The following is a 56725-nucleotide window of genomic DNA, read 5'->3' on the forward strand; positions in this document are numbered from 1 at the left end:
CGCGCCGGCCACTTCCTCGCCTTCATCCATCTCGCCGCAGCTATGTTATGGATGCGCTGAATGTCGATTCAGCCTAGTTAATTTTAGGCGTGCGGACGGCTGCCCTGGCCTTTTGCCGGCGAGATTTGACCGCCTCCAGCAGTTCGCGTTCGCTGGTGTGAGCATTTCGAAAGATGGCCACAACCAATACCGCTAGAATTTCGGCGTCCGGGTCCAAAGGATCGAGCTGTTCATCTGCGCAGACCTGATTGAACACGCGTTCGCAAACGGCCAGATCGAGAGGGCTAAGGCAGGTGCGATTGAAACGCCGACGCAGCATTTGAGCGAACCTTTCAGCGCCCGCCGCCCGTGCTTTGCGGCGGGGCCTTGTCACCGAGGCTTGAAAAGATGTTGTCCCCAGCTTCTAGTAACGTTACTCCATGCTCGGCGATTGTGTTGTCAATAATCCCAAAATCTGTGCGCAGTCCCGAGATCTATATTGGCCGGCCCGCATGAGCTGGTAATAGTCTTGCCGTTTGTTGTCGGGTATACGGAAGCCGCGTCGAAAGTCAGCCGCCTCTTTCGGGGCGCGAGTGCAGCCAAGTTTGCTGGCGCTGACTTTCAAACTCGCCAGTGAGCATCCGAGCTTTGCCGCAATGTCTTTTAATGGCTCGTTGTTGACATATCCATCAAGAATTATCTTGCGGCGAGCTTCTCCTTTGACTTTTTCATTCATTACCTGGTCTCCTCAACGTCGCTTTCACGATGTCGGAATCTATAGGCGCCGGTCTGAAGTGTGTCGTTAGCCTCGTATCCAGAAACTTATCTCGGGATGCATTTCTTATTGTAACCCAGCGTGATCGACGATGCGGTCCACAGGCTTGCCAGATCCCGGGATACACCACATGATTGCGGGGGCATGGGCATACCGGAATCGGATATGGCACCACGCGCGATGGACGCTAAGGAGCAAGACGAGGCGCATACCGGGCCTGTACCGGAGCGCGAGCGACGGCGTTGGCCTCGCGACGTTCAACCCGACAATGAGGCGGCTCGGCCAATCGCGCCGGCACTGGAACCGCTGTCCTTTTCAACGCTCGAACTGGCAGCAGAGGATCAATTCCCCGCTTGGCAAGCGCATGTGGCACCGCTTGTCGAGGTCAGGCTGCCGGATGACAAATCGCTGGACGACGGCTTCCCCGCAGCGCACAAGGCTTGGAATCTCGGCGGCATGCTGATCGTCGAACAGCGGACGCCGGCGCACAGTTACATCCGTTCCGCCGCAAAGCTTCGGTCCAGCTCGATCGATCATTGGTATGTCGTCTTGCCACATACCGGCCGGTCGTGGACGGAGGTCAATCGCCGCGTCGCGGAGGGCCAGCCGGGCAAACTTGAGATCAGGTCGCTAGGCTACCCGTTTCGCGGGAGGATGACCGAATCCGAAAGTCTCGTTCTATATTTGCCGCGTGATTTGTTCGCCGACGCGGCGGCAACCCTCGACGCAAACAACAACTCAATTCTTTCCGGCAATTTTGCAAACCTTTTGATCGACTATGTCGACGGCATGGTAACAAGACTGCGCAGCCTCACCGCTGACGACCTGCCTCGCATCGTACACGCAACCCGCAGCATGATCATTGCGTGCCTAGCGCCGCCGGCCGAACATGCGGCTGCGGCCGAACAACTGGCGAGTGTCGCGCTGATGGAGCGGGCCCGTCGATACGTCCAAAACAACCTGGAAGCGGCTCATCTGACGCCGGATTCAATGTGCCGGGCGCTCGGTGTTTCGCGATCTCGTCTCTACCAGCTGTTCGAACCGAGCGGTGGGGTGCTCCATTACATTCAAAGTCGCCGACTTCTAGCGGCCCATGTTGCGCTCAGCGATCCGGCGGACAGCCGGCGCATCGTTCAAATTGCGGAGGCCTTCGGGTTCAGTTCAGCGGCAAATTTCAGCCGGGCGTTCAGCAAGGAGTTCGGTTACAGCCCCCGCGAAGGGCGCAGGACGACGGTGTTGCCGCGCCCCGCCCACTCTGTTTCGCTTGGCGAGCACGAGAAGACCTCCTCGTTTGAAGGATGGCTCAAGGCACTTGGAAGCTGATCATAGCATCCGCGGCGGACGTTTCATCAGTATGCCCGGAGTGATACTGGATCCGGCGACAATCCTTGCCGGGCAAGCGATCCTTGGCTGGCGGTACCCCATTGGCAAAATCCCTGGCGAGAGATGCCGTGCCGATCGAGATATGTACGCCCGGATAAGTATCTGGATGCGCAGCTAACGACAGCGCGGCCATATTCGTAGATGTTCGCTGTGACTTAGCGGGGGCTCGGCACAGGCGGCAGGTTTCCAAGTTGGGGGGTATATCGCACCGCCTGTGCCGACCGCGCCGCCGCAAACCGTCAAAGGCGTAAGTGAGTTAGCGTGCCAAGGCCGAGGCGGCCGGTTGGTGTTCATTCCGCCGCAGAATGGCTTAGTGGGGGCTCGATGGCTTAGTGGGGGCTCGGCACAGGGCGGCAGATGTCCAAGTTGGGGGACATCGGATCGCCTGTGCCGCTCGCGCTACCGCTATCCGTCGAAGGTGTGGCGTAATTGAGTAAGCGTGCCAATGGCCGGGGGGCGGCTGGCCGGTGTTCATTCCGTCGCAGAATGGCTTAGTGGGGGCAAGGCACAGGCGGCAGGTGTCCAAATGGATACCAGATCGCCGGTGCCGCTCGCGCCACCGCTATCCGGCAAAGATGGTGGCGTAGTTGAGTCATCGTGACAAGGTCGACGACGAACGGCTGGAGTTCATTCCGCCGCAGATACCAACTCTTGTCGAGCGGCCGCCCGAAGATGAAGGGTGGGTCCACGAGGCCAAATTCGACGGCTACCGCACGCAAATCATCATTGATAAGAACGGCGCGCGTCTTTACAACAAGAACGGGCGCGACTGGACGACTAAATACTGGCCCATCGCGCTAGCTGTCGACCTGCCATGCCGGGCTGCCATTCTCGACGGCGAGGTGATTGTCTCAGGCGGGCGTGGCTCGCCCGGTTCTCCTGAGCTGGAAGCCGCGATCTGGAACGAGCCGAGCCGGCTGGTGTTCGTCGCTTTCGACATCCTCCATCTCGACGGTCGCAATCTTATTCCCTTACCCCTGCTGCAACGCAAGCAAGCGCTGTGGCGACTGGTTGAGCCTGGCCTCGGCAAGATCCAATACAGCGAGCATTTTGAGGGCGACGCGCTCGCGATCTTTCGCGCCACCGAGAAAACCGAGCTCGACGGCGTCATCTCGAAACGCGCCGATAGCCCCTACCAGAGCGGACCGTCGAAAACGTGGCTGAAAACCAAATTTTTGAGAAAGCCGATCTCGAAACACTAGGTCTGTGATCGAGCCCAGGCCGCGAATTCCGCTCTGTCCTGTGGATCGCAATATTTCGAATCACGCCGGGCGCGACGCCGATTATCTGTCGATTCGCGATTTATTAACAATGAATGAACGTCCATCGTGGAATAACCTGCCCGCCAATCACAGCGGAGGATCCATTGCAATTACAGCGCATGCACCGCTTGTTGAAATAGCGAGTTGAAAGTTTGCCAAGCTTGTTACTTATGCTATTTCTAAACTGGGGGACGCTAATTTTCACCGCCTACGGAGGTGGCTTTTGCGTTCAGAGGCATCAGGCGTCGGCACGCAGAATGAGGAGTCGTCCTCAAGCGATGGTTCACGTGCCGGCGAAGCGCTTCTCGCTAACCTGTTGGCGAATACGACCGAACTTCTATCGTTCTATGATAGCGACTTCCGCCTAACTCACTACGCCGCCAGGCTTAAACGTCTGTACGGAGGTGCGGTTGTGCCAGGCGCAGCCATTTGGGGGATCTATCCAAGCTTCCTCGATACGAGGTGCCGCGACGAATTTCTTCGGGTGTTCCAGGGCGGCTCTGCGGCAAGCATTGACCTGCCGCGATCATCGGGCGAAGCGCCCCGCTCCGTTTTCGTCTTCGGCACTGCAGATGGTGTGGGAATCATCGAATCCCGGGAGCAGGGGGAGCGCAGCGCGGCGCAGGAGCAGGAGCATATGATTCTGCTCCATCAAGCGACGCACGACGTGCTGACCGGACTGCAGAATCGGCGGCGATTCGGCGAGCGGCTGCAGCAAGCGCTGGCGGCCATCGGCGGATCTCAGCCAAAAGCCGCCCTGCTGCAAATCGATCTTGACGATTTCAAAGCGGTCAACGACACGCTCGGCCATGGGGCAGGCGACACGCTTCTGCAACTCGCGGCAGGTCGAATCCGCGACGCGCTGGAGGACGGCGAATCTGCGTACCGGTATGCCGGCGACGAGTTCGCCGTCATCCAATTGGGCAAGGAGCAGCCCGCGGAAGCCGAGCGCCTCGCAACATCGCTGGTCAACTCGTTCAAGGACCCTTTCGTCATCAACGGCATTCCCGTCTTCGTCGGTTCAAGTATCGGAATCGCTTTCGGGCCGGAGCACGGGACCGATGGCGAGCAGCTGATGAAAGCCGCAGATATTGCTCTTTACGCAGCCAAGACGGATGGTCGCGGCTGCGCTCGAACGTTCAATCGCTCGATGCTGTTGTTGCTCGAGCAACGCGAAAATCTGAGGCGCAGCCTTCGAACCGCGCTGGAGCGGGGCGAGCTTTACCTGGACTATCAGCCGCTCATCAGGCCTCCTTCGTCGGTGATTGGTTTCGAAGCGCTGCTGCGGTGGCGGCACCCCGAGATAGGAATCATTCCGCCCGGCGTGTTCATTCCGATCGCCGAAGCCGACGGTCTGATGGACGAAATTGGACGATGGGTGCTCGAGCAAGCCTGTCGCCAGGCATTGGCGTGGCCTTCCGCGCTGACAGTCGCAGTCAACTTGTCGCCGGCTCAGTTCCTAAGCGGTTCGCTGACGGACACGGTCGCTCAGATCATCGACGCAGTTGGAATCCGGGCTGAAAGGCTTGAACTCGAGATAACCGAAACGGTTCTTCTTGAGAAGACTATCGACAATATAGATACATTGAATACGTTGAACGTCCTGGGAATACGAATCTCGCTCGACGATTTTGGAACATACTATTCGTCCTTGAGCTACCTTAAGAATTTTCCGTTTGATACCTTGAAGATAGATCAATACTTCATCGCGGACCTGGAGACGGATCTGAAGAGTCAAACGATTGTGCGATCGATCATAAGTCTGGCGCACGGCCTGGGAATAAGCGTCACCGCCGAGGGGGTCGAGACGTCGGCGCAGGCACGGTGGCTGATCAAGGAAAATTGCGATTACCTGCAAGGCAATTTCATGGGACGGCCGCTCGGATCCGAGGCAACCGGCGATTTCATCAGGCGGTCGCCGCCGAACGGGCTGGTAGCGATGGAGGAATCAAATCGGGCGCGCTAGCCACTTGCACCGTTTGTAAATCGGAGGGCTGTAAAAACGATCGAGCTAGATGCCGCGCAATGCGGGACTGGCTCATCACGGAGTTCATCGCGTCACCTGGGCTCAAATACGGATGGAATAGGAGAGGATGCGGATGGGATCTGTTCATCATGACCCGGTTGGCGAACCGACTTTTGAGCCGATGATCCAGATCGACATGGAAATCAAGACTTTTGTCTCCGCTTGGAAACACTGCGATTATGTCTCGACGTACATCGCCCGGATGATCAGTCAAAACAGATCAGACTCGGTGCGGCATTCGAATCTCTTTTCCTCTGCCTTCAACGAATTACTGGAAGTCGCCTTTCGTACCCGCCACGCCGACGGCGAACTGGCATGCAGGGTGTCTCGCTATGGCGCGACGGACAGGATCGAACTGACATTTCCCTGCATGCCGGAGGAGCGCCAATTCTACGAAGAAGCCGTTTCGCAAGTCGCGGGATTTGAGGCCAAGGAGCGATATCTCAATTCTGTGTCTGGGGATCTGGCGCCCAGCCGGGAGGTGGTACTCCTGGAACTGGCTGTCGACTACAACGCGGCACTCAGGGTCGAGGAAGCCGACGGCGATGCGATCACGCTCGTCGTGGATCTTCCGCTTGAGGGCCTGCAACATTGAGCCCTTACAACCTGCACGCGCGCTTCAAGGCGCAGTACGATGCGAACAACCAGGAGTTCTCAATATCTGGGGTGGTCCGGCCTCAGGCGATCGATGAGCTTGGGCCTAGCCTGGCATTGCTTCGCGATGCGATCGGCCGAGTGCGCGGCGTTCTCTACGTCAATGTCAGGCGCTTGGCGCAGATGAACAACGCTGCATTTTACGCCTTTTCGAGAATCATCATCGATGCCTGTCGCGCTCGACCCGATCTCAAATTTGTTGTCATCACGTCGAGCGTCGTCGGATGGACCTCGCGAAAATTCGGTCGGCTGAGCGGAATCGAACCGAACATCACGGTCGAGGAGTATGACAGCGAATTCTATCCAGGGCAGGGCTTCCTCGAGGAAGGCGGGTTCGTTCCAATCCTGCGCACGCAGACAAAGATGACCTGGCGCCACGAGCGTGCAATCCTGCCGCGACATGGCATGAGACCCGGGATCGTTATGGCCGACATCTGTTGCGGGATCGGCGATTTCGCCGTGCTCGTGCAGAAAGAGTTCCAGCCGTCGCGGATTGTCGCCCTCGACCACTCCATATCAAGCCTGGACTACGCCCGACGCGTGATGCGGGAGTTCGATATCCGGGGCATCGAATATACTTATGGCGATGCCTCGGAAATGCTGCTCGACGAGGAGCAGTTCGACTTGGTCACCTGCCGACATTCGCTTCAAATCTTCAATCGACCGGAACTCATCCTCAAGGAACTCTACCGCATATGCAAGCCAGGCGGGCGGGTCTACATCACCAACGAGAAGAATTCGCATTGCCTCGGCGAGCCGCGCGCCGAAAGCATCCGTTGGACATACAATGAAGTGGCGAAGCTGTTCGCGCATTTCGAAATGGACGTCGAGCTCGGGCCCAAGAGTCGGCGATATCTGATCGAAGCCGGATTCGACGACATACGTGTCGAGACCTTCACCGTCACCAACTTGGACGGAGATCCGCAGGACTTCGCCGATGTCATTGTCGCCTGGGCCGATGTCTATGCCGGCGAGATGGCCATCAAACGCGGCGACGGGCCGGAGTTCGTTGCACGGTTCCGGCAGGGTTTCCAGGATCACATATTCGCTGCGCTACACCCCAAGGGTTATGCGGGTTGGCCGATCTGGGTCGCATCGGGGCGAAGGCCGCAATGAAAGCCGACGATCAGCCTACACCGCGCTTCGGCCTGCGCTCCTTCCGGGCGAAATTCGTCTTGGTCGTCGGCGGCGCCGTGTTGTTCGACCTCTTGCTGAGCGGTGGCCTTGCGCTCTGGAACGTTCAAAAGCTGTCGCGCGACGCCACGTCGGAAGTCGGTGAGGGCCTGACCACCGCAAACCAGGAATACATTCGCTCCTATGCCGACTCGACAGCGTTAAGCGTCGACCTCCTGCTCGATCGAGTTCATGGGGACGTGAAGGCGCTGGCCGGCGTTCTGCAGGCCCAGACCGACCATCCGAGCCGGCAGCGACAGGTCGGAGCAACCCTTTCGCAGGAGGCACCCGGCTCGGTGAAGGTCGTCTATGACGCGAAGGGCGATTGGGCGCAGAACCTGCCGGGCGCGCCTTCCGTGATTAGCGTCTGGGGCTACCTGCTGGGCGCCGACCACACGCCGTTGCCGAGCGTTGAGCAGGAAATCGAAGACAGTACCGTTCTGGATCTCGTCGCGCCGACCCTTATGGCCAGCGGATCGCCAAAACTGCAGATGTACTATATTGGTCCGAAGGAACGGCCGATCTTCAGGACGGTACCGTATACGGACCAGGCACAGACCTTCGACCGGCTCTATCCAGGCCACAACAAGGCGGAGTTCTGGGAGTTCTTCTTTCCGGGGATCTATGGGTCATGGCAGCAATGGGCAAAGGATCCAGCCTCACGTCCAGTCCCCGACGATATCACTCAGACAGCGCCCTACACCGATGCGATCACGGGAAAGCTGATCGTCAGTTTTTTCCACCCGCTGTGGACGCGCGACCGTACCGGTATCGCCGGTGTAGCGGGTGCAGACATCACTCTCGATCAACTCGCGGAAGTCGTCGAGCGCGTCAAGATCGCCGAAACCGGGTTCGGCTTCCTCACCATGTCGACCGGCAATGTAGTGGCGATCAATCCATCGGGCGAGGCGATCATCGGCCTGACTTCATCCAACGATGCGGGCACGCAGGGCGTCACCGGCCTGGAGAGGTCCCTGCGGGGAAGCACGCAGCCGGCCATCGCGTCGCTGCCGCTCGACCAGAACAATGACGGTGTCATTCAGCATATCATGCTCGACAACAAGGGCGAACACGTACCCTACATAGTTGTCCTCAAAAGATTGAAGCCGACCAATCTGTGGAGCTCGGGACCGATCAAGTCTGAAACGATGTCGGTCGGAATCGTCGTTCCAGAACGCGAAATCTATGCGTCCCTGGTCGCCGCGCAAAAGAGTATTTCTCGCGCGACCAATCGTATTCTGCTCTTTCAGGTCGCCGCCATCGTCGTTTCGCTTCTGATTGTATTTGCGGCAGTGCTCGGCATCTCGAAGCGGATCACGGCCGGCCTCAGGGCGCTTGCCAGCGCCGCCCAGAGGCTACAGTCCAAAGACTATTCGGTCCGTGTTCGCGTTCCAACGCGCGACGAGGTTGGAGCGGTCGGGGTCGCCTTCAACCGCATGGCCGAGCAGATCAGCTTTCACACGGAAAACCTCGAGCAACTCGTCGACGAACGCACCAGGGAACTCGGCGACGCAAATCAGGAGATTTCCGCGCTCAACGAAAAGCTGCGGGACGAGAACGTCCGTCTCGGCGCCGAACTCGCGGTCGCCAGGCAAATCCAGATGATGGTCCTGCCGAAACCGTTCGAACTCGAAGCGATTCCGGGGCTGGAGATCGCGGCCTACATGCGGCCGGCCGACGAGGTGGGCGGGGACTACTACGACGTCCTCCAGAACGGATCACGGGTCAAGATAGGCATCGGCGACGTGACCGGTCATGGTCTCGAGAGCGGCGTGCTGATGCTGATGGTCCAATCCGTTGCACGCGCGCTGCAGGAGGCCAACGAAGGCGATCCGCATCAGTTTCTGGTTCGTCTGAACAGGGCCATCTACAAGAACATCGAGCGGACGAACACCGACAAGCATCTCTCGCTGGCCTTTCTTGACTTTGAGGACGGGCGGGTAACGCTATCCGGCCAGCACGAGGACATTCTCGTCGTGCGTGCGGATGGGGACGTCGAACGTATCGACACGCTTGATCTGGGTCTGCCCGTTGGCCTGGAGAACGACATCTCGCAGTTTGTTGACACGCGAGACATCGTGTTCGGGAGCGGCGACGTAATCGTGTTGCACACCGACGGTGTGACCGAGGCGGAAGATGAAGACAGAAGACTGTTCGGGTTCGATCGCCTCTGCAAGAGCGTGCAAAAGCGCCATGGCAGGAGCGCCGAGGACATCAAGACCGGGATCATCGAGGATTTGATGGCTCATATCGGAATCCAGAAGATCCACGACGACATCACACTCGTGATCATAAGGCATACGTAGGATGACAGCGCTGTTCGGTACGCCTGACATTGCAATAGGGATGAAGGGGAGCGTCAGTCGCGTGCGGCTGTTCGACGGACCTCTCGACTTGAGTTGGCGTCATTGCGCCACGACCTCGGACTTCATTGCCGATCTTTTCGCGTTGCGCTTTCAGTCGTCGCGCAATGACTACATGGAGGTGCGGCATAGCATCGGATATCTGGTCAACGAACTCATCGAAAACGCCGTCAAGTTCCGCGCACCAGGCGAAATCGTGGTTGAGGCGTCGATGGATTCCGAGTGCTTCAAGCTCAAGGTGTCGAATGACGTCGATGGTGAAATCGCGTCCGAGTTCCAAAGCCTGCTGGCGGACATCACGGTTGGCGACCCAAAGGACCTGCTGATACAGCGGATTGAGGCGAATGCCGCGAACCCCGACGTGGGGAGCTCCGGGCTTGGATTGCTGACGTTGATGAGCGACTATGGCGCACGTCTGGCCTGGATATTCAGCCCGGCCGATGAAAACGACCGTATTTGCCTGGAAACATATGCCTCCATTCCGATCTCGCAAACTCACAACTAGATGAAACGAAGCCAGATATGGAAATCAAGACAGACGACTACCGCGTGTGGACTGAGGGAAGCGATATCTTTTTCGACGGTGCAATGCGGCTTGCCAGTTCCGAGGCGGGTGCGCCGATCACGGCTTTGGCGACCAGTGTTCTTGCCTCAAATCCCGCTTCCATCACACTCAATTTGAAGGACCTTCACTTTCTCAACTCTTCCGGCATCAACCTGCTGGCGAAATTTACCATCGAGGTGCGCAAGCATCCCGATGTTCGACTTGTCGTGCGCGGAACGCCCGACATACCCTGGCAATCGAAATCACTGCCGAACCTGAAGAAGCTGCATCCCGCTCTGGTGCTTTTGATGAACTAACGTCAACGCGTCTCGATCGAGCCATTGCCCGCGAGGTGCCCGCCGTCGGATGATTTCCAGCTGATATTCGGGACTGTCAGATCAGCAGCAGGCCCTTCATCGAGGCATTGCCCTTGCGGCCGATGATGATGTGGTCGTGAACGGCGATGCCGAGCGGCTTGGCCGTGTCGATGATCTGCTTGGTCATGTCGATGTCGGCGCGCGAGGGCGTCGGGTCGCCGGACGGATGGTTATGCACCAGAATGATCGCGCTGGCGGAAAGTTCGAGCGCGCGCTTGACCACCTCGCGCGGATAGACAGGCGTATGGTCGACCGTGCCGGTCTGCTGCACCTCGTCGGCGATCAGCCCGTTCTTCTTGTCGAGGAAGAGAATGCGGAACTGCTCGCGGGCCTCGAAGGCCATGGCCGAGCGGCAATAATCGAGAAGCTGCGTCCAGTTCGACAGAACCTCGCGGCCGCGCACTTCGCCGCGCGCCATGCGCTGCGCCGTGGCGGCGATGACCTTGAGATCGGTCGCCACCGTCGGCCCGATGCCCTTCACTTCCTCGAGCAGGGCCGCCGGCGCGCCGAGCACTTCGGCAAGCGAACCAAAGCGCGCGATCAGCGCCTTGGCGATCGGCTTGGTGTCGACGCGCGGGATCAGCCGGAAGAGAAGCAGCTCAAGCAGTTCATAGTCGGGCAGGGCGTCCGGACCGCCGGCCAAGAAGCGTTCGCGCAGACGATCACGATGGCCGTGGTAGTGCGGCTTCTCAACAGGCGCCACCTCTTTCTTCGGCGGCTCTACCCAGGCTTCAGAGAAAAACGCCCGCTCGTCCTCGACTTTTCCCATCGCCCGCCCACATCGCTGATCGAAAGAAGACCTTTGCCAGAGACTAAAGCATGATTCTGAAACGCGAAACGGTTCTCGATCATTTCAAGAAAGTAGCCGGGAGCGTTGCTGGGACATATCAAGACGCCGTGACGATGAGGGCTGCATCGCCTATTGGCGAACGTTAAACATGAGCACCCTCGGCAGCCTGCTTCTTCACTGTTCTTGCCCCGCTGACCGAAACAGCGATGCCGAGGACGACAAGGGCGGTTCCGAGAATGTGGATCGTCGTGATGGTCTCACCGAGAAGAAGAAACGAGAGCGCGAGTGCCGCGACCGGCAGCACTGCCATGAACACGCCAGCCTCTCCGCCGCTGGCGCGCGCGGCTCCTGAATACCAGAGCCAGAAGCCGATCACGGTGGGAAAAATGCTGATATAGACTGTCGCCAATAGGGCGGCAGGTGCTGCTGCAACGGTGCTAAACGCGACAAGGGCAGCGGCGAGCGGCAAGGTCAGCACCAGTGAAATGCTGCTCATCAGCGCCGCGAGATAGAGCGGCGCCAGCGGCTTGCTGATTCTCTTGTTCAGGATAGCAAACAGTGCTTCGCCGGAAACAGCGAGGACCACCAGCAGGTTACCCGCCAGCAGCTTCAGATCGAGGCCAAAGCCCTTGGCAGAGGCGACATTGACAAGAAGTGCGCCTGCCGTGACAGCGCCGATGGCGATCCATAGCTTGGCGCCAAGCCTCTCCTTCAAGGCCAGCGTTGCAACGAGGGCAGCCAATACAGGCAAAAGGCCGTGGATGACACTGGCATTGGCACTCGTCGTCAAGGTCAAGGCGAGGATCATTAGAATGCTATAGCCGGCGCTGCCCGCGGCCGCCTGAATCATCACTATCATATATTCCTTTGCCAAGAGCCGCGACCGCGGCGTGCTTGTCAGGAAGACGAGTCCCCAGAGGATCGGCGTCGAAATCAGGAAACGCAGGGGAACGGCGAGGAAAGGGTGCATGCCGCCGGCAATGATTTTCGAGGCCACCACGCCGGATCCGACCAGCGTCATGGCTATGGTCATGAGGGCGCCTGCAATGATGCGTTGCGAATCCATGTGTTAGCCTACGGTATAGGGGGCGCGCGAACGCGCCTCCTTCAGCGCAAGAGCCCACCACTTGAGTTGGTGGAGCATGGTTTTGACAGCGCCGGAGCTGCGCTTCGGATCGAGCGGGCCCGCACCATCGGCAAAATGCTCCCACACCCCGTGAAAGCTTACTGCGTCCCGGACGGTGACGGCGTGGAGCTCGGCAAATACCTGCCGTAGCCTGGTCGATAGCGTGCTTAAGATGACCGGGCATGCTGTGATTGTATTCGGGGGTGACGACAACGAAGGCGTCTGCCTTGGCGAGCTTACTCGTGAATGCCTTCATCGCCGGTGTCGGCTCCGCCAAGTGCCGGCTGGGCAGATCAATGTCTGCAACATCGATGAGGGAAAGCTCGAAATCGTCCAGTCTCTGCGCCTCCTGGGCAAACCAGTTTCCGACCTTGTCGCCATAGCGTCGTTCCCGCGTGCTGCCGATCAGCGCTGCGAGCTTGAGCCGTTCAGTCACTTCGCTCTCCTGTCTCAGGTCAGGAAGTGATGACACACCGGGGCGATCGATGGGATTGCTAAAAGTTGGCGCTTTCTGATCTAATTGATCGATCATGCTCGACGCGCTTACTCTCGATCAGATGCGGATGTTCCTGGCCGTGGCGGACGCGGGTAGCTTTCGCCTGGCCTCCATGCGGCTCGGTCGCGCGCAGTCGGCGGTAAGCCACGCGATTGCCAATCTGGAGACCGAACTCAAGACGGTCCTGTTCGACCGGTCGACTCGTCGGCCGACCTTGACCTCGGACGGACGGGCCCTGCTGGACGACTGTCGCTCGCTGGTTCTACGCGCCGATCTGCTGCGCGCGAAGGCGCAGGGTATGGGCAGCGGCATTGAAATCGAGCTTGCGCTGATGGTGGACACGCTTGTTCCATTGCCGGCCGTCGGCAGGGCTCTTGAAGCCCTCCACGCCACCTATCCGACGGTTGGCGTCCGGTTGCAGATAGGTACCCTTGGGGAACCGATCGATTGCCTCCTGCAAGGCACGGTCGACCTCGCAATAACGGTGGGCGAAGACCTGCGCGATCCGCGCCTGGAATTCGATTCCCTCGCGCCGCTGTCGATGGCGGCGGTCGTCGGTGCTGGGCACGCTCTGGCCTTGATAGCGAAGAAAGGCCGGGTGAGTACGCCAGAGCTGGCCGATCACATCCAGATCGTCCTGATGGACCCTTCTCCTCGCTCCCATGGCCGCGACTATGGCGTGCTCTCCCAGCGCAAGTGGCGGGTGGGTAGCCAAGAGGCGAAACTGGCGTTGATCAGAGCAGGCATCGGTTGGGGGCGGCTTCCACTTTGGTTGATCGAGCAGGATCTTGTCGAAGAGCGGCTCGTGCAGCTTTCAGCCGCTGCGCTTGGTGAAAATGGGACGACGAAGAGCTGGATCTATCTTGCCCGACGGCTCGACAAACCCTTGTTGCCGGCAGCCATGTGCCTCAGGTCCGCACTTCTGACCGGAGCCGGGCTTGGTGATGTTGCCGGGCTTCGATAGCCTAGGTGGCCTTGCCAAATAGGGAATCCTGCCGATGCCGTGCCTGCGGCAGACTAATCCGGCAAGCCGGGGCGGTCGAGCTTCTTTGGCGACAGCGTGAAGATCTCGCAGCCGCTATCGGTGACGCCGATCGTATGCTCGTACTGTGCCGACAGTGAACGGTCGCGCGTCACCGCCGTCCAGCCGTCAGAGAGCACCTTCACATGCGGGCGGCCGAGATTGATCATAGGTTCGACGGTGAAGATCATGCCGGGCCGCATCTCGACGCCTTCGCCGGCGGTGCCGTAATGCAGGATGTTCGGCGCGTCATGGAAAAGCTGGCCGACGCCGTGGCCACAGAAGTCGCGCACCACCGAGCAGCGCTCGGCCTCGGCATAGGTTTGGATAGCGGCGCCGATCGCGCCGGTGCGAGCGCCCGGCCTGATTGCGGCGATGCCGCGCATCAGGCATTCGTAAGTCACCTCGAGCAGGCGCTCGGCGGCGCGCTTGATCGTGCCGACCGGATACATGCGCGAGGAATCGCCGTGCCAGCCGTCGAGGATGTAGGTGACGTCGATGTTGACGATGTCGCCGTCCTTGAGCGGCTTGTTGTCGGGAATGCCGTGGCAGACCACGTGATTGATCGAAGTGCAGGACGATTTGGTGTAGCCGCGATAGTTGAGCGTGGCCGGCAACGCGCCGTGATCCATGCCGAACTCGAAGACGAAACGGTCGATGGTCTCGGTGGTGACGCCGGGCTTCACCATCGACACAAGCTCGTCGAGACAGCGCGCGGTGAGATCGCAGGCCTTGCGCATGCCCGCGAACCCTTCCTCGCCATAGAGGCGGATCTGGCCGGTGTTTCTCAAGGGGGCCGTTGCGGCGTCGAGATAGGTAACCATTCTTGTCCGTTCGCGGGTTGGCTCCTGACGCGAGCCGGTGCGGAAATTTTCTTCAGATTTGGCACTGGAAGCCGCAAGGTTCAAGGACGAAGTGCCTGCAACCGGTTTGCCGAGGGAATAATCGCTGGGCGGGCGCATCTGGGTGTCGCGAAGCTTTCCTTGCACCATCCCTTGAGGTAGCCGGGTCAGGATTCAGGAGATTTACGCCCGTTGACGGCACCGGAACGCGCAAGATCGACGCTGCTGCCAAGCAGGACCGCGTGCTCGGCCCTGATGGCGCTGCTTGCGCTTGCGCTGGTGAGCTTCGCCCAGGCCGAGGTCTCCGCCTCGACAGCGTCTGCCCCGGGCGGCGCCGGCATCAGCGCGATGCGGCAGGGCGAAACGCTTGCCTGGCTGAGGATCGCCGGCAAGGCGCAGGCCCTCGTGCTCTGCGTCGTCTTCGCAGTGCCGTCCGCCTATCTGCTGATGGCGGTCTCGCGCATGGCCTACGAGGCGGAGAGGGAGCCGGCGAACCAGTAGACGCAACCTCGACAGGGCGATGCCGGTTGCATCGCCCGGTCGAACGATGTGGCCAGGGCGCCGATCTGCCGCGGCAGTCGCCGGGCCCGCACCGCACTGAGGTCACATTCCTGCGTCAAAAACCGGTCAAAGAACTTTTCAGAACGAACGGCGTTGCTCCGACTTCGCCAGTTCGGGAGACAGGGAATGGACAGACTGCAATTCGAGGTGCCGGTGCGCATCACGCCCGCGCCCGGCCTGCCGGTCGAGGAAATCTACAGCGTCGAGCAGGCGCTCGATTTCCTGCAGAACTGGCCGAAGCGCCGGCAGGGCAAGGTTTATGACGCCGCGTTTAACGCCTGCTTCGGCGCGACAGTCGATGTGGCAAGCGCCGAGGAAGCGTGCCGGGCCTTCATGGCCTTCTGCCGCGTCAGCGGTTTGCTCGCAAGGGACATGATGTTGCCGCTGAAGCGCGGCGGCAGCGCAAGAGGGTTTCGCGAAGCGAGAGCGTGACGCTTTAACCGGCGAAAGATACCCCTCTGTAGTGCATTCCCACCTGCACGCCGCGAACGATCAACCTGGACAGGATCTCCATGTCCAGCGGCATATCCGGGCGCCACACATCAAGCAACAAGGCGATACGCGCCTGATCGGCGCTGTTCATGACCTCGTGCTCGAAAGTGTCGTCCCACAGCAGGCATTCGCCGTCGGCGATCCGCTTTTCCTGATGGTTGATCATCATGATCGTTGCCGGGCGGCCGTCCGCCAGTTTCGGAATGACAAGGCCGAGATGAAACCTCATGATGCCGCGAAAGGGGCCGCGGTGGGGCGGGATGTGCTTGCGCGGCGCCAGGAATGAAACAGCCGCCGATTTGACCTCGGGGCATTCCGACAGCAACCGGCTGAGGGTAGGCATCTTCCCAAGGTTTTCCGGGATCGTCATGTCGTAGGCCTTGAGCACGAACATGCGCCAATCGAGGCCGTCATTGGCCGAAATCTCGGCCTGTTCCGGCATGATGTCGTGAAAACGCGGAACCCGGTTCAACTGCACCGACAGCGCTTCATCGCGAATACTCTGCCAGACGGCTGCGAACTTCGTCGCGTTGGGAAAATGCGTGGAGGCATCAAGAATCGCCGGTGCATCTATGCGTTTTTCATAGATACGACGCACCAGATCGGTTCCAAGATCGTAGACGTTCGACATCGCATCGCCTCGACCATGTTATAATATAGTGCACGATTGCTTTCAGCTATGGGTCACGGAGATTTGTTCCGAGGCGTCAGGCAGAGGTTCGGTTTTGTATCACTGCGTCTTGGATGTCATCTGCGGGACCAGTCGTGACGCCTCGATGACTTCGGGCGTCGTGCTGTCGATCGTGCCGTCTCAACCGCCTGCGGCTGGTCGGCTGCATGCGCTGTCGTGCAACTCAGGACACTGGGGGCGATTGGGCCGCGACGGGCTGTGTCAAAAAAATTGCCAGAACGCACAAAGCCACGCCGGCAACTTGCCAGCGAGGCATTTGTTGGAACCCGATCGTCAATCAGTGGCGATCGTGTCCGCGGCCGCCGCTCTGGTGGCCGTTGTTTGCGGCACCCAGGCACTGGTTCCAGTAGCCATCGTGATTGCTGCAAGAAGTGATAATCTGCTGCTGAGCATAAGCCGCACCGGCCAAGCTGAAAACCGCGACAGTAGCCAGAATTGCATTACGAATGATGTTGGTCATTTGAGTTTCCCTTTGCTCTGATTTCCGGCAGTGCCGGTCGAGGCCGTTTTTGCAGCGATCATGTTTCGATCTGATGGTGTGCAATTTCGGCTTTGTTTCGAGGAGGCAACGGCACACGCTCCCTGTGCGTGGGATGCCTGGGACAACTCCGATCACCTCAAAACCTTCTGACCAGCTTGGTTGTGTGCGAGCGTTTCAGGGGCAACTGTTTGGTTACAGCCGGTGAGCTTGCGTGCGACGCGTCGGAAACAATCATCGACCATCTAGTACCGATCGAAAGCAGCCGAAGATCGTTCGCGGGACGGCTTCGGCACATGGAAGGATGATGAGCCATGCCGATCTTAAAAACGCTCAACCGCATGGGAGCGGCCCTGAAATATGCGCATGATGCCCAAAAAACGACGCGGATGCTGAACGGCCCGCCACGCGAAATGCAAATGGATTTTGGCTGGGCAGTTATGCCGACCACCAAGTATCTTTCTTCCAACACTTGGGACGGTATCTGACGAAATTTCAGCGTAGAGGCGGCTCAAGCCGCCTGTTGGGCAGGAACGACAAATCCGCAGCGTGCCGATGCCATCGCCGACCGAGCCGCAGAGGTCAAGGCGAAGCTGGCCCAAGTCGATCTTGCTGCGCGATTCCTAGCCCACCCGATAGAAACCCTGCACGGCGATCCCTACCGGATTGATATCGACCACTCCACTGCTTCGTCTTGGCTCGGGAGGAGAATGTTTGGCGGCGGAAATAGACGGGCTGCTGATCGATACTCTTCGGACCAGGCTCGGCTGCTTAGGTGGCCCGGCTATTCCTTGTGCGGAACAATATACCTGACAACGCTCTCGCCGCGCGAAACCGTAACTGTCGTATAGCCGGCTGGCAGCGAGCCCGTGACGGTCGGATCGACGACCTGGCATCGGCCGACCATTCTTCCGCTAGGAGCGCCGGCGAGTTCATCTGCCAATGAGGCACGGCATTCGTTGAGGGAGGCGAAAACCCGAGGCGCCGTATTAAGCGGTTTGCAGATCGAAGCCTCGCCTGGGCTGCACAAAAGCAAAACCATCACCGCTGCCGTAGCCGGGTCCATCGTCGAAGCTCCTTTGTGGAGCTTTAAACGCTCGCGAAATCCCTTTGTTTCAGATGTCGCTAAAATACGAGGCAATTCCCGGCGACCTCGGGCCGGGCCTGTCGATCCTCGGGAACAAGACGCGTTAGTTCGCTGTTATTATTAGCAGAGGCTAATACGATGCCTTTTAGCGTCACCAGTGCGACTTCGGATGCTATTCTCGAAGCCAGGAACACTGACGCTGAGATCCTCGGAGTCGTCGACCTCGCCAACAAGACTGATGCCAAGATCGGCACCATGCGCCTGGGGCAAGCTATCCAGTTCGTTGCGAATGCATCCGTGCTTGGATACGGAGTTCGCGGAGCGATGGTGTTTTACGGAAAAGCAGGAACACCGAGCCTCAGGGCGAGAGAATGTGAGCAGTTGTGGGCGCTATATGGTTTCGCACTGCTTGAGCCATAATGTCCGGCTCGACGGAGCGCTGGAAGGCGTTCACGTTATGAAAAGCGCCACCGGATGACAGGAGCCGCCACGGATTCTCAGAGCGGGCCATTTCGCGGTCACCCGTCGGCCGCAATACGCAGTCGCTATTTGACGCTATTGGATGATTTGCCGGGAGAGGGTGCTAAGTCGCTCACATCTGCTGGTACGCCCAAGGGGAATCGAACCCCTGTTACCGCCGTGAAAGGGCGGTGTCCTAACCGCTAGACGATGGGCGCGCTCAGACGAAGCGGCTTATAATTGCGTTGTTCGCAACCGGCAACCCATCTGCCGCCACATGCGACAACTTTTTTCGCGAGCCTGCAAAACGCATGTTTGGCAACCGGAAAACAGTTCGACCGAAGCAGGTAAGCCGCTTAGTTGTCGCCACCGCCGCTGCGCCGGCGGCAGCGCCAGTTCCAGTCGCGCTCGGGGCCGACGTCGACATGGACGGATTCGGTGTGGCAGTAGGTTCCGACGCCGCCGCGGCCCGGCATCGAACGCACATAGCTCGCCAGCTCCCACTTGGAGACGCCGGGAACCTGGATGTCGGCGGCAGCGCAATACATGTGCAGCGAGTTCTTGGCGCCGTTGGCGCGGCGGTTGCGGGCAGGGTCGCGATAGCCGGAGGTGACGATCATCTTGCGGCCGAAATGACCCTCGATCGTCTTCAGCACGCGCACCAGCGAAGGCTTCAGGCAGGCGACGTCGACACTTTCGTTCTGTCTCAAGAGGCCGTTGGGCGCGAGCCTTGCCATACCGGCGGCCGACGCCACCTGGTAGGAGCCGCCGCCTTCGTCCTCGTTGAGATCGACGTCGCTCTCGTCGTCGATGCCGGACTTGCGCTTGATCTCGAACAGCGCCGTCTGGCGCACGCCGGGCAAGGCATCGGCGCCGGTGATGTGGTTGCTGCTGTCGTCACCGAGGGAAGCCAGTTGCACCGGCTTGTCGCCCGGGGTCGCGGAGGCGAGGGTGACGATCGGCTTTGTCGCCGGCGACGTGGTCTTGGCCTGGGCGGCGGGCTGGTCGCTGGAGCGCGTGTTGATCAGCGGGGCAGGCGCGGCCGAGGCCGGCGTGGTGCTGAACAGAGAAGCAAACAGCCCCTTCTTCGGCGCGGCGATCGGCTGCTGCTGGGGCTCGCCCGCTGTCACGTAGACGCCTTTGCTCATCGCCTGCACGGTCGCCTGCGCTTGCGATGCGACCGCGGCGGCATCGCCGGCAGCGACTTTGTCGGTGGCCGCTTTCGTCTCCTCTGCCGTCTGCGGCGGATGTACCAGCGGTTGCGGCGTGTTGCCGGCGATCGAGCCGGCGTCAGCAGGAACCGCTACCGCGGGGAAGGCTGCTCCGGGCCGGGTTTCCGGCACATAGGCAACTTTTTCAGGCAACGGTTTGTCGTCTTCGCCCATCACGGTCGATGCCGCCTCTGGGGATGCCGGGGAGGTCGACGCCGCCTGCGAGGTCGAATCGGCCGACGCCGCGGACTGGGCGCTGGAAGCCGCGCTCATCTCTGTGGCGGTTGAATTGTAGGCGGGCGTGACGACCGACATCGTCGGGTCGCCGGTCGAGGTGCAGGAGGCCAGAAGCACGGATAAAAGCGCTGCCACGATGCTGCGGCTTTCCCTTCGTGCGAGGCGCCAACCTGCTGATTTCAAAATAAAATTCCCCCTCGGCATCCGGTCCGTATGTCGTCGCCGCGGCGCTCCAGTGCCTCTGGCGGCGACCTCCTGTTCCCGAACCGGAAACGGGATCTGTATCGATCTGCAAAGCCTCGGATTTATTGTTTGTCTGCAGGCGGACTGAGGCTACGAAAACGATTAACATCACCATTTCGCCCTGTTTGGGCGGCCCGTCAACTCACCAGACATTACAGCCGGTTACACACGCACCTTGACATAGGTGCCCGGCGCGTCCCCCAAGGTTTTCATACGCTTGCCCGGTTTGCGGGCGGGCACATGGATGTTGTCCTGGCTTTCGATCCAGTGCTGCCAGTGCGTCCACCATGAGCCGGCATGCTCGTGCGCGCCGGCGAACCAGGTGCTGAAATCCCCCACCGGCTTGCCGCCGGTCCAGTACTGGTACTTGTGCGCCGCCGGCGGATTCACGACGCCGGCGATGTGGCCGGAGCCCGCCATGACATATTCGACGTCGCCACCGAAATAGCGCGAGCCGAGGAACACCGAAAGCGCCGGCGCGATGTGGTCTTCCTTCGTGGCGAGGTTGTAGACAGGGATCGTGATGTCGGCCAGCGAGACGGTGCGGCCGGCAAGCTCCATCGTGCCGCGGGAGAGATTGTTCTCGAGATAGCAATTGCGCAGATAGAAGGAATGGTTGGCCGCCGCCATGCGGGTCGAATCGGCATTCCAGTAGAGCAGGTCGAAGGGCAGCGGGTCCTTGCCGCGCATATAGTTGTTGATGACATAAGGCCAGATCAGGTCGCCCGAGCGCAGCATGTTGAAGGCGGTCGCCATCTTGGTGCCGTCGAGATAGCCCTTTTCGCTCATCGAGCGCTCGACCGCGGCAACCTGGTCCTCGTCGACGAAGACCTTGAGATCGCCGGCATAGGTGAAGTCGACCTGAGTGGTGAAGAAGGTCGCCGACCTGATGCGGTGGTCGCCTTCCTGCGCCAGCAGCGCGAGCGCCGCGGCCAATAGCGTGCCGCCGACGCAATAGCCGATGGCGTTGACCTCCTTCTCGCCGGTCGCCTTCTCGACCATGTCGAGGCCATATTGCAGGCCCTCGCGGATATAGGCCTCCCAGCCTTTGGCGCCGTGGCGCTCGTCCGGGTTGATCCAGGAGATGACGAAGACCGTGTGGCCCTGCTCGATGGCCCAGCGGATGAAGGATTTCTGCGGGTTGAGGTCGAGGATATAGTATTTATTGATCCACGGCGGGCAAATGAGCAGGGGGCGCTTCAGCACCGTCTCCGTCGTCGGATCGTATTGGATGATCTCGGCGACATCGCTGCGGCCGATGACCTTGCCGGGTGTCGTGGCGATGTTCTTGCCGATCTCGAACGGCGCGTAGTCCGCCTGGCGCAGCTTCAGGTCGCCCCTGCCGGCGGCGATGTCCTCGGCCAGCATCTTCATGCCGCGCACCAAATTCTCGCCGTTGGAGGCGACGGTCTCGCGGAACAGCTCGGGATTGGTCAGAATGAAATTCGACGGCGCGATGGCGTTGGACACCTGCTTGACGTAGAAGCTCGCCTTGTGGCGGGTGTGCTCGTCGAGGCCCTCGGCATGATCGACGAGATCGGAGGCCCAGCGCGAGGTCACGAGATAGGCCTGTTTCAGGAAGTCGAAGAAGGCATTGCGGCCCCATTCCGGATCCTGGAAGCGCTTGTCGCCGCGCTCGGGCTTGACCGCGTCCTCGGGGGCTTCGGCGTTGGGGCTGGGGCTGACCTTCTGGATGGCGTTCGCCCAGACCGTCATGTAGCCGGCGAACAGCCGCGTCTGCGCTTCAAGCGCGCGCTGCGGGTCGGCCAGCCAGTACTCCGAGAGCTTGGAGAAGGTCTTGACCATGTCGACCACGGGTTCGGCGACGTGGTCGCGCACCTCACCCTTTTCGCGCGGCTCGGCCCAGGCGGAGGCCGCCTTGCCGGCCTGCTCGATCATGCGCGCCATGTTCAACGCGAAGCGTTCGGGATCTTTCACCAGATATTGCTCGACGGTCGAAGGTCCGCCATTTTCCGCTTTGTCCGAATCGGGCGCTTTGGACATGGTTCGCGGGGTTCCTCCCGGAGCGTTTTCTTGACATATTACCATGGGACATCTGACCGGGTCCAACACGCTCTAACCCGGCTGCCAGGAAAACAATATGACGATTAATGTTGGCGGGACTTATTTTCTCGGCGCCGGTTCGATTTGCCGCATCGCCGCCGCAGCCGCGGTGCTATGCACGCCGTTGCTTGCGGGCGGCTGCGAGACCAGCAGAAACACCAACAATGCGAGGCCGACCGCGGTGACCGAGGGGCCGAAGGACACCGGCTCCTATCCGAACCTCAACATTCCGCCGCCGGTAGCCGCCAAGCAGCTGACGAAGGAAGAGACTGCCGCCAAGCTTGCCCAGCTCAAGGCCGAGCAGCAGGCGCAGCTTGCCAAGGGCGGCCGCGCGAAGCCAGCCGCCAATACGGCGGCGCTGAACACGCTCGCCAGGACGCATGGCGACGACGCGCTGAAGCAGATCGAAGGCAAATGCGATCCCGCCCTCGACCCTAACTGCAATTAGGTCTATATCGCGCGCCGAAAAGCGCCCCCTTTGATCGTCTGGAACTCCAATGGAAGAATTTCACAAGGTCCGCCGGCTTCCGCCTTACGTGTTCGAGCAGGTCAATCGGCTGAAGGCCAGCGCCCGCTCGCGCGGTGCCGACATCATCGACCTTGGCATGGGCAATCCGGACCTGCCGACGCCGAAGGCCATCGTCGACAAATTATGCGAAGTGGTGCGCGATCCGCGCACGCATCGCTATTCGTCCTCGCGCGGCATTCCGGGCCTGCGCCGGGCCCAGGCGAACTACTATGCCCGCCGCTTCGGCGTGAAGCTCAATCCCGACACGCAAGTGGTGGCGACGCTCGGCTCGAAGGAGGGCTTTGCCAACATGGCGCAGGCGATCACCGCGCCCGGCGACGTCATCCTGTGCCCCAATCCGACCTATCCGATCCACGCCTTCGGCTTCATCATGTCGGGCGGCGTCATCCGGTCGCTGCAGGTGGAACCGGATGACGGCTTCATCCCGGCGGTCGAGCGCGGCATCCGCCACTCGATTCCGAGGCCGCTGGCGCTGATCCTCAACTATCCGTCGAACCCGACGGCGCTTGTCGCCTCGCTCGATTTCTACAAGGACGTGGTCGCCTTCGCGAAGAAGAACGACATCATCATCCTGTCGGACCTTGCCTATTCCGAGATCTATTTCGACGGCAATCCGCCGCCTTCGGTGCTCCAGGTTCCAGGGGCGATGGATGTCTGCGTCGAGTTCACCTCGATGTCGAAGACTTTTTCCATGCCCGGCTGGCGCATGGGCTTCGCGGTCGGCAACGAGCGGCTGATCGCGGCGCTGACGCGCGTCAAATCCTATCTCGACTACGGCGCCTTCACGCCGATCCAGGTGGCGGCGGCGCATGCGCTCAACGGCGACGGTGCCGACATCGCCGAGGTGCGCGAGGTCTATCACAAGCGGCGCGATGTGATGGTCGATTCCTTCGGCCGTGCCGGCTGGACCATTCCGGCGCCGGCGGCCTCGATGTTCGCCTGGGCGCCGATCCCGGAACAGTTCCGCCAGCTCGGCTCGCTCGAATTCTCCAAGCTGCTCATCGAGCACGCCGACGTGGCGGTGGCGCCGGGCATCGGCTTCGGTGAGCACGGCGACGATTTCGTTCGTGTGGCGCTGGTCGAGAACGAGCACCGGATCCGCCAGGCGGCGCGCAACATCAAGCGCTTCCTGGCCTCGACCGCCAAGCAGCCCAACAATGTTGTGCCGCTCACCGCGCGCCGCTGAATTCACCGCACATCACACCGACCAATCTTTGAGGGGCGTCGCCGGACATGGCTGAAGCGTTGCGTGTTGGAATTGCCGGCCTTGGCACGGTGGGCGCCTCGGTGGCGCGCGTGCTCAACGACAAGGCCGCCGAGCTCACCCGCCAGTGCGGTCGCGACATTGTCGTCACAGCGGTTTCGGCGCGCGATCCGAAGCGGGACCGCGGTGTCGATCTGGGCGACACCAAATGGTTCGACGATGCCGCGAAGATGGCCGAGAAGGCCGACATTGATGTCTTCGTCGAGCTGATCGGCGGCGACGAAGGGCCAGCGCGTGCATCGGTGAAGGCGGCGCTCGAGGCCGGCCGCCATGTCGTGACGGCCAACAAGGCGCTGTTGGCCAAGCACGGCGTGCAACTCGCCGAGATCGCCGAGAAGAAGGGCGTGCTGCTCAACTACGAGGCTGCGGTGGCCGGCGGCATCCCGGTCATCAAGACGATGCGCGAGGCGATGGCCGGCAACCAAGTCAGCCGCGTCTTCGGCATCCTCAACGGCACCTGCAACTACATTCTGACCCGCATGGAGGCCGAAGGCATCTCTTTCGATGCCTGCCTCAAGGACGCGCAGCGCCTCGGCTATGCCGAAGCCGACCCGACCTTCGACATCGAAGGCCATGACACGGCGCACAAGCTGTCGATCCTGACCAGCCTTGCGTTCGGCACGAAGATTGCCGCCAACGACATCTACATGGAGGGCATCTCCAACATCACCCAGGCCGACATTCGCGCCGCAGCCGAGCTCGGCTACCGCATCAAGCTGCTCGGCGTCGCGCAGCGCACCGACAGCGGCATCGAGCAGCGCGTGCATCCGACCATGGTGCCGACGGCCTCGGTCATCGCGCAGGTGCATGGCGTCACCAATGCCGTGGCGATCGAGACCGACATCCTGGGCGAGCTTTTGCTCTCCGGCCCCGGCGCCGGCGGCAATGCCACCGCCTCGGCGGTGGTCGGCGACATTGCCGATATCGCCAAGAGCCGGCCGGGCTTCCAGCACGGGCCGGTCTTCGGCTGGCCGGCGAAGGAATTGAAGCCCTACAGGAAAGCGCAGATGCGCAGCCATGCCGGCGGCTATTTCATCCGGCTCACCGTGCACGACCGCATCGGCGTCTTCGCGGCGATCGCCAAGCGCATGGCCGACAACGATATTTCACTGGAATCGATCGTCCAGCAGGCCGCCGGGCCGGCTACCGAAGCGCAGAAGACCGTCATCCTCGTCACCCACGAGACAACGGAAGCGGCGGTGCGCAAGGCGGTCGAAGGCGTCACCAAGGACGGCCATCTCACCGACAAGCCGCAGGTGATCCGTATCGAGCGGGCGGAATAGTTCGAGTGATACTTCACCTTTAATCGATTGATATTGCTGCCATTTCAAAAATTGAAATGGCAAGTCTTGCCGTTGTCATGGAGCTTTGCCAGAAGAAGCGCGCTTCTGGCGGGAGGCAAAGCGCAGTTTCAACGAGGAATGCCCATCCATGAACATGGCCCAAAACATCGCAGCGGCCTCGATCGTATCCTAACCATGGAAGTGGTGCGTGTGACCGAAAGGGCCGCGGTCGCCGCTGCCAGGCTGCGCGGTCGCGGCGATGAGAAGGCGGCCGACCAGGTCGCGGTCGATGCGATGCGCCAGGAACTCAACCGGTTGGCCATCAAGGGTACCGTGGTCATCGGCGAGGGCGAGCGCGACGAGGCGCCGATGCTCTATATCGGCGAAGAGGTCGGCACCGGCAAAGGCCCGGCGGTCGACATCGCGCTCGATCCGCTCGAAGGCACGACGATCTGTGCCAAGAACCTTCCCAACGCGCTTGCCGTCATCGCCATCGCGGAAAAGGGCAGCCTGCTGTTCGCGCCCGACGTCTACATGGACAAGATCGCCATCGGGCCGGGATACCCGGACAGCCTGATCGACATCGACGCGCCGCCGGCCGAGAACATCGCCAATCTCGCCAAGGCCAAGGGCGTGGCGGTGCCCGACATCACCGCCTGCATCCTCGACCGGCCGCGCCATGCCAAGCTGATCGACGCGGTGCGGGCCACGGGCGCCGCCATCCGGCTGATCGGCGACGGCGACGTCGCCGGCGTCATCCACACCACCGATTCGGAAGAGACCGGCATCGACATCTATCTCGGCACCGGCGGCGCGCCGGAAGGGGTGCTGGCCGCGGCGGCGCTTCGCTGCACGGGCGGACAGATGCAGGGCCGGCTGATCCTCGACACGCCGGAGAAGATTGCACGGGCCGAAAAGATGGGCATTTCGGATCCGAAGCGGGTCTATCGCGCGCAGGACATGGCGCGCGGCGACGTGCTGTTCGCGGCGACCGGCGTCACCGACGGCAATCTGCTCGGCGGGGTGAAGTTCGGGCGCACCTTCATCACCACTCACACCATCGTGCTGCGCTCGTCCTCGCGCACAGTGCGCGAGATCAAGGCGCGCCACCAGGATCTGGAAAAGTTCTGATTTCGTCCTTGTAGACACTTTCGCGCAATTACGGTCGGAGCGCCCTTCCACAGTTTTCCGGGGTGGTTCGCTTTCCCGGAATTGCTAGGGCTGTCGCATCTTGATATCTGCCGAAAGATGGTGTGCAGACGGCGCGTCTCATGATGGGCGAGAGACGCTTCTTCCTCGATGTCAGGCAGTCGGCGACCGGTGTTTCCTGGGAGCACCGGCTGACCGAGCGGCAGGACATGGCCGCTTTGGCCATCGCGCAGGGCCATGGCGTGCCGGACATCGTCGCAAGGGTGCTGGCTGGGCGCGGCGTGACGGTCGAGCAGACCGAGCGCTTCCTCGATCCGACCATTCGCGAGCTTTTGCCGAACCCGGCCTTGCTGACCGACATGGAGAAGGCGGCGGCGCGCATCGCGGATGCGGTCGTGGCCGGCGAGAGGGTGGCGATCTTCGGCGACTACGATGTCGACGGCGCCGCGTCGTCGGCGCTGCTGAAGCGCTTTCTGGCGCATTTTTCGGTGCCGTCCGAGATCTATATCCCCGACCGCATCTTCGAAGGCTACGGCCCGAATCCGGAAGCTATGCGCGAGCTGATCTCGCGCGGCGCGAAGCTGATCGTCACCGTCGACTGCGGCACCAACAGCGCCGTGTCGATCGAGGCGGCGAAAGATGCCGGCGCCGACGTCGTGGTGCTCGACCATCACCAGGTCGGCGGACCGCTGCCGGCGGCGGATGCGGTGGTCAATCCGAACCGGGAGGACGACCTTTCGGGGCAGGGGCATCTCTGCGCCGCCGGTGTGGTCTTCCTGTGCCTAGTGCAGACGGCGAAGGTGCTTCGTGAACGCTTGCCGAACGCCGCGCCGGTCGATCTGCTTTCGCTGCTCGACCTCGCCGCGCTGGCGACCGTTTGCGACGTGGTGCCGCTCACCGGCGTCAACCGCGCTTTCGTAGTCAAGGGGCTGCAGGTGGCGCGCCAGCAGAAGAATGAGGGGCTGGCGGCGCTTGCGCGGGTCTCGCGCATCGGCGAGCCGATAAATACCTTCCATCTCGCCTATCTGATCGGGCCGCGCATCAATGCCGGCGGGCGCATCGGCGATGCCGCGCTCGGCAGCAGGCTGCTTGCCACCGAGGATCCCGTTGAAGCCACAAGCATTGCCGAGACGCTCGACCGGCTGAACCAGGAACGGCAGCAGATGGAACTGGAGATGCTGGCGCAGGCGCGCGCCGAGGCCGACGCGGAGCTTGCCGGCGGCACCGGCCCTGGCATCGTCGTGACCGCCAGCAACAGCTGGCATCCCGGCATCGTCGGGCTGCTGGCCTCGCGGCTCAAGGAACATGCGCGCCGTCCCGCTTTCGCCATCGCCTTCAATGCCAATGGGATCGGCACCGGCTCGGGGCGCTCGGTCTCCGGTTTCGATCTCGGCCGGCTGGTGCGCGAGGCGGCGCAGGCCGGCCTGATCGCCAAGGGCGGCGGTCACGGCATGGCGGCAGGCATCACCGTGGAACGTGCCAAGCTCGGCGCGCTTCGGGCTTTCTTCGAGGAGCGCGCTGCGGCGGATGTGTTCCGGCTGCAGAGCGAGGAAAGCCTCGCGATTGACGGCGCGTTAGCCGCCGAGGGCGCGACGCTGGCGCTTCTCGACGCGCTGGAGAAAGCCGGCCCGTTCGGCGCCGGACACATCGCGCCGGTGTTTGTGCTGCCGCGCCACAGACTTATCGATGCGCGGCCGATCGGCACCAACCACATCCGCGCCGACCTGCAGTCGCAAAGCGGCGGCAACCTCCAGGCGATCGCGTTCCGCGCCGTCGACACCGCGCTCGGCGAATTCCTGTTCAAGAACAGGGGCAAGACCGTGCACATAGCCGGTTCGCTGTCGGGCAATTACTGGAACGGCAACCGCTCAGTGCAATTCCGCATCACAGATGCCGCGATTGCTTGACTGACGCTTCGGATCAGGCGAGCACCGTCTGCAGCCGCCGCAATTCGCTGATCTGGGACATGGTCGCCTGATAGCCGATGCGGATCGCCTCGTCGGCGCGGTGGAACTCGGTCAGTCCGATATGGCTGAGCTTCGGCTGCAGCGACATGTCGGGCGGATCGCCGGCGAGCCTGGCGCGCGAAATCCGGTCCTGGATGATGTTGAAGGCCTCGACCATGACGCCGGTGATGCCGAGGCGGGTCTGGTGCGGCGGGTGCTGGGGATTGACCTGACCGGGACGCGGCGCGTCGTTCTCGATGACGAGTTCGCCCGCGCTGTGCTTGATCACCGCGGCACGCCCAAACAGATCGTAGTGGAGGTTGACGGCAACGACCAGCGGCTGTTCGTAAGCACGGCAGACCGAGACCGGCACCGGATTGACCAGCGCGCCGTCGACCAGCACGCGCCCGTTGCAGTTTACGGGCTCGAAGACGCCGGGCAACGCGTAGGACGCGCGCATGGCGGTGATGAGCGAACCTTTCGACAGCCAGATTTCGTGGCCGGTGCGGATTTCGGAAGCGACGGCGACGAAGGGCTTCGACAGTTCCTCAAAACGGATACCGTCGACATGTTCGCGCAGCCGCGCATCGAGCTTCATGCCGCCGAACAGGCCGCTGCCGCGCAGATTGAGATCGAGCAGTCCGAAGAGGCGCCGCTTGGTCAGGCTTCTGGCGAACTCTTCCAGTTCGTCCAATTTCCCGGCAAGATAGCAGCCGCCGACCAGCGCGCCGATCGACGTGCCTGCGATCATCGAAACTTCGATGCCGGCTTCGTCCAGCGCGCGCAGCACGCCGATATGGGCCCAGCCACGCGCACAGCCGCCGCCGAGCGCCAGCGAGATGCCCATCTTCTTCGCCGATTTCGGATCGAGCACGCCGCCGGACGATGCAAGGCCGTTGGCCTCCTGAACGTCAGGTCTGCTGCGCAATGACGCCCATTCGAGCATCATGATCTCCCTTGTCCCGTGTCCCTTCTATCACAAGGATGTTTGAGAATAGTGAATATGAGTGGTTTGTGAATATCGAATGGTTCACACCGGCTTCCGATACGTTTCTTGCGCATCGAACAGCGGCTTGCTGCCATCGTCGGCAAGCACCGCCTTGCCGTCGCTGAGCCCCACCGTCCGATAAAAGCAGGAACGCCTACCGGTGTGACAAGTTGCGTCCTGGCCCAATACTTTGACGCTCAACCAAATCGCGTCCTGGTCACAATCCGTGCGCATCTCGACGACGCGCTGGACGTTGCCCGACGTCTCGCCCTTTTTCCACAGCGCGTTGCGGGAACGCGACCAGTAGTGGGAGATGCCGGTTTCGAGCGTCAGCGCCAGCGCCTCGGCATTCATATGCGCGACCATCAAAAGCATGCCGTCGCCGGCGTCGGTGACGACGACGGTCACGAGGCCGGCAGCATCGAAGCGCGGAGAAAGGACGGTGCCTTCCTCCAGCGCCTTCTTGTCTGCCGGGGCTTTGGGAAATTGCAGTGCCGACATTGCCGGTTCGTCTTTTTGTTGGACCATGATCTTATCCGAAAACCGGGTCCCGCTTTTCGGGACCATGGTCTGAAGGCCGGCAGCAGGCGGCGATCAGGCACGCACCATGGTGACGAAGCGCACCTGTTCCTCGGGCGTGTCCTTGAAGACGCCGGTGAAGGTCGAGGTGAGCGTGGTCGAATCCTGCTTGCGGATGCCGCGCATGGCCATGCACATATGCTCGGCCTCGATCATGACGGCGACGCCGCGCGGGTTGAGCACGTCCTGGATGACGCCTGCGATCTGCGCCGTCATTGCTTCCTGCGTCTGCAGGCGATGGGCGAAGATGTCGACGACGCGCGCGATCTTGGACAGACCCACGACCTTGCCGTCCGGCAGGTAGCCGACATGCGCCTTGCCGATGATCGGCACCATGTGGTGCTCGCAATGGGAGTGGAACTTGATGTCCCTGACGATGACGAGATCGTCATAGCCGGCCACTTCCTCGAAAGTGCGGCCAAGCTCCTCGGCCGGGCACATGTCATAGCCGTTGAACATCTCGCGAAAAGCCTTGGTGACGCGCTTCGGCGTGTCGACAAGGCCCTCGCGATCAGGGTTGTCGCCGGTCCAGCGCAAAAGCGTGCGCACGGCGGCTTCGACCTCGGCCTCGCTTGGGCGATCGGTGACAGGCTTCTCCATGTAGGAGGAAGGGGGCATGAGTTTCTTGATGACGGCATCCATAAAGGCGTCTCCCGTAGTCCCACTCAAAGGTGGGACGAGTTGAACGGACCACGACCTTTCGGGTGAAACTCGCCCGGTTTCCAGCCCGTAAGCGGCGTGAACAGATGAGCAATGACAATGGCTTGAGTTTGCCTTGTCGATGCCCGGCTGCCATCATTATATATGGTCGTGCACAGCGAAAGGAAGACGCAACAGCGGCAAAGCCTGTTCGCTTGGCGGCGACGGATTGGAAAAATATGATCGACGACGTCTACAATGCGAAAATCCTGAGCTTCGCCGGAAACATCGCCAAGATCGGCCGGCTCGACCACCCCGATGCGACCGCCAGAGCGCACTCCAAACTGTGCGGCTCGACCGTCACAGTCGACCTCAAAATGGATGGCGACGTGGTGACCGATTTCGCTCATGACGTGAAGGCCTGCGCGCTTGGTCAGGCATCCTCCTCGATCATGGCCCAGCATGTCATCGGCGCGAACGCCGATGAGCTGCGCGCAGTGCGCGAGACCATGCTGAAGATGCTCAAGGAAAACGGCGCGCCGCCGGAAGGCCGGTTCGCCGATCTGAAATATCTGGAGCCGGTGCGCGACTACAAGGCACGTCACGCCTCGACCATGCTGACCTTCGATGCGGTGGTCGACGCGATCGGCCAGATCGAGAAGAAGCGCGCCGGAGAGGCTGCTTGAGGGCGATCTCCTGAGCTGCTTGCCTGTTATGGCGAACTCGCTTGGTATCCCGGCGCCATGTCGAGTGGACCGACCGGCGTCCCGTCCGGCCTTCCCGGCGATGACCGATAAAAGGTCGTTGCGTTCCCGGCTCGAAACCCACATCTAACGCACAAGGAAGCTGGCTGCGGAGAAGTGCGGATGGGAGACCATCCAGGACATATCCATGGTGTCCGGCCGGTCCGGCATGGGCGAAACTGGCAGGGACCCTGGCGCAAGACGCCGGGCCGCGTCCTCGGCACGTCGCTCGTGCGCCTCTACCAGTTGACGCTTTCCGGCTTCGTCGGCAATAGCTGCCGGCATCTGCCGACCTGTTCCGAATACGCGCATGAGGCAATCGCCCGCCATGGATTGTGGACCGGGGGCTGGCTGGCGCTGTTCCGGGTCTCGCGTTGCGGGCCGTTCGGGACGCATGGCATCGACCGCGTGCCGGAGACGCTTGCGCCGCGCTATGTCTGGTTCATGCCGTGGCGCTATTGGCAAATCGGCAGGAAGCGCGATGACGCAGATGGCTGACTGCGGCAGCGTTTCGCAGCCCGTGTTTACGATTCAGTAGGGTTAACGTCAGCCTGCACAAACACTGCCAATTTGAGACAAAATCGAGACAAGACGCCTCGCTAAGCCGCTCCGCGTAATCCATTTTCCGGAGTGAGCTTCGATGCGCCAGATGGACCGCTATCCGTTCTTCATTGCCATCATTCTGTTCCTGCTGGCCTGGATGCTCGGCCTGCCGATGCGGGCGCAATCGGCGCCGCTCAAAGACATCCACTGCACTTTGATCGAGGACTCGGCGAGCGGCTCGACGCTTTGCCAGGATGGCTTCCGCGACGAGCGCGTCAGCCCGGCTTCGATCTTGCCGAAGGGGCTCGCGACGCGGGCGGCTTCCTGAACGATCTTCCCGGGCTCATCAAATAGAACGGCTTGCGGCTTTACGGCGGCGGAAACTCCTCATAAAAGACTGCCGCCCGCCAGCGTCCAAGTGATTGGCGCCTCCGGCCAACCCTGCATGCTCCAGCACACTTCCTGCGACATGCATTCACCACCCGCGCTCGTTTGCGGGACTGGATAGGACAACTCTGATGCTGAATTCCGTGTCCCTGACATTTCCCGATGGTTCCGTCCGCGAGTACGACGCGGCCATGACCGGCGCCGCCCTTGCCGAATCGATCTCCAAATCGCTGGCGAAAAAGGCTGTTGCCTATAGCCTCGACGGCACCGTCCGCGATCTTTCCGATCCGCTCGGCAGGTCCGGCAAGGTCGAGATCATCACCCGCGAGGATCCGCGCGCGCTGGAACTCATCCGCCACGACGCGGCGCACGTGCTGGCCGAGGCCGTGCAGGAGCTTTGGCCGGGAACGCAGGTGACCATCGGGCCGGTGATCGAGAACGGGTTCTATTACGACTTCGCGCGCAACGAGCCGTTCACCCCGGACGATTTCCCGGTGATCGAGAAGAAGATGCGCGAGATCATCGCCCGCAACAGGCCGTTCACCAAGGAAGTGTGGTCGCGCGAGAAGGCGAAGAAGGTCTTTGCCGACAAGGGCGAGCGCTACAAGGTCGAGCTGATCGACGCTATCCCCGAGGATCAGGATATCAAGATCTACGCGCAGGGCGACTGGTTCGATCTCTGCCGCGGTCCGCACATGGCTTCGACCGGGCAGATCGGCAACGCCTTCAAGTTGATGAAGGTGGCGGGCGCCTATTGGCGCGGCGATTCCAACAACCCGATGCTGACGCGCATCTACGGTACCGCCTTTGCCGACCAGGCGCAGCTCGAGGCATACCAGAAGCTGCTGGAGGAAGCCGAGAAGCGCGATCATCGCAAGCTCGGCCGCGAGATGGATTTGTTCCATTTTCAGGAGGAGGGACCGGGCGTCGTCTTCTGGCACGCCAAGGGCTGGAAGATGTTCCAGAACCTGGTCAACTACATGCGCCGCCGCCTCGACGAGCACGGCTACCAGGAAGTCAACGCGCCGCAGGTGCTGGACAAGAGCCTGTGGGAGACGTCCGGCCACTGGGGCTGGTATCGCGACGCGATGTTCAAGGTGACGGTTGCCGGTGACGACACCGACGACGACCGCGTCTTCGCGCTGAAGCCGATGAACTGCCCCGGCCATGTGCAGATCTTCAAGCATGGGTTGAAGTCTTACCGTGAACTGCCCGTAAAGCTTGCGGAGTTCGGCAATGTGCACCGCTACGAACCGTCGGGCGCGCTGCATGGGCTGATGCGTGTGCGCGGCTTCACTCAGGACGATGCGCATATCTTCTGCACCGAGGAGCAACTCGCCGCGGAATGCCTGCGCATCAACGATCTAATCTTGTCGACCTATGCCGATTTCGGCTTCGACGAGGTCGCGGTGAAGCTGTCGACGCGGCCCGACAAGCGCGTCGGCACAGACGAGGCCTGGGATCATGCCGAGGCGATCATGAGCAATGTGCTGGAGACGATCCGCACGCGCTCCGGCAATCGCATCAAGACCTCGGTCAATCCGGGCGAGGGTGCCTTCTACGGGCCGAAGTTCGAATATGTGCTGAAGGACGCCATCGGCCGCGAATGGCAGTGCGGCACCACCCAGGTCGACTTCAACCTGCCGGAACGCTTCGGCGCCTTCTATATCGGCTCGGATTCGGAGAAGAAGCAGCCGGTCATGGTGCATCGCGCGGTGTGCGGCTCGATGGAACGCTTCCTCGGCATCCTGATCGAGAACTATTCCGGCCATTTCCCGCTGTGGTTCGCGCCGCTGCAGGTGGTGGTGGCGACGATCACCTCCGACGCGGATGAGTATGCCACGAAAGTGGTCGAGCGGCTGAAGGCTGCGGGGCTGCTCGCCGAAACCGATCTGCGCAACGAGAAGATCAACTACAAGGTGCGCGAGCACAGCCTGGCCAAGGTTCCGGTCATTCTCGTTTGCGGCAAGCGGGAGGCGGAAGAGGAAACCGTCAATGTCCGCCGTCTCGGCTCCCGCGACCAGGAATCGCTGAAGCTCGACGACGCCGTGAAATTGCTGGCGGACGAGGCCGTCTCTCCGGACCGCAAGCGCCGCGCGGCCTAAAATCGTTAATCTCCAATCGCTTCTCGAATGGCGGTGGCACATAGTCCACCGCCATCTTCACACGCCTGTCACGCCAACCTTGTAGCCGAGCCGCCATGCTCAAGCTGAAACCGCGGGGAAGGCCGTTTCCCGAGCTCTCCTACGCCAACCGGCATCAGCCGGCGCTGACGCGGTGGTTCATCCATTCCGTCGAAGGCCTGTCGGGCCGCGACCGCTTTGCCGTGCTCTACGACTTGTGGCGGCGCCAGGTCGCTCCAACGGGCGAACGTGTGTTCAGCCGCATGCTGGACTTGATCGACGTCAGGGTGCACCACGCCGGCCGTTGGCCGCCGGCAAATGTGCCGGCTAGTCCGCTGGTGATCGTCGCCAACCATCCCTTCGGCATCGGCGACGGCATTGCAGTGCTGTCGCTCGCCGAGCAGCTCGGCCGTCCGTTCCGGGTCATGATCCACAAGGACCTGCTCAGGATCCGCGAGATGGAAGCCTATTCGCTGCCGATCGATTTTTCCGAGACCAAGGAAGCGCTGAAGAACAACATGGCCGTGCGCCACGAGGCGGTGCGGCTGTTGAAGGCAGGCGTCACCATCGTCGTTTTTCCGGCCGGCGGCGTCGCCACGGCGCCGAAGGGGTTCGGCCGGGCGATCGACCTGCCGTGGAAGATGTTTCCGGCCAAGCTCATCCAGGAGGCCAAGGCCTCGGTCATCCCTTTGCATTTCTCCGGCCAGAACGGCCGTCTGTTCCACCTCGTCGGTGGGCCGATGAACATGGCCGAGCGCGACAACCGCGTGGCGAAATTCGTCGGCAAGGCGTCGCTGACGCTGCGCACCTCCCTGCTCATCCGCGAATTCGCCCGGCTGTCCGGCAAGGCGATCGAGGTGCGCATCGGCGATGTGCTGAAGTGGAGCGAGCTCGAACCGTTGCGCGACCGCAAGGCGTTGCTCGACCAGCTCTACCAAGCGGTTTTCGATCTCGCTCCGGCGGCTGCGCGGCGCGGACGCGTACCGTTTCTAAGCAAGCGGATGCGCAAAGCCGCCTGAGCAGCTAGTCCGCGCCCTCCTCGGGATCGATTGCGGACGATTCGTTGGCCACGACCTCGATTTCCTGGTTCTGGCCGGCGACGACGGTGAAATCCTTCTGGTAGATACGGTCGCGGTTCTTGGCGATGATGGTGTATTGGCCTTCGGCCAGCACCATCGAGGCGAAGGCGCCGACGGCTTCCTTGATCGGATCGCCCGATTCATTGAGCAGCGACCAAGAGGTGTCGGCAATGGCTTCGCCACCGGGTTCGCGCACCAGCTTCATCGTCATCTCGGCTGCGCGGTGCTCGACGGTGGCCTCGGTCAGCTTGCCGGCCTCGACGCGGATATCGGAGCGGATCACGGCGTTGACCGCGCCATAGGTGGAGACGACATGGTAGGTGCCTGCATTCAGCCGCACCACCGTGTTCGGCTCCACATCGGGGGCGATCAGCGCGCGGTCGCCATTGGTCTCGGCCTGGCCCTCATAGATCGCGAAGCGGAGCTTCTTTGGCGCGATGTGCGCGCCGCCGGACGTCACCGCATCGAGCTTCAAGCCGCCGGCATCGAGAACGAGGCTCTCTCGCTTTGCGTCCTTGCCGACGGTGATGCGCTTGGTGGCGCCGGCCCGTCCGTAAGAGGCGTGGACCAGGTAGCTGCCGGGGTCGAGCTGGAACACCGCCGTGCCGCCATGCGCGGACGCCACCATCGGCAGCTTGCCGTCGCTGGCCGGTTCCGGCTTGAAGACGCGCCAGACGATGCCGCGGATGATGTCGGCGCCCTTGTCGGTCAGTTGCGCAGAAAGGGTGATCGCTCCGCCGCTGCCAAGCGCCAGCGACCGCTCGCTCTTCGGCGTCGCATAGCTCGAAATGCCCGGCACCTTGATATTGCCGACATCGTTGGCGTTCTGGGCCAGCGCGAACGAAACCGGCACCGCAAACAACGCGGCGACGAGCCCGATCACGAAAAGGCGCAGAGTCTCCTCAAACATGCCTTGCGTTGAAGCCCAAGGCGGTGGCAATTTCAAGGCTCAAGAGCCTGCCGCCCTCCGCCAGGGCTCTTTATCCGGCGTATAATTGCGCCATTGCCCGAGCCGCCCGACCTCCCGATGGCGCGCTTCAGCTCAAAATTGAAATGCTAGGAGACTTGCGCCCATGGCGTCGCCGATCATCGACTTCCTGCTGACCCGCAATTCAGCGCCGATTCCCGACCTCAAGGAGCCGGCGCCGAGCGATGCGGAAATCGCCACGATGATCGCCGCGGCGTCGCGGGTGCCAGACCATGGCCGCCTCGAGCCGTGGCGGTTTATCGTCTACCGCGGCGAGGCGCGGGTCGAGATTGGCAAGAAGCTCGCGGCGCTTGCCGAGCAGCGCGAAGGACCGTTGCCGGAGGGGCGCCGCAACCAGGAACTGGCGCGCTTCTCGCGCGCCCCGCTGGTGATCGGCGTCGTCTCCGTGCCGCGGGAGAACCCAAAGATCCCGCAATGGGAGATGTTCCTGTCGGGCGGAATGGCGGCTATGAATCTGATGATCGCGGCCAACGCGCTGGGCTATGGCACCAACATGATCAGCAACTGGTATTCCGACGTTGCGGAAGGCAGGGCGATCCTCGGGCTGTCGCCGCAGGAGCGCGTCATCGGCTTCGTCCATATCGGCTCGTACCAGGGACCGGCGCCGGAGCGGCCCCGACCCGATCCGGCGAAGCTCTATGCCGATTATGCCGGGCCGTGGGCCGGCTGAGATGTTCTACGAGCCATCCAAGGGGCACGGCCTGCCGCACGATCCGTCGAAGGCGATCGTTGCACCCCGCCCGATCGGATGGATCTCGACATTGAACAAGGCCGGTGAGATCAACCTGGCGCCCTATTCCTTCTTCAATGCCGTTTCGACGCGTCCTTTCATCGTCTGGTTCTCATCCGAAGGCGCGAAGGACAGCGCCACCTTCGCTGAAGAAACCGGCGAATTCGTCGCCAATCTCGTCAGCCGCGAGCTTGCCGAGAAAATGAACCGCACCGCCGTCGATGCACCGCGCGGCGTCAGCGAGTTCGCCTATGCCGATCTCGCCATCGCGCCGTCGCGCCTCGTCGCGCCGCCGCGCGTGGCGGAAGCGCCCGCCGCCCTCGAATGCAAGGTGACCGAGATATTTCGGCCGCGGGCGCTGGACGGCGCCGAGACCAGCGCCATCGTCGTCGCCGGCGAGGTCGTCGGGGTCCACATCGACGATGCTTATCTCAGGGACGGCCTGTTCGACATCGTCAGGGCCGGCAATGTCGCCAGGCTCGGCTATATGGACTATGCCAGCGTGAACGAGATTTTCTCGATGCGGCGGCCGCGCTGGAGCAAGGATTAACTGGGAGGGGTACACGGCTCACGTCCGCTGCAAGCTGATCCCCATGGTCTGGTGATTGGCGGTTCAGGCTGAAAGTCCCGCCGCCCTCGCGCGCGCCAGCAGCCGCTCCGCAAGCCGCAGGTGCGGCCGATCATACATCTTGCCGTCGATGCCGACGACGCCCGGATTTCCCGCCGCCGCGAAGGCGTCGACGATCGCCCGCGATCGTTCGACCGCTTCCGGCGACGGCGTGAAGGCGGTGTTGATGACCGGCACCTGCGCTGGATGGATCGCCATCTTGCCGGTAAAGCCGTCGCGCTCGGCTTCTCTGCATTCGGCTTCGAAACCGGCCATGTCGCGGAAATCCGGAAAGACGGTATCGATCGCGGCGATTTCCGCCGCTCCGGCCGCCAGGATGGTCGTCGCGCGCGCCAGGCGGAAGACGTCGGTGTAGCGGCCGCTCTCGTCGCGCGCCGAACGCGCGCCGATTGCGGCCGACAGATCTTCTGCGCCCCAGGTAAGTCCGGCAAGCCGGCTGCTTGCTCCGGCGTAGCTCGCGGCAGCCAGCAGGCCGGATGCGGTTTCGGTGATGATCGGCAGGATCTTTATGCCGCCATCCGGCAAGCCGCTTTCGGCCTCGTGCACCCGAAGCTTGGCCGCGAGCTGCTGGACATCCTGTCCGCTGTTCGACTTCGGCAGCATGATGCCGTCGGGTTTCACCGGGACGAGCGCCGCAAGATCATCGTCGGTCAGGCCGGTCGACAGATCGTTGACGCGTACGTAGATGTCGGAGCTGGTCTGCTGTCGGTGGCCGGCGATGAAGTTCGCCGCGACTTTGCGGGCGGCCGCCTTGTTGCCGGCAGCGACCGAATCCTCAAGGTCGACGATGACCACGTCGGCGCCGGCGCCAAAGCCCTTTTCCAGCTTGCGCTCGGAATCGCCCGGCACGAAGAGCAGCGAGCGCATCAGGACGCCTTCTTCATCATCATCGCCTGCCTCGTGCATTTGGCGACCAGAACATCGTTCTGATTATAGGCGCGGTGCTCGAATTCGACGATGCCGCGATCGGGCTTCGACCTGGACTCGCGCACCGAAACGACCGTGGTCTCAACACGAATGGTGTCGCCGTGGAAAACCGGGTGCGGGAAGACGGTCTCCTTCATGCCGAGATTGGCGACAGTGGTGCCGACGGTGATATCGTTCACCGAGATGCCGATCATCAGGCCGAGCGTGAACAGCGAATTGACCAAGGGCTTGCCCCATTCGCTCTTCGCGGCGAAGTCGAAGTCGATGTGGAGCGGCTGCGGGTTCAGCGTCATCACCGAGAACAGCATGTTGTCGCTTTCGGTGACGGTCTTGCGCAGCGTGTGCCGGAAGACGCGGCCGACGACGAACTCCTCCAGATAAAGCCCGGCCATGGTCGATCTCCTCGCTATTCCTGTTTGATAGGTGTTGGTTGCAAAGCCATCAAGCCGGTTAAGAAACATGGTGAACCGTTCGTAAACCATTTCCAGCTTACCGTTCCCAACGGGGCCGAAACGTTTCGGCAAGGGCGTAGCTGATCGGCATGGTTGTTTCGCATTTTCTAAAGTGGATCGATAAGGCAAGGGTTTCCGAGCGCGCCGCCGCCGCGAGCGCGCTGGCCCGCGCCTACATCAATTCCGACCTGCCGTTCGAGGATCGCTGCGCCGCCGAGGCGGCGCTCACGCTGCTGCTCGACGACGTTTCCGCCAAGGTCCGGCAGGCGCTCGCCGAAGCGCTGTCGATGAGCCATCACGCCCCGCCGCAGGTGATCGCAGCACTCGCTTCCGACCAGCCGGAAGTGGCGGCGCTGGTGCTGGCGCGTTCGCCTTTGCTTACCGATGCCGATCTCATCGACCGCGTCGCCTGCGGCCAGAAGGCCACCCAAAAGCTGATAGCCAACCGTCCCGTCGTCTCGATGTCGCTGGCGGCAGCCATCGCCGAGATCGGCGAGCCGGAAGCCTGCGCCACGCTGATCGCCAACAGCGGCGCCGATATTGCATCGCTGAGCTTCCGCCGCATGGCCGAACGGCACGGCCACCTGCCGCTGGTCCGTGAGGCGCTGATCGCCGACGCGCGGCTTCCCGCCGACTGCCGGCACATGCTTCTGGTCAAGCTCGGCGAGACGCTGAAGGGATCGCCGCTGGTGCTGGCGCTGATGGGGGCGGCACGAGCGGACCGCGTGATGCGCGACGCCTGCGTGAAGGCCTCGGTGACCCTGATCGAGGGCACGCGCGCCGAGGAGCACGCGGCGCTGATCGAGCATCTCAGACTGCGCGGAGACCTCACCGCGAGCTTCATCATCCGCACCGTCGCGCATGGCAAGGTCGACTTCTTCGGCTCGGCGCTGGTGGCGCTTGCCCAGCAATCCGAGCAGCGGGTGAGGGCGTTGCTGGCCGGCGGGCACGACGTTGCGTTGCAGGCGCTGTTCCGCAGCGCAGGCCTCGCCGCCGCCACGCACGGCATCATCCTTCGCGCGCTGAAGATCTGGCGCGAGGTCGCCAACGGCAAGCGTGTCGCCGGCGTGCAGGAGGTGAGCTGGCTGATGCTGAAGGAACTCGGCGGGCAATCGGCCGAGGGCGATCTCGCCGGACTGGTGAAGTCGATCCATCTCGACGCGCTGCGCGAGAACGCGCGCGGGCATGCGCTGGCAATTGCCGCCGCCTAGCGCACGTCGGTGCCAGGTGTGGCCGGCCTGGCGGCTTCCTGCTCGATGCTCACGTATCCCGGCCCGGCCCGTCTAAGGGTGCCCCCTTCGCGAAAAAATCCGGATAATCCTGCATCGCGGCAGCGATGATGCGCAGTGAGGCCGCGACCTGAAGCATTTCCGGCCGGTCGCTGCGACCGGCGATGCTCGCCGCATATTCCCGCGCCACGGCGATGGTCGAGGTCTGCGGCTCGCCATGCCTCCTGAACAGCAATTCCCGCGCCAGGCCGCGCAGGAAGCTGCCGATCGACTCGACCGTCTCGCGTGGCACGATGGAGTTCAGTTGCGCCTGGCGCAGCCGGAGCACTTCGAGGCCGACGGTCACGGCGGCAATGCTGCCGCCAAGAATAGGGTCGCCTTTCCTCCCGGTCTGCTGCAGTTGCGGCATCAACTGGTTGATCCGGTCATAGGCCAGGCTTTCGAAGGCCGAACGCCTGGGGACGCGCTCATGCAGGCAAAGGCGCGCCAGGTCCTCGCGCATCGCCTGCGAGATGCGCTCAACACTGGCCGAGGGATTGGCCGGCAGAACGACGATGAAGACGCCGATGGCGATCAGGATGCCGACCAGGATCGATGTCGATCCGGCGAAGAACGGGCCGGGATCATAGGTCATCATCTGGTGCGGGCTGAGAAAAGCCAAGAAATTGATGGCGAAGGCGGTGGCCACGCCGACATGCCGCGGATTGGCCATGCCGAGCGCTGCCGGCACCAGGATCGGCACGACAAAGAGGGTGAACCAGCCGAAGCCGGGCAGCGCCGGCATTGCGATCTGGCCGACGAGGAAAGCGAAAGGCAAAGCGAGGAGCGTTCCGGTGAAGAAGCCCCAGGCCGACTGAACCGGATCGGGACGCGCCGCGAACAGGCTGGAGACGACGGCGACGAGAATGACGGTGCCCGCCGCCTCCGACCATTTGGTGGTCAGCCAGAAGGCGGCCACCAGAAGCGTGGCGAGCGCGGCGCGCACCGCATTGCGCCAGGCCGCATGATAGTCGCGGTGCACGACCAGGGCCGGTTGCTGCCGCTCACGAGACGTTCGGGAAACCGGCGAGCGAAGCGCATCCAAGCCGCGCATCACCTGCTTCAGCGCCTCCGCGAAATCGGCGGCAATGGTGAGGCGGGTGATGGTGCCGACCTTGTCTTCACCGGGATCGGTGGCCACCGGCGCCGTTTCTCTTGCCCTGATCGCGATTGCCTCGAGCCGGGCCACCCATGGGCCGGTGTCGTCCAACGCGTCGCGCGTCGTAGCGAGTTCCCCGACGATTGCCTTCAACTCGCTGCGAACAGGGATGAGCGTCGCATTCTCCGGCGCGGCATGGGTATGCAGCGCGCGGGCCGCCGAGAGCGCCCACAGGAGCTGTCCGATCGTGCGCCGGACCGGATGGGCGCGGGTCGCGAAGCTCGGCGCTTCGAGGCGCGCATAGGTGCGCATTTCGGCAAGTGTCTGGGCATCGGTGATCAGCTTGCGCTGGAGAGCGGCAAGACCGGCCGGATCGCCGTCGGAAAAGGCGCCTGAGGCGTAGTCGGCGAGATCGAGAATGCTGCGTTTCAGCCTGGAGATGATGGCGTCCGCCGCGAGCTTCGGCAGGATCAGCCGGCTGGTGACGCCGGCGCAGACGATGCCGAGCACAATTTCGGCGCAGCGCGCGACAGCGAGATCGACGACGAGATGCGCCTGCCCGAATGCCGGCAGGCTGATGATCATCGCTGTATAGCCGGCAAGGGCGGCGCCATAGGCTTCCGGATTGCGCAGCAGCGAGGAAACGAGGGTGCTGACGCCGATCCATAGTGCCAGCACCGTCACCAAGAGCCAGGGATTGGTGCCGAACAGCGATGTGATGCCGATCGCCGCCAGGCCGCCGGCCAGCGTACCGAGCAGGCGGTAGAAGCCTTTCGCCAGCACCATGCCGGCGACCGGCTGCGCGACGATGAACACGGTCATCATCGCCCACTGCGGATGATCGAGCTTCAAGGCGTAAGCGGCAAGCAGCGCGATCAGCCCGGCAGAAACCGTTCGCAGGGCGAAGATCCAGTCCGAGCGCGTCGGCTGGGTCAGCTCACTTAACGGTGTCCCGGCTAGATCCTTCAGCCGCGTCCAGGTCACATGCAAGTCTCCGTCCCGGAGCCTGTTATGGACCAGTCCGCGTTCAGATATCCAGCACGTCGGCCTCGGCGAATTCGGCACGTTCCTGGATGAAGCGGAAGCGGGCCTCGGGCTTGGTGCCCATCAGCGCGTCGACGGCGTCCTTGGTCGCCTGCTCGGCATCGATCACGTCGACCCTGAGAAGCGTGCGCTTCCTCGGGTCCATCGTGGTTTCCTTGAGCTGCGAGGCCATCATCTCGCCAAGGCCCTTGAAGCGGCCGATCTCGACCTTGCCGCGCCCGGTGAATTCGGTGCGCAGCAATTCGTCCTTGTGCGCGTCGTCACGCGCATAGGCCACCTTACCGCCCTGACGGATCGAATAGAGCGGCGGCACAGCCATATAGAGGTGGCCACCGCGGATCAGGTTCGGCATCTCCTGGTAGAAGAAGGTGATCAAAAGCGAAGCGATATGCGCGCCGTCAACGTCGGCGTCGGTCATGATGATCACGCGGTCGTAGCGCAGGTCCTCGTCGCGATATTTCGAGCGGGTGCCGCAGCCGAGCGCCTGGATCAGGTCGGAAATCTGCTGGTTGGCGGCAAGCTTGTCGTTGCCGGCGCTGGCGACGTTGAGGATCTTGCCGCGCAGCGGCAGCACCGCCTGGCTGGCGCGGTCGCGCGCCTGCTTGGCCGAGCCTCCGGCCGAGTCGCCCTCCACGATGAAGATCTCGGCGCCGGCCGCGGCGTTCTGCGTGCAGTCGGCGAGCTTGCCCGGCAGGCGCAGCTTGCGTACCGCGCTCTTGCGCGACACTTCCTTTTCCTGGCGCCGGCGCACACGCTCGTCGGCGCGCGCGATCACCCATTCGAGAAGCTTCGAGGCTTCCTGCGGGTTGTCGGCCAGCCAGTGGTCGAACGGGTCGCGGATGGCGGTTTCGACGATGCGCATCGCCTCGATGGTGGCCAGCCTGTCCTTGGTCTGGCCGACGAATTCCGGCTCTCGGATGAATACCGACAGCATGCCGGCGGCCGAGATCATGACGTCCTCGGTCGTGATGATCGAGGCGCGCTTGTTGCCGATGAGGTCGGCATAAGCGCGAAGCCCGCGCGTCAGCACGTTGCGGAAGCCCGCCTCATGCGTGCCGCCCTCGGGAGTGGGAATCGTATTGCAGTAGGAGTTGAGGAAGCCGTCGCCGCCGAACCAGGTCACCGCCCATTCCAGCGAGCCGTGGCCGCCCTGCTTGTCGCTTTTGCCCGCGAAGACTTCGCGCGTGACCTGGAATTCGTCGCCGAGGGTGGCCTTGAGGTAGTCTTTGAGGCCGCCCGGGAAATGGAACTCGGCTTTGGCCGGAGTTTGATCCTTTTCCTTGATCAGCGAGGGATCGCAGGTCCAGCGGATCTCGACGCCGCCGAACAGATAGGCCTTCGAGCGCGTCATGCGGTAGAGCCGGGCCGGCTCGAAGGCGGCGCCCTTGCCGAAGATCTGCTCGTCGGGATGGAAGCGGGTCCTGGTGCCGCGGCGGTTGTGCACCTCGCCGAGGTGCTCCAGCCCGCTCACCGGAACGCCGCGCGAGAAGCGCTGGCGATAGAGCTGGCGCCCGCGCGCGACCTCGACCTCGAGGTGGTCGGACAGCGCGTTGACGACGGATACGCCGACGCCGTGCAGACCGCCGGAGGTCTCGTAGACCTTGGAGTCGAACTTGCCGCCCGAATGCAGCGTCGTCATGATGACTTCGAGCGCCGGCTTCTTGAACTTCGGATGCGGATCGATCGGAATGCCGCGGCCATTGTCGGTGACGGTAAGAAATCCGTCCGCCGAAAGCTCGACGTCGATGAAGGTGGCGTGGCCGGCCACCGCCTCGTCCATCGAATTGTCGATGACCTCGGCGAAGAGGTGATGCATCGCCTTGTCGTCGGTGCCGCCGATATACATGCCTGGGCGGCGGCGCACCGGCTCCAGCCCCTCAAGCACCTCGATGTCGGCGGCGCTGTAGCTCTCGCTGCCGTCGCGGGCGGCGGCCGAGCGCTTTGCGGCCTGCACCAGCGGATCGGCCGGCCGCGAGGACGCGCGTACTTGCTGGGGCTGCTTTTCCGGGTTGCCGAAAAGATCGCTGGTGTCGTCCATGCTAGCCATTAAGTCCGGTACTGCGAATCACTCCTCGATACTGCCACGCTTTTGGCGGGCGAACGAGTTCCTGTTCCGTTCAGGGATCAAACTGTCTCTTATTCCAAAACCATTCGATAACCAAGCCGCTGGAAATAGGGCGGGCTCCACCCCTTCGGATTCCTGATTCTTTAACATTAACGCCTAGCGTGAGCCTCAACGACAAAAGACCACGGGGCGTCAGGGGTTTCGTTGTGAAGGGCAGGGCCATAACCATGATCGGCATCGCAGCCGTTTTCGGCGCGATCTCGATCTTTGCCGCGGACTTCTGGGTCAAAAGCCAGGCGAGGGCCCAGTCCGAGCAGAAGACGGCATCGATCGTGGTGCCGCACGAGGCCAAAGTCGAGTTCAAGACCATCGTCGTGGCGAATGCGCCGCTGCGCTACGGCATGCAGCTCGACCGGTCGCAACTCACCGAAATTCCGTGGCCGCAGGATTCTCTGCCGCAAGGCGCCTTCCCGACCGTCGACAAGCTGCTGGCCGAAGGCAGCCGCGTCGTGCTGTCGCCGATCGAGGTCAACGAGCCGGTGCTGCTCGCCAAGCTGTCGGGACCGAATGGCCGCGCCACACTTTCCAACATGCTGTCGCCGGGCATGCGGGCCGTCACCATCCGCACCGACGAGATCGCCGGCGTCGGCGGCTTCATCACGCCGGGCGACCGGGTCGACGTCGTGCTGACGCGCGATGCCGGTGAAATCCAGGAAGTGTCCAAGAACGCGCAAGGGGCAGCCGGCTCGACGGTCACGTCCGAAATCGTCGTGTCCGACGCCAAGGTGCTTTCGGTCGGGCAGGGCGCGGACGAGCGCAAGACCGAGCCGCAGGTCGCCAATTCCGTGACCCTCGAGGTCACCAACGAAGGGGCGCAGAAGGTAGCGCTCGCCCGCACCGTCGGCTCCTTGTCGCTGTCTTTGCGGTCCGCCGCCGATGCCAGCGCCAGCGGCAACGGGCTTACCACCATCTCTTCCTTCGGCGGTTCGGTTGCCGCGAGCGCCGAGGCAAGCGCCGCCTCGCTGGTCAAGGCGGTGGCGAAGGAGCCGGAGGAGCCAAAATTCAAGACGGTGATCGTGTCCCGTGGCACGAAGGTGGAGGAATACAAGGTTCCATCCAAGCCCGCCGACGGAGACGTCGTTCCTTCCAAGGAACAAGAACAATAGCCGGTGGGGACCGGCCGGGAACGGGACAATGCCTGTGTTGAACAAAGAACGGACGACGAGAGGGCGGCGCCTTCTGCGTGCTATGGTGGCGGGCGCCTTTCTGGCAGCCGCCGGAATGCTGGCCTTTGGAGCGCCGGCCCAGGCAAACAACGACGTCGTATACGTCTCGGCGACCAAGAACGCCTCGATCAAAGTCGCCAAGGGCAAGCCCAAGACGATCATGACGAACGCGGCCTTCTATCAGATCGTCATCGGCGATCCGGAGATCGCCAACGTCAATCCGCTGACCGACAAGTCCTTCTATGTGCTGGGCAACAATCTCGGCACCACCGGCATCGCGCTGTTCGATCAGAACAAGCAGCTCGTCGGCACCATCGACATCGAGGTGACGCTCGACACCGACCAACTGGCCAACACCATCCGCGCCAGCGTGCCGGATGCCAAGATCAAGGTCGGTTCGGCCAACGGCCGCGTGGTGCTTTCGGGCGAGGCGGAAGACGCGGTCGCGGCCGACAAGGCGAGCAAGATCGCGTCGCGCTTCTCCGGCAATGAGGAAGTGATCAACTCGGTCAACATCTCGTCCTCGCAGCAGGTTCAGCTCAATGTCCGTTTCGTCGAGATCAACCGGCAGGCGGGACAGGATCTCGGCGCCAAATACGGGGCCAACTTTGCCTTCGGCGTCGGCGGTCGCGACGTCATCATCGACCCGGGCACGGTACCGACCGCCGGGACCGGCGAGATCATCGGCCGGTTGCTTTCCAACGGGGTTTCGATCGACATCGCCATCAAGGCGCTGGAAGAGCGCGGTCTCGCCCGGCGGCTGGCCGAGCCCAACCTGATCGCCCGCTCGGGCCAGACCGCGAGCTTCCTTGCCGGCGGCGAGTTCCCGATCCCGGTGTCCGAGGACAACGGCAAGATCAGCGTCAGCTATAAGAAATACGGCGTCGGTCTTGATTTCACGCCGACCGTGCTCAAGGGTGGACTGGTCAGCCTCGATATCGCGCCCGAAGTTTCGTCGATCGATCCCTCCGCGTCGATCGAAGTCAGCAGCGGCATTTCCATTCCTGCCTTCATCGTGCGTCGCGCCAAGACGTCGGTCGACTTGAAAAACGGCCAGAGCTTCATGATCGCGGGCCTTCTGCAGTCGCAGAACGACATCACCACCTCGCGCCTGCCGGGGCTCGGCAAGCTGCCGGTTCTCGGTCCGCTGTTCTCCTCGAAATCCTATCAGCGGCGCGAGACCGATCTGGTGATCATCGTCACGCCCTACCTGGTCAAACCGGTTGACCCGTCGAAGAAGATGGTCGAGCCCACCGACGGAACGCGGCCGCCAAGCAATGCCGACTACTTCCTGAACAACACCGAGGAAGTCGACGCTTCCGCTCCCAAGCGCCCCTTGGCACTGGCCGACGGCAGCGGGGCCCGTCCGGTGACGGCGACCACGTCGGGCCATTTCCTCGATCTGCCGAAGGACTGAAGCCATGCGTCTGGCTCCTTGCATCGCTCTGCTGCTCGCCAGCGCGCTCTCCGGCTGCACCAGCGACGACTATGTGCGCACCGAAGGCGTGTCTCCGGCCGCCGGCAACGCCCAGGCGTCCAACACAGCCATGCAGATGGTCGACCCCTGGCAGTACGGCGTCCAGAACACCAGGCTCCTAGTGCCGGCTCCGAGCACGAGCTCCACGGCCAATGCCGCGGGCGCGAAGGCCGGCGCGGCGCCGGCTTCAACGACATCGGTATCAACGACAGCAGACTGATGGGCTGACGACCATGGCATCGGGCACCAAGACCAAGAAGATCCTGCTCGTTTCGACCGATCGGGCGTTTTCGCAGGACACGCGGACGGCTTTCGCTGCATCCGAGGTCATCGAGCTTTTGACGGTCGAGAAAAGCGTCAACGAACTGCGCGGCGAGGTCCAGGAGACCGATTTCGGCGCCGTCATCGTCGACATGGACGCGGCCAAGCTCGAAGAGATCGAGTCGCTGCAGCGCATCATGCGCCGAATCGAAGGCCGCGTCCCGGTGGTCGTCGTCACGCAGGAATTCAATGCGGCGGCGGTGCGCATCCTGGTGCAGCTCAAGGTCGCCGACTTCCTGGTGAAGCCGATCACCACCGCCGATCTGGTGCGTTCCGTCATTCGCGCGCTTCAAGGGCCGGGGCGGGAGGAAAACACTGAATCGCAAATCTACACCTTCATGCCGGCCGCCGGCGGTGTCGGCACCACCACGCTTGCCCTGCAGACCGCCTTCCAGCTGCACCATTCGGTGACGCGCGGCGCCTCGACCTGCGTGGTCGACCTCAATTTCCAGCAAGGCGCCTGCGCCGAATATCTCGACCTCGAGCCGCGCTTCGACATCACCGAAATCGAGAACCAGCCCGAACGTCTCGACCGGCAGCTGCTGGACGTCATGCTGTCCAAGCATGCAAGCGGGCTCTGCGTGCTGGCGGCGCCGACGCGCCCTTCGGAAATGCGCTCGTTCAAGACCGATGTCGTGGTGCGCATGCTCGACCTCGTCTCGGCCTATTTCGACAATGTCGTCATCGACATGCCGCGCACCTGGTTCCCGTGGACCGAGACGGTGCTGCTCGGCTCCAACAAGCTCTATATCGTGGCCGAGATGACGGTGCCTTGCCTGCGCCACACGCAGCGTCTCATCCAGGCCATCTACGAGACGGCCGGCAAGGAAGTGAAGCCGAACGTCATCGTCAACCGTTTCGAGCAGAAGATGTTCGACAGCGGCATCAAGCAGGCCGACGTCCAGGATATCCTCGGCGAGCACTTCGTCGGCGGTATCTCCAACAACTACCGGCTGGTGCGCGAGGCCGTCGACCGCGGCGTGCCGCTGCACGACATCGATCCGAACGCCAATGTCGTCAATGACCTGAAGAAAATCATCCTGCCCGAGGAGGCGGTGGCGACGACGGCAAAGTCGAAGTCGCTGTTCGGCCTCGGCAAGGGCCTCTTGAAGAGGAAAGCAGGATGAGCAGCCGCTTCTCCAATCTGCAGAATCGCGATGTCCGTCCGCTGCGGGCGCCCGAACCCGCGCCCGTTGCGCATCACGCCGTGGTCATTCCGACAACCCGCAAGCCGGCGCCGCCGAAGCCGGAAGCAGCACCCGCAAAGAGCGCCAACAAGGTGCTCGACGCGCGCGTGCGCATCCACCGTATGCTGCTCGAAGAAATCAACCTCGTCGCGCTGGAGCGGCTGCCCAAGGACGAAATGCGCCGCCAGGTGCATGAGTTCGTCTCGGAAAAGACGCGTCAGGAGCGAATGGCGATCAATACCGCCGAGCTCGACGCGCTGGTGGACGACATCGTCGACGAGATGGTGGGCCTCGGCCCGCTGGAGCCGCTGCTCAAGGATCCGGAGATCAACGATATCCTGATCAACGGCCATCAGAACTGCTTCGTCGAAAAGCGAGGCAAGCTGCAGCAGGTCCATATCCCGTTCAAGGACGAGGCGCATCTGCTTCGGATCATTAATAAAATCGTCGCGGCCGTCGGCCGCCGCGTCGATGAATCGCAGCCGATGGTCGACGCCCGCATGCTCGACGGATCGCGTTTCAACGCCGCGATCAGGCCGGTCGGCGTCGACGGGCCGCTGGTATCGATCCGCAAATTCTCCAAGAACAAGCTCGGCCTGCACAAACTGGTAGAGTTCGGCGCCATCACCCAGAACATGGCCGAGGTGCTGGCGGCGGCCGTGCATGCGCGCAAGACGACGATCATCTCCGGCGGCACCGGCACCGGCAAGACGACGATGCTCAATGCTTTGTCGGCCTTCATTCCCGAGGACGAGCGCCTGATCACCATCGAGGACGCCGCCGAATTGCAGCTGCAGCAGCCGCATGTCGCGCGCATGGAAACGCGCCCGGCAAACATCGAGGGTCATGGCGAGCTGAAGCAGCGCGATCTGGTCAAGAACGCGCTGCGCATGCGGCCCGACCGCGTCATCCTTGGCGAGTGCCGTGGCGAGGAAGCCTTCGACATGCTGCAGGCTATGAACACCGGCCATGAAGGGTCGATGGCGACCATCCACGCCAACACGCCGCGCGACGCAATATCGCGCCTCGAACAAATGCTCGGCATGACCGGCATGCCGATGACGGTGCAGTCTATCCGCAGCCAGATTGCGAGCGCCATCGACATCATCGTGCAGCTGACACGCCTGTCCGACGGCAAGCGCAAGGTGACCAGCGTCGCCGAGGTGACGGGCATGGAAGGCGACGTCATCCAGATGCAGGAGATCTTCCGCTTCGTGCGCACCGGCATGGAGGCGGACGGCAAGATCGTCGGCCATTTCGAGGCAACGGGCATCCGACCGCGCTTCCTCGAGGACCTGCGCAACATGGGCATCGAATTTCCGGGCAAGTATTTCGAACCCGGCCGGCCGCAGGAGTAGCCGGTGCTCGAGGGATTCAGCCCGATCTATGCCGTCTACGCGGCGGCGGCGCTCACCGGCATCATGATCGCCGAAGGCTGCTACCTGCTCTATGCCGGCCGCAGCGACAAGCGCACGGCGATCAATCGCCGCATGAAGCTGGCGGAGAACAAGATCAGCCAGGAGCAGGTGCTGATCCAGCTGCGCAAGGAGCGCGGCATGGAAGAGGGCACGCCCCTCCCTTCTTTCGATCGCTTTCGCGCCTTGCGCACGCAGTCCGGCATGATCATGCCGATGCCCAAATTCCTCACGATCACGTCGGGGACAGCGTTCACTCTGGCGCTTTTCGCCGTCTGGTACGGCCTGCCTTTGCTGTTCGGGCTGGTCCTGCTTCCTGTGCTGGTGCCGGTCTTGCCGGTTATGGCGATGCGTTTTCTGCGCAAGCGCCGGCTTAAGCGCTTCGGCATGCAATTGCCGGAAGCGCTGGAGCTGATCACGCGCGGCCTCAAGGCCGGCCACCCGGTGCCGGTGGCGATCGCGATGGTGGCGCGCGAGATGGCCGATCCGATCGGCACCGAGTTCGGCGTCGTGGCCGACGAAGTGACTTATGGCTCGGACCTGGTTTCAGCGCTCAACAACCTGTTCGATCGCGTCGGCCATGAGGACCTGCCGCTGTTCGTCACCGCAGTCTCGATCCAGAGCAGCTCCGGCGGCAATCTGCGCGAGATCCTCGACGGCCTGTCGTCGACCATCCGCGAGCGCGGCAAGCTGCGGCGCAAGGTGCGCGCCATTTCGACCGAAGGCCGCATGTCGGCCTATATCCTGACCGCCGTGCCGGTACTTCTGTTCACCGCCATCATGGTGCTGATGCCGCAATTCTATCGCGAAGTGTGGGGGATACCGAAGACCTGGTACATGCTGGGCGGCTCGATCCTGTGGCTCCTGCTCGGCAATGCCATCATGTTCAAGATGTCGAATTTCAGGTTCTGAAATGGAAGAGGTCATCCGCTTCCTTGCCTCGCTAGCGCCGACATCGCTGATGCCGGTGGCGGCGCTGCTGCTGGTGATGGGCGGCGGCGCGGTGGCATGGCCGCTGGTCGTCGCGCAGGGCGACCGCAACGAGGTCAAGCGCCGGCTGAAGGTCGAGGCGGCGCAGCCGATCGAGCAGCCCGAGCCGGCACCCAGGAAAAACGCGAACGCCGTGCGCGAGAAGGCGGTGAGGCGGGCGCAGGAATTCTATGCCAAGAGCGATCCGGAGAATGTCGCGCGACTGCGCATGAAGCTCATCCAGGCCGGTTACATGGAGCCGCGCGCCGTCGGTACGTTCTTCCTGATCCGTTTTGCCGCGCTGGTCGGAATGGCGCTTGGGGCGTTCCTGGTCAACCATTGGGCGGCCAGCGCCGAATCGACCGTGACCAGCCGCTGGACCTTCATCATCCTGTCGGGAGCGGCCGGCTATTTCCTGCCCGGCCTGGTGCTGACGCAGAAGGTGCGGGAAAAGATGCGCGAATACCGCAATGGCTTTCCCGATTTCATGGATTTGATGATCGTCTGCTCCGACGCGGGCATGAGCATGGAGGCCGGCATCGAGCGGGTCTCGAAGGAACTCGCCAGGACCTATCCGTCGCTCAGCCAAAACCTGCAGCTGGTGTCGCTGGAGTTGAGGGCCGGCCGCAGCCTCGACGATGCACTAAAGGCGCTCGCCGATCGCCTCAGCCTCGACGAAGTGCGCTCCTTCGCGACGCTCCTGCAGCAGTCCAAGGAGCTCGGCACCAGCCTGTCGGGAGCGCTGCGTGTCTTTTCCGACGAAATGCGCCACAAGCGCATGTCGCTTGCCGAGGAGAAGGCGCATGCCTTGCCGGCCAAGATGTCGGTCCCGGTGACGGTGTGCATCCTGCCGGTGGTGCTGATGGTCGCCATCATCCCGATCGTGGTAAGGCTGACGTCGCACTGAGGCCGGCGGTGCTGGTTAACGCATCCTTTGCAAGCAACTGAAATTTAGGCGCATTTCGGCACCGAAGCTTAATCGCTCTCCTGTATGGTCCTTGCTGAAGAACGACCCGGCAAATCGGGCGACGGGGCAGGGCATGCGTCACAGACTTTCCACGGCAGCGGCGGTATTGGCGGCCGTCTTGATGATCACCGGCTGTACTACGAACAGCAGCGTCGACACGACCAAGACCACCGCAATCCAGGCGACGGCCAAGGATATCAGCGCCGCCGACCTGACGGAGGGCAAGGCGCAATTCCGGGAGGCGAATTTCGGTCTCGCAGAACAGCATTTCCGCAAAGCGGTGGAGCTCAAGGCAGACAATGCCGAAGCCTGGATGGGGCTTGCCGCCTCCTATGACGAGCTCGGCCGCTTCGACTTCGCCGACCGCGCCTATGCGCAATTGCTGAGGGTCGCCGGGCGCAAGCCGCAGATCGTCAACAATATGGGCTATTCGCAGCTCCTGCGCGGCAACAAGAAGAAGGCAAGGGCGCTGCTGCTCGAAGCCAAGGCCGGTCTCGCCGACCAGACCGTGGTCAACGCCAACCTAGCGCTGCTCGACAAGAGCTGATCCGCTTCCGGCTCGTCCCGCCGCGGAACCGGGCCGTAGTTTCAGCGGACATGTCGACGCTTTGTAAACCCTTTGTCGAGCGAGCAGCGGACACCGGCCGAAAAGGGTTTGCGCCACGCCTCTACAACCTACATTGAGGAAGCAACGAGTCTCCCCAACGGCAGATCTTCAGAGATGTTGGATTTCAGCTCGCTCCTGCTCGCGGCGGCGCTGTCGGGCACATGCCTCAGCGTCACGATGCTCGCGATCTGGCTCACCGCGCCGCAGGCGCGTTTCGTGCTTACGGTCGCCTGCGGCATACTCGTGCTCGTTGCCCATGTCGTCCTGTTCTGGCGCTATACCAAGGACGCCAACCCGTGGCTCTGCCAGATGGTGCTTGCCCTGCTCAGCCTGGGGTTCCTCGTCATCTGTTTGTCGGCGATGCAGTATCTCGGCATCCGCAGTTATCGCCGCGCCATCGTGCCGGCGCTGGCAGCGATGGCGGCTTGCGCCCTCGTCACCTATTTCGGCTTCGATGGCGTCGGCTTTCTGATCACCTATTCGACGGTGACGGCGCTGCTCGGCGCGATCGGAACGATGTTCTGGATGAAGGGCGATCACGACCGCCGGATACTGCTCGTCGTTTCGTTTCTCAGCGGCGCCTGCGGGATATCCTTCGCGCTGTGCGGCCTGGTGCTGCTGGTGCAAGGGCAATGGGTCCTAGGCGCCGCGCCCGACAACTGGGCGGAGCGGTTGAACTCCGTCGTCGCGGTCGCCTGCATGACCGGCTTCGGCGCGCTGACGCTTTCGCTGCACCATCTGCAGGCGCAGATCGAGCTCAAGGCCGCGACGATGACCGATCCGCTGACCGGCCTGATGAACCGCAGGGCGCTCAACGGGCTTTACGGCGGTCGCAGCTTCGGTCCGTTCATGGCGATCGCGATGTTCGACCTCGACCATTTCAAGACCACAAACGATGTCTTCGGCCATCCCGTCGGCGATCAGGTGCTTTGCCGCTTCGCGGCGGTGATCAAGAAATATGGCAGGGCCGGGGTCGATGCCTTCCGGCTAGGCGGTGAGGAGTTCGCGCTCGTCCTATCGCGCATGACGCCGGAAAAGGCGCACGATATGGCAAGCAGGATCGGGGTCGCTTTCGGCACCGAAATCGTTCCGACTCAACGTGGTCCGTTGCGCAGCAGCGTCAGCGGCGGCATGGGATTTGGCGCCCCCGATGGCCGGACCCTGGACGAGGTGCTGGCTGAGGCGGACGCCGCGCTCTACGCCGCAAAGCGCGCCGGGCGAAACCGCGTGATCGCCCAACGCCAGGAGGACCAGCCCGATAGTGGGCCAGCCCTGCGCTCGGCCTAACTTGCCCTATCGTCTACTCTGCGGCGCCGAGATATTCCGACAGCGGCGGGCAGGAGCAGACCAGGTTGCGGTCGCCGGCGACATTGTCGATGCGCGAAACCGGCGGCCAGTATTTTGCTGCCAGATCGACGTCACCCGCTGGGTAGGCTGCTTCCATCCGCGAGTATGGATGCGGCCATGCGCCTGCCAATGCCTCGGCGGCAGTGTGCGGGGCGTTGACCAGCGGGTTGTCGTCGAGCGGCCATTCGCCCTTCGCCACCTTCGCCGCCTCGCCGGCGATCGCAATCATCGCCTCGCAGAATCGGTCGAGTTCGCGCTTGGGTTCGGATTCCGTCGGCTCGACCATCAGCGTGCCGGCAACCGGAAACGACATGGTCGGGGCGTGGAAGCCGTAGTCAATGAGGCGCTTGGCGATGTCGTCGACGCTGATGCCGGCGCTCTCCTTGAGCACGCGCGTGTCGAGAATGCACTCATGGGCGATGCGATCGCTCCTGCCCTTGTAGAGGAGGGGGAAATGCGGCGCGAGCCGCGTCGCCACATAGTTGGCCGAAACGATCGCCGTCTCGGTGGCCTGCTTCAGCCCGGAGCCGCCCATCATGCGGATATACATCCAGGTGATCGGCAGGATCGAAGCGCTGCCGAAGGGCGCGGCGGCGACGGCATGCGCCGAACCTTCCGTGACATGGCCCGGCAGATAGGGTTTCAGATGCGCCCTGACGCCGATCGGGCCGACGCCCGGGCCACCGCCGCCATGCGGGATGCAGAAGGTCTTGTGCAGGTTCATGTGGCAGACGTCGGCGCCGATATCGCCGGGGCGGGCGAGACCGACTAGGGCGTTGAGGTTGGCGCCGTCGAAATAGACCTGGCCGCCATGCTCGTGGATGAGGGCGCAGAGATGGCGCGCGCCTTCCTCGTAGACGCCATGCGTCGAGGGATAGGTGAACATCAGCGCCGCGAGGTTCTTGGAATGCTCGTTGGCCTTGGCCCGCATGTCATCCATGTCGATGCTGCCGTCCTCTGCGCAGCGCACGACGACGACGCTCATTCCCGCCATCGCCGCGCTCGCCGGATTGGTGCCATGCGCGGAGGACGGGATAAGGCACACGGTGCGGTGGCCTTCGCCGCGCGCGCGGTGATAGGCGCGGATGGCGAGCAGGCCGGCATATTCGCCCTGGCTGCCGGCATTGGGCTGCAGGCTGACCGCGTCGAAACCGGTGATCTCCGACAGCCAGGCCTCCAGGTCGCCGACCATGGCCCGATAGCCGGCCGAATGGCTGGCCGGCGCGAAGGGATGCAGGTTGGCGACATTCACCCAACTCACGGGCATCATCTCGGCGGCGGCGTTGAGCTTCATGGTGCAGGATCCGAGCGGGATCATGGCGCGGTCCAGCGCGAGGTCCTTGTCGGCCAGCCGCCGCAGGAAGCGCATCATCTCGGTCTCGGAGTGGTTCTCGTGGAAAACCGGCTGGGTGAGGAACTCCTTGCCGCGCCGCTTACCGGGCATCGAGCCGGCTGCCACCGTGCCGGGCTTGGCGCCGAATAGCGCCGCGATCGCTTCGAGGTCGGCTTCGGTCGAGGTCTCGTCGAAGGCGATGCCGACGTGGTCGGCATCGATGACGCGCAGCAGCCGGCCGGTCTTCTCGGCGGCGGCGGCTATTGCCGCTGCCTTGCCCTTCACTTCCGCCGTCACAGTGTCGAAGCGATGTGCTCCGAGAACGGCCACGCCCGCTGTCTTCAGTCCCGCCGCAAGGCGGTTGGCGAGAGTGTGGACGCGCTCCGCGATCGCTTGCAAACCGGCGGGACCGTGCCAGATCGCATAGGCCGTCGCCATGTTGGCGAGCAGCGCCTGCGCGGTGCAGATATTGGAGGTCGCCTTGTCGCGGCGGATGTGCTGCTCGCGCGTCTGCAGCGCCAGGCGATAGCCTGGGCGGCCCTTGCTGTCGGTCGACTGGCCGACGAGGCGGCCGGGCATCAGACGGGTGAGCTTGTCGGAGACGGCGCAATAGGCCGCGTGCGGGCCGCCAAAGCCCATCGGCACGCCGAAGCGCTGCATCGGACCGACGGCGATGTCGGCACCGAGCTTGGCCGGCGCATCCGTCAACGTAAGCGCGAGCGGGTCGGCGATGAAGACGACCAGAGCGCCAGCGGCGCGGGCTTTCTCGATCGCCGCCTTGTGGTCGCCATAGACGCCGAAAGTGTCCGGCCATGAGACGAGCAGGGCGGCGGTGTTGTCGTCGATAGTCTCGCCGTCGACTTCGGTGCCGAGCGGTTCGGCGCGGGTGCGCACGACATCGAGCGTCTGCGGATGCGGCGTGCCGGCAAGCGCCACCTTGGTGCGCTTGTCGCGATGATGGCGCAGTGCGATGCCGACCGCTTCGGCAACGGCGGTGGCCTCGTCGAGCAGCGATGCCGACGCCACCGCCAGGCCGGTCAGCTCGGCAACCAGGGTCTGGAAATTGAACAGCATCTCCAGCCGGCCCTG

Annotated in this window: 52 protein-coding genes, 1 tRNA gene and 1 pseudogene (1 of these 54 cut by a window edge); 36 read left to right on the plus strand and 18 right to left on the minus strand. The window is 62.7% G+C overall.

Translation table 11 applies throughout. The annotated features are described in order from the left end of the window. Positions 1-73: 73 nt before the first annotated feature. Positions 74-319, minus strand: a complete 246-nt coding sequence (locus tag EOD29_RS28270) for a hypothetical protein (protein ID WP_127248578.1) — start codon at positions 317-319, stop codon at positions 74-76. 93 nt (positions 320-412) lie between these two features. After that, positions 413-715, minus strand: a complete 303-nt coding sequence (locus EOD29_RS28275) for a hypothetical protein (protein ID WP_127248579.1) — start codon at positions 713-715, stop codon at positions 413-415. A 204-nt stretch (positions 716-919) separates the two neighbouring features. Here EOD29_RS28275 and EOD29_RS28280 point away from each other — a divergent pair, with 204 nt between their 5' ends. From EOD29_RS28280 to EOD29_RS28315, 8 genes are all read left to right on the plus strand, one after another. After that, on the plus strand, positions 920-2077 hold the full coding sequence (locus tag EOD29_RS28280) for an AraC family transcriptional regulator (protein ID WP_245475462.1): 1158 nt from the start codon (positions 920-922) through the stop codon (positions 2075-2077). Positions 2078-2724: 647 nt separating this feature from the next. Continuing rightward, positions 2725-3339: a DNA ligase gene (locus EOD29_RS28285; RefSeq protein ID WP_127248580.1), complete on the plus strand. Its 615-nt coding sequence runs from the start codon at positions 2725-2727 to the stop codon at positions 3337-3339. Between the two features lie 376 nt (positions 3340-3715). After that, positions 3716-5365 (plus strand): EAL domain-containing protein, encoded by a 1650-nt coding sequence (locus EOD29_RS28290; protein ID WP_127248609.1) that lies wholly within the window; start codon positions 3716-3718, stop codon positions 5363-5365. Positions 5366-5498: 133 nt separating this feature from the next. Beyond that, positions 5499-6020, plus strand: coding sequence for a ubiquinone biosynthesis methyltransferase UbiE (locus EOD29_RS28295; protein ID WP_095829875.1), 522 nt, complete (start codon positions 5499-5501; stop codon positions 6018-6020). Continuing rightward, positions 6017-7195 carry a class I SAM-dependent methyltransferase gene (locus tag EOD29_RS28300; RefSeq protein WP_127214214.1) on the plus strand — a complete coding sequence of 393 codons (1179 nt, stop codon included), beginning with the start codon at positions 6017-6019 and terminating at the stop codon, positions 7193-7195. Before EOD29_RS28295 ends, EOD29_RS28300 begins: the two co-directional genes overlap by 4 nt. Then, on the plus strand, positions 7192-9558 hold the full coding sequence (locus EOD29_RS28305; RefSeq protein ID WP_127248581.1) for a SpoIIE family protein phosphatase: 2367 nt from the start codon (positions 7192-7194) through the stop codon (positions 9556-9558). Before EOD29_RS28300 ends, EOD29_RS28305 begins: the two co-directional genes overlap by 4 nt. Before the next feature lies 1 nt (position 9559). Continuing rightward, positions 9560-10120: an ATP-binding protein gene (locus EOD29_RS28310; RefSeq protein ID WP_170950193.1), complete on the plus strand. Its 561-nt coding sequence runs from the start codon at positions 9560-9562 to the stop codon at positions 10118-10120. Between the two features lie 17 nt (positions 10121-10137). Further along, the gene (locus tag EOD29_RS28315; protein WP_067000080.1) at positions 10138-10476 is read left to right on the plus strand and encodes a hypothetical protein; all 339 of its coding nucleotides are present in this window, start codon (positions 10138-10140) and stop codon (positions 10474-10476) included. Between the two features lie 76 nt (positions 10477-10552). Here the strand turns inward: EOD29_RS28315 and radC are convergent, their stop codons facing one another. Both radC and EOD29_RS28325 read right to left on the minus strand, forming a co-directional pair. Further along, complete coding sequence (gene radC / locus EOD29_RS28320) at positions 10553-11305, minus strand: DNA repair protein RadC (protein ID WP_127248582.1); 753 nt, start codon at positions 11303-11305, stop codon at positions 10553-10555. 163 nt (positions 11306-11468) lie between these two features. Further along, positions 11469-12392 carry a DMT family transporter gene (locus tag EOD29_RS28325; RefSeq protein ID WP_127248583.1) on the minus strand — a complete coding sequence of 308 codons (924 nt, stop codon included), beginning with the start codon at positions 12390-12392 and terminating at the stop codon, positions 11469-11471. A 590-nt stretch (positions 12393-12982) separates the two neighbouring features. On the opposite strand from EOD29_RS28325, the gene EOD29_RS28335 reads away from it, so the two are divergent. Beyond that, entirely contained in the window at positions 12983-13912 is a 930-nt protein-coding gene (locus EOD29_RS28335; protein WP_127248584.1) for a LysR family transcriptional regulator, read from the plus strand. Positions 13913-13965: 53 nt separating this feature from the next. Here the strand turns inward: EOD29_RS28335 and map are convergent, their stop codons facing one another. Next, positions 13966-14793, minus strand: a complete 828-nt coding sequence (gene map / locus EOD29_RS28340) for a type I methionyl aminopeptidase (protein WP_067000098.1) — start codon at positions 14791-14793, stop codon at positions 13966-13968. Positions 14794-15003: 210 nt separating this feature from the next. Between map and EOD29_RS28345 the strand changes: the two genes are divergently transcribed. Both EOD29_RS28345 and EOD29_RS28350 read left to right on the plus strand, forming a co-directional pair. Then, on the plus strand, positions 15004-15312 hold the full coding sequence (locus EOD29_RS28345; protein ID WP_127248585.1) for a hypothetical protein: 309 nt from the start codon (positions 15004-15006) through the stop codon (positions 15310-15312). Positions 15313-15498: 186 nt separating this feature from the next. Then, on the plus strand, positions 15499-15804 hold the full coding sequence (locus tag EOD29_RS28350; protein ID WP_095779214.1) for a DUF982 domain-containing protein: 306 nt from the start codon (positions 15499-15501) through the stop codon (positions 15802-15804). A 4-nt stretch (positions 15805-15808) separates the two neighbouring features. Here EOD29_RS28350 and EOD29_RS28355 read toward each other — a convergent pair whose 3' ends face one another. Continuing rightward, positions 15809-16495 carry an aspartyl/asparaginyl beta-hydroxylase domain-containing protein gene (locus tag EOD29_RS28355; protein ID WP_127241771.1) on the minus strand — a complete coding sequence of 229 codons (687 nt, stop codon included), beginning with the start codon at positions 16493-16495 and terminating at the stop codon, positions 15809-15811. Between the two features lie 145 nt (positions 16496-16640). Between EOD29_RS28355 and EOD29_RS28360 the strand changes: the two genes are divergently transcribed. The 3 genes from EOD29_RS28360 (at position 16641) to EOD29_RS28370 (ending at position 18540) form a co-directional block, all read left to right on the plus strand. Then, complete coding sequence (locus EOD29_RS28360) at positions 16641-17036, plus strand: hypothetical protein (protein ID WP_127248586.1); 396 nt, start codon at positions 16641-16643, stop codon at positions 17034-17036. A 311-nt stretch (positions 17037-17347) separates the two neighbouring features. Then, on the plus strand, positions 17348-17521 hold the full coding sequence (locus EOD29_RS36125; RefSeq protein ID WP_095802158.1) for a hypothetical protein: 174 nt from the start codon (positions 17348-17350) through the stop codon (positions 17519-17521). Positions 17522-18258: 737 nt separating this feature from the next. Continuing rightward, positions 18259-18540 carry a hypothetical protein gene (locus EOD29_RS28370; RefSeq protein WP_127248588.1) on the plus strand — a complete coding sequence of 94 codons (282 nt, stop codon included), beginning with the start codon at positions 18259-18261 and terminating at the stop codon, positions 18538-18540. A gap of 182 nt (positions 18541-18722) precedes the next feature. Here the strand turns inward: EOD29_RS28370 and EOD29_RS28375 are convergent. The 3 genes from EOD29_RS28375 to phaC form a co-directional block, all read right to left on the minus strand. Continuing rightward, positions 18723-18797, minus strand: a tRNA-Glu gene (locus tag EOD29_RS28375). 138 nt (positions 18798-18935) lie between these two features. Next, the gene (locus EOD29_RS28380; RefSeq protein WP_127248589.1) at positions 18936-20231 is read right to left on the minus strand and encodes a YcbK family protein; all 1296 of its coding nucleotides are present in this window, start codon (positions 20229-20231) and stop codon (positions 18936-18938) included. 201 nt (positions 20232-20432) lie between these two features. Beyond that, complete coding sequence (gene phaC / locus EOD29_RS28385) at positions 20433-22274, minus strand: class I poly(R)-hydroxyalkanoic acid synthase (RefSeq protein WP_095829324.1); 1842 nt, start codon at positions 22272-22274, stop codon at positions 20433-20435. Positions 22275-22371: 97 nt separating this feature from the next. Between phaC and EOD29_RS28390 the strand changes: the two genes are divergently transcribed. From EOD29_RS28390 to recJ, 5 genes are all read left to right on the plus strand, one after another. Continuing rightward, entirely contained in the window at positions 22372-22782 is a 411-nt protein-coding gene (locus tag EOD29_RS28390; protein WP_164763860.1) for a hypothetical protein, read from the plus strand. Between the two features lie 49 nt (positions 22783-22831). After that, positions 22832-24049: an LL-diaminopimelate aminotransferase gene (locus EOD29_RS28395; RefSeq protein WP_067000132.1), complete on the plus strand. Its 1218-nt coding sequence runs from the start codon at positions 22832-22834 to the stop codon at positions 24047-24049. 47 nt (positions 24050-24096) lie between these two features. Then, positions 24097-25410 (plus strand): homoserine dehydrogenase, encoded by a 1314-nt coding sequence (locus tag EOD29_RS28400; protein ID WP_127248590.1) that lies wholly within the window; start codon positions 24097-24099, stop codon positions 25408-25410. A gap of 138 nt (positions 25411-25548) precedes the next feature. Beyond that, a complete protein-coding gene (glpX, locus tag EOD29_RS28405) occupies positions 25549-26541 on the plus strand; it encodes a class II fructose-bisphosphatase (RefSeq protein ID WP_127248591.1) in 993 nt (330 codons plus the stop codon). Between the two features lie 140 nt (positions 26542-26681). Next, the gene (recJ, locus tag EOD29_RS28410; RefSeq protein ID WP_127248592.1) at positions 26682-28466 is read left to right on the plus strand and encodes a single-stranded-DNA-specific exonuclease RecJ; all 1785 of its coding nucleotides are present in this window, start codon (positions 26682-26684) and stop codon (positions 28464-28466) included. A gap of 13 nt (positions 28467-28479) precedes the next feature. Here the strand turns inward: recJ and EOD29_RS28415 are convergent, their stop codons facing one another. The 3 genes from EOD29_RS28415 to folE all read right to left on the minus strand — a co-directional run bounded on the left by EOD29_RS28415 (position 28480) and on the right by folE (position 30714). Beyond that, the gene (locus EOD29_RS28415) at positions 28480-29451 is read right to left on the minus strand and encodes a patatin family protein (RefSeq protein WP_067000906.1); all 972 of its coding nucleotides are present in this window, start codon (positions 29449-29451) and stop codon (positions 28480-28482) included. Positions 29452-29535: 84 nt separating this feature from the next. Further along, on the minus strand, positions 29536-29994 hold the full coding sequence (gene hisI, locus EOD29_RS28420; RefSeq protein WP_127248610.1) for a phosphoribosyl-AMP cyclohydrolase: 459 nt from the start codon (positions 29992-29994) through the stop codon (positions 29536-29538). A gap of 93 nt (positions 29995-30087) precedes the next feature. Continuing rightward, complete coding sequence (folE, locus tag EOD29_RS28425) at positions 30088-30714, minus strand: GTP cyclohydrolase I FolE (protein WP_067328045.1); 627 nt, start codon at positions 30712-30714, stop codon at positions 30088-30090. A 236-nt stretch (positions 30715-30950) separates the two neighbouring features. Between folE and EOD29_RS28430 the strand changes: the two genes are divergently transcribed. From EOD29_RS28430 to EOD29_RS28450, 5 genes and pseudogenes are all read left to right on the plus strand, one after another. After that, a complete protein-coding gene (locus EOD29_RS28430; RefSeq protein WP_067328046.1) occupies positions 30951-31397 on the plus strand; it encodes an iron-sulfur cluster assembly scaffold protein in 447 nt (148 codons plus the stop codon). Between the two features lie 180 nt (positions 31398-31577). Continuing rightward, positions 31578-31952 (plus strand): membrane protein insertion efficiency factor YidD, encoded by a 375-nt coding sequence (gene yidD, locus EOD29_RS28435; protein ID WP_095802165.1) that lies wholly within the window; start codon positions 31578-31580, stop codon positions 31950-31952. A 142-nt stretch (positions 31953-32094) separates the two neighbouring features. Further along, positions 32095-32286, plus strand: a pseudogene (locus EOD29_RS28440) (class D beta-lactamase); the annotation flags it as partial. Between the two features lie 229 nt (positions 32287-32515). Further along, positions 32516-34489: a threonine--tRNA ligase gene (thrS, locus tag EOD29_RS28445; RefSeq protein WP_095802166.1), complete on the plus strand. Its 1974-nt coding sequence runs from the start codon at positions 32516-32518 to the stop codon at positions 34487-34489. A gap of 95 nt (positions 34490-34584) precedes the next feature. Then, the gene (locus tag EOD29_RS28450; protein WP_127248593.1) at positions 34585-35526 is read left to right on the plus strand and encodes a 1-acyl-sn-glycerol-3-phosphate acyltransferase; all 942 of its coding nucleotides are present in this window, start codon (positions 34585-34587) and stop codon (positions 35524-35526) included. A gap of 4 nt (positions 35527-35530) precedes the next feature. On the opposite strand, the gene EOD29_RS28455 is transcribed toward EOD29_RS28450, so the two are convergent. After that, positions 35531-36496 carry a hypothetical protein gene (locus EOD29_RS28455; protein WP_127248594.1) on the minus strand — a complete coding sequence of 322 codons (966 nt, stop codon included), beginning with the start codon at positions 36494-36496 and terminating at the stop codon, positions 35531-35533. Positions 36497-36659: 163 nt separating this feature from the next. Here EOD29_RS28455 and EOD29_RS28460 point away from each other — a divergent pair, with 163 nt between their 5' ends. Further along, positions 36660-37244 carry a nitroreductase gene (locus tag EOD29_RS28460; RefSeq protein WP_067328052.1) on the plus strand — a complete coding sequence of 195 codons (585 nt, stop codon included), beginning with the start codon at positions 36660-36662 and terminating at the stop codon, positions 37242-37244. Position 37245: 1 nt separating this feature from the next. Beyond that, positions 37246-37854 carry a flavin reductase family protein gene (locus EOD29_RS28465; protein ID WP_127248611.1) on the plus strand — a complete coding sequence of 203 codons (609 nt, stop codon included), beginning with the start codon at positions 37246-37248 and terminating at the stop codon, positions 37852-37854. 63 nt (positions 37855-37917) lie between these two features. On the opposite strand, the gene EOD29_RS28470 is transcribed toward EOD29_RS28465, so the two are convergent. Further along, positions 37918-38799: a CoA ester lyase gene (locus EOD29_RS28470; RefSeq protein WP_127248595.1), complete on the minus strand. Its 882-nt coding sequence runs from the start codon at positions 38797-38799 to the stop codon at positions 37918-37920. Continuing rightward, positions 38799-39251: a MaoC family dehydratase gene (locus tag EOD29_RS28475; protein ID WP_067000165.1), complete on the minus strand. Its 453-nt coding sequence runs from the start codon at positions 39249-39251 to the stop codon at positions 38799-38801. The genes EOD29_RS28470 and EOD29_RS28475 overlap by 1 nt, the downstream gene beginning before the upstream one ends. 149 nt (positions 39252-39400) lie before the next feature. On the opposite strand from EOD29_RS28475, the gene EOD29_RS28480 reads away from it, so the two are divergent. Then, positions 39401-40522, plus strand: coding sequence for a DUF2336 domain-containing protein (locus EOD29_RS28480; protein WP_067328054.1), 1122 nt, complete (start codon positions 39401-39403; stop codon positions 40520-40522). 49 nt (positions 40523-40571) lie between these two features. Here EOD29_RS28480 and EOD29_RS28485 read toward each other — a convergent pair whose 3' ends face one another. Together EOD29_RS28485 and parE are read right to left on the minus strand one after the other, a co-directional pair. Further along, positions 40572-42662, minus strand: a complete 2091-nt coding sequence (locus EOD29_RS28485; protein WP_127248596.1) for an FUSC family protein — start codon at positions 42660-42662, stop codon at positions 40572-40574. A 43-nt stretch (positions 42663-42705) separates the two neighbouring features. Continuing rightward, complete coding sequence (parE, locus tag EOD29_RS28490; RefSeq protein ID WP_127243417.1) at positions 42706-44760, minus strand: DNA topoisomerase IV subunit B; 2055 nt, start codon at positions 44758-44760, stop codon at positions 42706-42708. A 254-nt stretch (positions 44761-45014) separates the two neighbouring features. Here parE and cpaB point away from each other — a divergent pair, with 254 nt between their 5' ends. From cpaB to EOD29_RS28535, 9 genes are all read left to right on the plus strand, one after another. After that, entirely contained in the window at positions 45015-45953 is a 939-nt protein-coding gene (gene cpaB, locus EOD29_RS28495) for a Flp pilus assembly protein CpaB (protein WP_127248597.1), read from the plus strand. A 115-nt stretch (positions 45954-46068) separates the two neighbouring features. After that, complete coding sequence (locus EOD29_RS28500) at positions 46069-47430, plus strand: type II and III secretion system protein family protein (protein ID WP_245307654.1); 1362 nt, start codon at positions 46069-46071, stop codon at positions 47428-47430. Between the two features lie 4 nt (positions 47431-47434). Next, positions 47435-47710, plus strand: coding sequence for a hypothetical protein (locus EOD29_RS28505; protein WP_127248598.1), 276 nt, complete (start codon positions 47435-47437; stop codon positions 47708-47710). Positions 47711-47723: 13 nt separating this feature from the next. Continuing rightward, the gene (locus EOD29_RS28510; RefSeq protein WP_095780697.1) at positions 47724-48938 is read left to right on the plus strand and encodes a response regulator/pilus assembly protein; all 1215 of its coding nucleotides are present in this window, start codon (positions 47724-47726) and stop codon (positions 48936-48938) included. Beyond that, complete coding sequence (locus EOD29_RS28515; RefSeq protein WP_067000192.1) at positions 48935-50356, plus strand: CpaF family protein; 1422 nt, start codon at positions 48935-48937, stop codon at positions 50354-50356. The genes EOD29_RS28510 and EOD29_RS28515 overlap by 4 nt, the downstream gene beginning before the upstream one ends. A 3-nt stretch (positions 50357-50359) precedes the next feature. Next, the gene (locus EOD29_RS28520) at positions 50360-51325 is read left to right on the plus strand and encodes a type II secretion system F family protein (protein ID WP_127248599.1); all 966 of its coding nucleotides are present in this window, start codon (positions 50360-50362) and stop codon (positions 51323-51325) included. 1 nt (position 51326) lies between these two features. Continuing rightward, positions 51327-52289 carry a type II secretion system F family protein gene (locus EOD29_RS28525; RefSeq protein ID WP_127248600.1) on the plus strand — a complete coding sequence of 321 codons (963 nt, stop codon included), beginning with the start codon at positions 51327-51329 and terminating at the stop codon, positions 52287-52289. A gap of 133 nt (positions 52290-52422) precedes the next feature. Then, positions 52423-52896 (plus strand): hypothetical protein, encoded by a 474-nt coding sequence (locus tag EOD29_RS28530; RefSeq protein WP_095802255.1) that lies wholly within the window; start codon positions 52423-52425, stop codon positions 52894-52896. A gap of 174 nt (positions 52897-53070) precedes the next feature. After that, a complete protein-coding gene (locus EOD29_RS28535; RefSeq protein WP_127248601.1) occupies positions 53071-54243 on the plus strand; it encodes a GGDEF domain-containing protein in 1173 nt (390 codons plus the stop codon). Positions 54244-54256: 13 nt separating this feature from the next. Here the strand turns inward: EOD29_RS28535 and gcvP are convergent, their stop codons facing one another. Next, positions 54257-56725, minus strand: partial view of an aminomethyl-transferring glycine dehydrogenase gene (gene gcvP, locus EOD29_RS28540; RefSeq protein ID WP_127248602.1) — the 3' portion only. It continues 342 nt past the right edge of the window; only the last 2469 of its 2811 coding nucleotides appear in the window; the start codon falls outside the window, past its right edge; it ends in the stop codon at positions 54257-54259.

It is taken from the genome of Mesorhizobium sp. M1A.T.Ca.IN.004.03.1.1 (assembly GCF_003997555.1).
Classification (GTDB): Bacteria; Pseudomonadota; Alphaproteobacteria; order Rhizobiales; family Rhizobiaceae; genus Mesorhizobium.

Coding starts and splice junctions, on each gene's coding strand:
- EOD29_RS28315 (WP_067000080.1), top strand. CDS start 10,138: ATGGAAATCAAGACAGACGACTACCGCGTGTGGACTGAGGGAAGCGAT.
- radC (WP_127248582.1), bottom strand. CDS start 11,305: ATGGGAAAAGTCGAGGACGAGCGGGCGTTTTTCTCTGAAGCCTGGGTA.
- EOD29_RS28370 (WP_127248588.1), top strand. CDS start 18,259: ATGCCTTTTAGCGTCACCAGTGCGACTTCGGATGCTATTCTCGAAGCC.
- EOD29_RS28295 (WP_095829875.1), top strand. CDS start 5,499: ATGGGATCTGTTCATCATGACCCGGTTGGCGAACCGACTTTTGAGCCG.
- EOD29_RS28480 (WP_067328054.1), top strand. CDS start 39,401: ATGGTTGTTTCGCATTTTCTAAAGTGGATCGATAAGGCAAGGGTTTCC.
- EOD29_RS28450 (WP_127248593.1), top strand. CDS start 34,585: ATGCTCAAGCTGAAACCGCGGGGAAGGCCGTTTCCCGAGCTCTCCTAC.
- EOD29_RS28325 (WP_127248583.1), bottom strand. CDS start 12,392: ATGGATTCGCAACGCATCATTGCAGGCGCCCTCATGACCATAGCCATG.
- EOD29_RS28455 (WP_127248594.1), bottom strand. CDS start 36,496: ATGTTTGAGGAGACTCTGCGCCTTTTCGTGATCGGGCTCGTCGCCGCG.
- EOD29_RS28465 (WP_127248611.1), top strand. CDS start 37,246: ATGTTCTACGAGCCATCCAAGGGGCACGGCCTGCCGCACGATCCGTCG.
- EOD29_RS28460 (WP_067328052.1), top strand. CDS start 36,660: ATGGCGTCGCCGATCATCGACTTCCTGCTGACCCGCAATTCAGCGCCG.
- EOD29_RS28275 (WP_127248579.1), bottom strand. CDS start 715: ATGAATGAAAAAGTCAAAGGAGAAGCTCGCCGCAAGATAATTCTTGAT.
- EOD29_RS28415 (WP_067000906.1), bottom strand. CDS start 29,451: ATGCTCGAATGGGCGTCATTGCGCAGCAGACCTGACGTTCAGGAGGCC.
- EOD29_RS36125 (WP_095802158.1), top strand. CDS start 17,348: ATGCCGATCTTAAAAACGCTCAACCGCATGGGAGCGGCCCTGAAATAT.
- EOD29_RS28355 (WP_127241771.1), bottom strand. CDS start 16,495: ATGTCGAACGTCTACGATCTTGGAACCGATCTGGTGCGTCGTATCTAT.
- EOD29_RS28270 (WP_127248578.1), bottom strand. CDS start 319: ATGCTGCGTCGGCGTTTCAATCGCACCTGCCTTAGCCCTCTCGATCTG.
- EOD29_RS28530 (WP_095802255.1), top strand. CDS start 52,423: ATGCGTCACAGACTTTCCACGGCAGCGGCGGTATTGGCGGCCGTCTTG.
- EOD29_RS28380 (WP_127248589.1), bottom strand. CDS start 20,231: ATGCCGAGGGGGAATTTTATTTTGAAATCAGCAGGTTGGCGCCTCGCA.
- hisI (WP_127248610.1), bottom strand. CDS start 29,994: ATGTCGGCACTGCAATTTCCCAAAGCCCCGGCAGACAAGAAGGCGCTG.
- EOD29_RS28335 (WP_127248584.1), top strand. CDS start 12,983: ATGCTCGACGCGCTTACTCTCGATCAGATGCGGATGTTCCTGGCCGTG.
- recJ (WP_127248592.1), top strand. CDS start 26,682: ATGATGGGCGAGAGACGCTTCTTCCTCGATGTCAGGCAGTCGGCGACC.
- EOD29_RS28400 (WP_127248590.1), top strand. CDS start 24,097: ATGGCTGAAGCGTTGCGTGTTGGAATTGCCGGCCTTGGCACGGTGGGC.
- EOD29_RS28305 (WP_127248581.1), top strand. CDS start 7,192: ATGAAAGCCGACGATCAGCCTACACCGCGCTTCGGCCTGCGCTCCTTC.
- phaC (WP_095829324.1), bottom strand. CDS start 22,274: ATGTCCAAAGCGCCCGATTCGGACAAAGCGGAAAATGGCGGACCTTCG.
- EOD29_RS28470 (WP_127248595.1), bottom strand. CDS start 38,799: ATGCGCTCGCTGCTCTTCGTGCCGGGCGATTCCGAGCGCAAGCTGGAA.
- EOD29_RS28535 (WP_127248601.1), top strand. CDS start 53,071: ATGTTGGATTTCAGCTCGCTCCTGCTCGCGGCGGCGCTGTCGGGCACA.
- EOD29_RS28360 (WP_127248586.1), top strand. CDS start 16,641: ATGACTTCGGGCGTCGTGCTGTCGATCGTGCCGTCTCAACCGCCTGCG.
- cpaB (WP_127248597.1), top strand. CDS start 45,015: ATGATCGGCATCGCAGCCGTTTTCGGCGCGATCTCGATCTTTGCCGCG.
- EOD29_RS28475 (WP_067000165.1), bottom strand. CDS start 39,251: ATGGCCGGGCTTTATCTGGAGGAGTTCGTCGTCGGCCGCGTCTTCCGG.
- map (WP_067000098.1), bottom strand. CDS start 14,793: ATGGTTACCTATCTCGACGCCGCAACGGCCCCCTTGAGAAACACCGGC.
- EOD29_RS28350 (WP_095779214.1), top strand. CDS start 15,499: ATGGACAGACTGCAATTCGAGGTGCCGGTGCGCATCACGCCCGCGCCC.
- EOD29_RS28395 (WP_067000132.1), top strand. CDS start 22,832: ATGGAAGAATTTCACAAGGTCCGCCGGCTTCCGCCTTACGTGTTCGAG.
- EOD29_RS28500 (WP_245307654.1), top strand. CDS start 46,069: ATGCTGGCCTTTGGAGCGCCGGCCCAGGCAAACAACGACGTCGTATAC.
- EOD29_RS28280 (WP_245475462.1), top strand. CDS start 920: ATGGCACCACGCGCGATGGACGCTAAGGAGCAAGACGAGGCGCATACC.
- thrS (WP_095802166.1), top strand. CDS start 32,516: ATGCTGAATTCCGTGTCCCTGACATTTCCCGATGGTTCCGTCCGCGAG.
- parE (WP_127243417.1), bottom strand. CDS start 44,760: ATGGACGACACCAGCGATCTTTTCGGCAACCCGGAAAAGCAGCCCCAG.
- EOD29_RS28515 (WP_067000192.1), top strand. CDS start 48,935: ATGAGCAGCCGCTTCTCCAATCTGCAGAATCGCGATGTCCGTCCGCTG.
- EOD29_RS28525 (WP_127248600.1), top strand. CDS start 51,327: ATGGAAGAGGTCATCCGCTTCCTTGCCTCGCTAGCGCCGACATCGCTG.
- EOD29_RS28510 (WP_095780697.1), top strand. CDS start 47,724: ATGGCATCGGGCACCAAGACCAAGAAGATCCTGCTCGTTTCGACCGAT.
- yidD (WP_095802165.1), top strand. CDS start 31,578: ATGGGAGACCATCCAGGACATATCCATGGTGTCCGGCCGGTCCGGCAT.
- EOD29_RS28430 (WP_067328046.1), top strand. CDS start 30,951: ATGATCGACGACGTCTACAATGCGAAAATCCTGAGCTTCGCCGGAAAC.
- folE (WP_067328045.1), bottom strand. CDS start 30,714: ATGGATGCCGTCATCAAGAAACTCATGCCCCCTTCCTCCTACATGGAG.
- EOD29_RS28390 (WP_164763860.1), top strand. CDS start 22,372: ATGACGATTAATGTTGGCGGGACTTATTTTCTCGGCGCCGGTTCGATT.
- EOD29_RS28505 (WP_127248598.1), top strand. CDS start 47,435: ATGCGTCTGGCTCCTTGCATCGCTCTGCTGCTCGCCAGCGCGCTCTCC.
- glpX (WP_127248591.1), top strand. CDS start 25,549: ATGCCCATCCATGAACATGGCCCAAAACATCGCAGCGGCCTCGATCGT.
- EOD29_RS28310 (WP_170950193.1), top strand. CDS start 9,560: ATGACAGCGCTGTTCGGTACGCCTGACATTGCAATAGGGATGAAGGGG.